A 57,671-nucleotide genomic window follows, 5' to 3' on the forward strand; every position below is an offset into this window, starting at 1 on the left:
CAGATTGTCTGATTAATTGTTAAAGAGCAGGCCACCTTAAAATTTGATATTCTCGGTCAGCCGGGCTGCGTATATTACGCTTTTTGCCCGCAGAGTCAAGCGCTTATTTGCGCTCCCCTGCCCAACCTCACACGTTTTCTCAGCGTTGTGTCGGTCAGTGGTGGCGCATTATAGGGCGTTCTTCGGCGCTGGCAAGTGTTTATTTGAAAAAAGTTAACGACCGCGGTTTTTTTCCACAAAATGATGACATAAGGAACAAAAAAACCTATTTTTTGATATCTTTAATCGCTTTAGGCAAGTCTACCAAGCTATTTATTACCAAATCAGCTGCTTGTTCAGCTTCATTAGTAACTAGTTTACCTGTACGAACTAATACCTTAGTACCAACTTTTGCTGTCGTCGCTGCTTGCATATCTTCCAGTTTATCACCAACCATATAAGAAGCAGCCATATCGATACTTAGCTCTTTTTGTGCTTCCAGAAGCATACCTGGTTGTGGCTTACGGCAATCACAACCCTTCTTATATTGTCCTTCAGTCGCATCTGGATGATGAGGACAATAATAGATGCCGTCCAAATCTACCCCACGGTCTGCCAATGACCAATCCATCCATTCTGTCAGTTGCAAAAATTGCTCTTCATTGAAAATGCCACGAGCAATCCCCGACTGGTTTGTAACTAATACCAGTGCATATCCCATCTTTTTCAATTCAATCATGGCTTCAATAACACCATCAATAAATTGAAAATCATCTATTTCATGTACATAACCATGATCGATATTTATTGTTCCGTCACGATCTAAAAATACGGCAGGAATACTTTGTGTCACCCGATTGCTCCAAGAATGTAAGAAGGCTTCAGTATCGCATGATTTAGTCATGAATGAGAATGCAGCAATTAATTTATTCCCGGTTGACTTAGACGTCTAGACACCTTAACATCCGATTCAACAGGTGGTTTGTTTTCTCAAAAATGTTTAAGCTATCAATTCTCAAAATTTTTATAAAAACAAATAAGAATAAAAATGATAAAACTATTTCATATCAATAAAGTATTTCAGCAGGGTGCCCGTTCTATCAACGCGCTTTCAGATATCAGCCTGCATGTTCCGCAGGGGCAAATTTATGGTGTTATTGGTTCATCTGGCGCAGGTAAAAGTACACTGATTCGCTGTGTGAATATGCTTGAGCGTCCAACTTCTGGACAAGTACTGGTTGATGGTCAAGATCTAACTATCTTATCTAATAGTGACTTAACCCGTGCACGTCGTCGAATTGGCATGATTTTCCAGCATTTCAACTTGCTATCTTCGAGAACAGTGTTTGGCAACATAGCCTTACCTTTAGAATTGGACAACATTCCAAAGGCTGAAATCAAAAAGCGGGTAGACGAGTTATTGGAACTTGTTGGTCTTGCAGATAAACATGATACCTATCCAGCAAATCTCTCTGGCGGACAGAAGCAACGTGTTGCTATTGCCCGTGCTCTAGCTAATTCACCTAAAATACTTTTATGTGATGAAGCAACCAGTGCTCTTGATCCGGCAACAACTCGTTCTATTCTAGAATTATTGAAAGATATTAATCGCCGTCTGGGACTAACCATTCTGTTAATTACACATGAAATGGACGTTGTCAAACGTATTTGTGACCAAGTAGCCGTTATCAGTGGTGGGCAACTAATTGAACAAGACATTGTTAGTGAAGTGTTCTCTCATCCCAAAACACCTATTGCGCAGGCATTTATTCAGTCAACTTTACATCTGGATATCCCTGAAGATTATGTACAAAAAATGCAAAGCCACCCAGCATCAGATCTTAGCCCATTACTGAAATTAGAGTTCACAGGTCAGTCTGTAGACGCACCACTGATTTCAATGGCAGTACGTCGTTTTAATATCGATATGAACATATTAAGTTCTCAAATCGACTATGCTGGTGGCGTTAAATTTGGCGTGATGTTAGCTGAATTACACGGTGAAAATGGCGGCATTGAATCAACAATTAAGTTCTTACAAGATCATCATGTGAAAGTAGAGGTTCTCGGTTATGTCTGAAGGAATGATTTTATTACTGGCTAAAGGCGTCTGGGAAACTCTGGTAATGACTTTTGTTTCTGGCTTCTTTGGCTTTATTATCGGGCTGCCGGTCGGTGTATTACTATATGTCACCCGTCCTGGTCAGATTATGGAAAACAGTAAACTCTATCGTTTTCTTTCCGCGATAGTTAATATTTTCCGCTCTATCCCATTTATTATTTTACTGGTTTGGATGATTCCTTTTACTAGATTAATTGTGGGAACATCTATCGGCTTACAAGCGGCTATTGTTCCATTAACTATAGGTGCTGCGCCATTTATTGCTCGTATGGTGGAAAATGCTTTATTAGAAATTCCATCAGGATTAATTGAAGCAGCCAGAGCAATGGGCGCAACTCCGTTCCAGATTGTGAAGAAAATTCTGTTACCTGAAGCATTACCAGGTTTGCTCAATGCAGCCACAATTACTCTGATCACTTTAGTAGGTTATTCCGCAATGGGAGGTGCTGTAGGTGCAGGCGGTTTAGGTCAAATTGGCTACCAGTATGGTTATATCGGCTATAACGCAACAGTAATGAATATCGTATTAGTGCTACTGGTTATTTTAGTTTACTTAATTCAATTAAGTGGTGACCGTTTAGTTAAAGCCACAACACGTAAATGATAAAATTATGTTAATAACAGCACCGGCATAGGTGTTAATAAATCAGCATTCAATAGGGGTAAAGTATGTCTGTTAAATTAAGAATCATCGCAACCATCAGCGCCCTTTTAGGTTCATTAATTCTGGCTGGTTGTGGTCAAGAAAAACAAGATCCAAATCATATTAAAGTAGGTGTTATCGTTGGTGCAGAGCAAGAAGTTGCTGAGATTGCGAAAAAAGTAGCTAAAGATAAATATGGTCTTGATGTAGAGCTGGTAACTTTTAATGACTTTGTACTACCAAACGAAGCACTGAGCAAAGGTGATATTGATCTAAATGCATACCAGCACAAGCCTTATCTGGATCAACAAATCAAAGATCGTAGTTATAAGCTAGTCACTGTTGGCAATTCTTTTGTTTATCCAATTGCTGGTTATTCCAAAAAAATCAAGTCACTAGATGAATTGCAGGATGGTTCTCAAATTGCACTACCAAATGATCCAACGAACTTAGGCCGTTCTTTATTGTTATTACAGAAGCAAGACTTAATCAAACTGAAAGATGGCGTAGGTTTATTGCCAACAGTTTTAGACGTCGTTGAAAATCCTAAAAATCTAAAATTAGTTGAACTGGAAGCACCTCAATTGCCTCGTTCACTTGATGATCAAAAAATTGCTCTGGCAATTATTAATACGACATATGCAAGTCAGATCAGTCTGACCCCGGCAAAAGATGGCTTATTTGTTGAAGATAAAGATTCTCCATATGTGAACCTGCTTGTTAGCCGTGAAGATAATAAAGATGCCGAAAATGTAAAAAAATTCGTTAAAGCCTATCAATCTGACGAAGTTGACGAAGCTGCCAATAAGATCTTTAATGGTGGTGCAGTGAAAGGCTGGTAATCTTTCATATTACTCTCACCAATATTAGAATAATCAGGCGGGCAAATTGTCCGCCTGATATGTTATGACATCATGTTTTCGATACTTTTTTATTAACCTGATCGATTAACTTAACTCTAATTGTCATAATTCAAGGAGTTATTAATGCGTCGGCTACTTGTCCCTTTATTAGTACTGTTCATAGCAGGATGCTCAATGCAACAGACAACTTTTACTGATTCTTCCCAATTATCGGATATGAGACTCAAAAGACTACCAACCAGCGAAACAAGGAACCTCTCTTCATCTGTAAAGTTATATACCAAGAGTGAAGAATTATTAGGTACCCCATTTAAAGATTTAGGGATTGTCACTGGTCAATCATGCCGTAGCTCGTTACAAGACCCACCAGCTAATATCACCATAGCGCGTAACAAGATGATAACAAAGGCTACTTATTTGAATGCTAACGCTGTTTTATTACATCAATGCGAGATGTTATCAGGCCAAGGATGCTATCAGATAGCAATATGTGAAGGCTCAGCCCTGCTTATTACTCAATGACTGACTTTCATTTCACACAAATAGGGATTATTCACTCCCCTTATAAAGAGAAATTTGCTGTTCCCCGCCAACCAGGTCTTATTAAAGATGGTGGAGGGAAATTAGTACTTCTTCCGCCCTATAATCAACCAGATGCAGTTCGCGGTTTGGAACAATTTAGTCATCTATGGATTATTTTCGTTTTCCACCAAACAATGGAAGGCGGCTGGAAACCAATGGTGCGTCCTCCCCGTTTGGGTGGCAATGCAAAAATGGGTGTATTCGCAACTCGTTCAACTTTCCGACCGAATCCAATTGGTATGTCTCTGATTGAGCTTAAAGGAGTCGAATGCAGGACAGGTAGCGTTACTCTAGAGCTGGGTAGCATGGATTTAGTTGACGGTACCCCTGTTATTGATATCAAGCCCTATCTACCCTTCGCGGAATGTCAGCCACATGCAATAGCAGGTTTTGCTCAGGAAGCGCCTTCAGCCGGTATGGAAGTAATATTTTCACCTGCCGCCGAACAGCAGCTTATCTTGATCCAAAACACTTACCCGAATTTACGCCGATTTATCAGTCAGGTTCTAGCCCAAGACCCTCGCCCTGCTTACCGTAGAGGAGAATCAGAAAATCGGGAATATGCTGTTCATTTACTGAATTTCAATGTGCGTTGGAGAGTTTACGACACACTAACCGAAGTGGTTTCCATAGAACCCCGCTAAAAATCAATATATACCCTTTTGGCATCTTGAACTCACTGGTAGACTAAAGGCTTATTTTCACTATTTTATTGGCTGGCAAATTTCTGCCAGCCGGAAGCAATTTGCTGCTCTAATGGAACCCTAATAATGCGTACTAGCCAATATCTGCTCTCTACATTAAAAGAGACTCCCGCCGATGCAGAAGTTGTCAGCCATAAACTGATGCTTCGTGCGGGCATGATCCGTAAGCTCGCTTCTGGCCTATATAATTGGATGCCTACAGGTATCCGCGTACTAAAAAAAGTCGAAAAAATTGTTCGTGAAGAAATGAACAATGCTGGAGCGATTGAGATATCTATGCCCGTAGTGCAGCCGGCAGATTTATGGCAGGAAAGTGGTCGCTGGGAACAATACGGCCCGGAGTTGCTGCGTTTTGCTGATCGAGGGGATCGCCCTTTTGTACTGGGTCCAACCCATGAAGAAGTTGTCACTGATCTAATCCGCAATGAAGTCAGTTCATATAAACAGTTACCACTAACTTTGTTCCAAATCCAGACTAAATTCCGCGACGAAGTTCGACCTCGTTTTGGCGTAATGCGCTCGCGTGAATTCCTGATGAAAGATGCTTACTCTTTCCATGCTACTCAGGAATCATTACAAGAAACTTACGACAACATGTACGAAGCTTACAGCAAAATCTTTACCCGTATCGGTTTGGATTTCCGTGCTGTCCTGGCTGATACCGGTTCTATCGGCGGTAGTGCTTCCCATGAATTTCAGGTCCTGGCTGCCAGTGGGGAAGACGATATCGTTTTCTCAACAGAATCTAATTATGCAGCTAATATTGAATTGGCTGAAGCTATTGCTCCTGCTTATGATCGCGCAACACCCGCAGAAGATATGCATCTGGTTGATACCCCGAATGCAAAAACAATTGCTGAACTCATTGAACAATTCAATCTGCCAATTGAGAAAACCATTAAAACTCTGATAGTCCACGCAGCAGAAAGTACAGACCATAAATTAATTGCCTTACTGGTTCGTGGCGACCATGAACTCAATGAAATCAAAGCCGAGAAATTATCTTTGGTTGCCAGCCCTCTAACTTTTGCCACAGAAGAAGAGATTCGTACAATTGTCGGAGCAGGCCCTGGTTCACTAGGACCCGTCAATCTGCCAATGCCCATTATCATCGACCGCAGTGTAGCAGTGATGAGTGACTTTGGTGCCGGTGCTAATATTGATGACAAGCACTATTTCGGTATCAACTGGGAACGTGATCTACCAACACCAGAAGTTACTGATATCCGTAATGTTGTTGAAGGTGATGTCAGCCCTGATGGTAAAGGTACATTGCTCATCAAACGAGGTATTGAAGTTGGTCATATATTCCAGCTTGGTACCAAATATTCGGATGCAATGAAAGCAACTGTTCAAGGTGAAGATGGTCACAACCAGATCGTCACTATGGGTTGCTATGGTATTGGTGTTACCCGTATTGTCGCAGCAGCGATTGAACAGAATCACGATGACTGCGGTATCATCTGGCCTGATGCAATTGCGCCATTCCAGGTTGCTATTTTGCCAATGAATATGCACAAATCATATCGTGTGAAAGAAATCGCAGAGAAATTGTATGCTGATCTGCGCGCCTGTGGTATTGACGTTATTTTTGATGACCGCAAAGAACGGCCAGGCGTGATGTTCGCTGATATGGAACTTATCGGCGTACCACATACGATAGTTATTGGCGACCGTAATCTGGATAATGGCGAAGTAGAATATAAATATCGTCGCAATGATGAAAAACAGATGCTAAAACTAGATAGTGTTGTTGATTATTTGAAGCAACAACTTGGTTTTATTAATTAAAGTTATTACACCAACTCATTGAGCTGTATGGTGATAATGGTCAGATCGTTAAGATGCCATAACCATTATCACCATCAATACTAAACCCTGAATTATTTCTTCGTATTACAAGATTTCGATTTATCGAAATGGATTTTACCCGTCTGAATCAAAGCAGGATCAAATTGCCCATCTTCCATTGAAGGTCTCACGCTGTAATAACCTTCAACTTCAACATAAACTGGTGTTCCCCCTTCTACACCAACTTGATGATAACCTCGCTCCAAATCCAAACTTTCCGTTACGGCATACTGCTTACCTGTATTACAATCAGTAAATGAAGCTGCATCAGCCATATAACTGTATTCACCAACCAGTTTCTTCGGTGTTACCCGTTTCAGCTCATAGTTGAATTGTGATTCAATTGGATTGCCTTCAATATCTAGCATCACCAAGTTTCCACCTTTCAGCAGATAGTAATATTTCTGATCATCTGATTTTGTCAGGCGAATTTTTTCCCCGTCTTTCACCCATTGACCAGATTCAAAGAATGACGAGTCACCATCACGAGTATCAAGATAAGTTTGTTCCAGAATATAACTCCCATCACCATCCAATAGCAGTGTGGTATCAATACCAGAACAATCAGCACAAGGAAGAACCCCCTGAAAAGTCTGATCTACTGGTTGTGAACTCGTTTGTTGTGGCAAGTTACTTTTACATCCCATCAAAGTACATACGCCCACAGCGATTAGCGCTGTTAAAAATTTTTTATTCACATTTATCTCCAAACAGTATAGTGGGCTTTGTGAGCCGCCTTTTTAAGGACATTACTCAATAATCTGATTTTAATACCTTTGTCCAGAACTTACTGTGAAATCAAACTTTTATTTATTTACTGTTCAAGGAAAACAACCAAAGTTATTCATTAATCACGACTGATTTCCTGTGCTATAGTCATTAATAGTGCTTTTGAGTTACAATTTTAACAACCACAGGCGGCAATAACCGCCACTAACCATAGTGGTGAGCAAATATGTCTATAAATACTGAATATCAACCAATTAACTGTGACGACTATGACAATCTTGAGTTGGCTTGCCAACATCAACTCCACCTACACATAAAGTTGCGGGGTGGTGAAGTTATTGAAGGAAAAGCCTGTGATTTGGTTTTAAAGAAAAAAATTGAATACCTGATAATCGAAACAGAAGACAACCCCCGTGAATTACGGTTGGATTATATTGCTAGTTTTAGTAACCCTAAAATTGGTACTGTTATTATTGAACACTCCGAATCCTGAATACAAAAGAGCCGCTAAAGGCGGCTTAACTTCTTATTTTAACAGCGTTTTATTCCAGTTAATTGTCAATGTTTCCTGCCCTTCTGCTACTTCGCTTTCTTTAGTGACAAAAATACCCAATGCAGCCATCAATTGTTCATTGTAATAAAGCAGTGGAATTCGCTCTCTAAGCCACGGAGCAACTCCAAACTCCTGCCACAATTTTTTACTGTGCCGAGAGTGTTGACGGCCCACAATACTCATCATTCCCTGAACGCCAAAACGGATAGTCACCCGCTCATTATCAGTTGGAGTCCTGACTTTAATACCGCAATCAGAAATATTTAGTTTTCCTAAGCTATCCGGTAATACCAAAGTGTTACAAATATCCCATTCAAGAATAATATCTCTCAAAGGTTGCAATTGAGGAACCAGCCAAAGTTTTTGCTTATAACGGCGTACATCATGCTGACAAAATTGTAACCGTGGCTCAGCATCAATACGGGCAATAGCCACCTCATACCAGAGTCTATGAAGCTGCTCTCGCGAAGGCATTTTCATGCCATGATAACCAAACCAACGACGCAACAAAGCATTTCGTTTTGCTTCTGAATACCCATCCAAAGGCGAAATAGCCAGAGCACCATCCTGAGTTATCAATTTTTTCAGCGATTCATTCAATAACTCATCAAGAAGCAGCTCTTGCTCACCACATAAATTTGCACTACGTGCAACAGACTGTGGAAAATGCGGCCAGCGTTGATTCAGTAACGGCATAATATGTAAGCGCAGAAAATTTCGATCATAGCGATCATCTTGATTACTGTCGTCTTCAATCCAAGTTAGACAGTGTTCACTGGCATATATTTCTAGTTCATTCCGGCTATAACCAAGTAACGGGCGTAACAATAATGTATCTGCAAATACGGCGATTGGAGGCATAGAAGCAAGACCAGCCGGACCACTACCACGCTTTAATGCCAATAAAAAAGTTTCTGCCTGATCATCAAGATGCTGGGCCGTTACCAGAACTTCATCTTTTTGTAATTCATGCTTAAATACCTGGTATCGGGCATCACGAGCAGCAGCTTCAATACCCTTTTGGCGCGCATCTATCGTTACCCTTTCAGAAAAAAATTCAACCTGCCAGTCATCACAGATCTGTTGGCAATATTTAACCCACTGATCTGCTTTTATGTTTAAACCATGGTGAATATGGATTGCTCTTAGTTGAACATCCTGATTGTACTGATTACGCCAATTAACCAGCAAATGAAGCAAAACTGAGGAGTCTAACCCACCACTGAACCCAACCAAGATTTTCTTATGTTTACCAAGCTGCTTAGCCAAAGTGACAAATAGCCGCTCATCAATGTTTGTCATTACAGATTCAAAAATCCCTTAGCTTGTAACAATTTGAATTGATTATCATTAAGAATAAAAAATGGCAAAAAAGCAGAAACAGTAAGGGATAAAGGCGACTGAAATTCATCACTTGCATCCCTTATTAAATAATTAATTCAGATATCAACAATAACCATATTGCATCAGACGCTGATATCGGCGCTTGATCAATTCTTCAGAGGCCAAATGATCAAGATCGGCCAGATCAATCAACAACTGAGCCTTCAATGATGCTGATACTGCTTCGTAATCACGATGCGCACCACCTAATGGTTCCTGGATCACAGTATCGATTAATTCCAGCTCTTTCAAACGAGGGGCGGTAATTCCCATCGCTTCCGCCGCAAGAGGTGCTTTCTCTGCACTTTTCCACAAAATTGAAGCGCAGCCTTCCGGAGAGATAACAGAATAGGTGCTGTATTGCAGCATATTCACTTTATCACCAACGCCAATCGCCAACGCACCACCGGAACCGCCTTCACCAATTACGGTACAAATAACAGGCACAGACAAACGGGACATTTCAAGAAGGTTGCGAGCAATAGCCTCAGACTGACCGCGTTCTTCTGCACCAACCCCCGGATATGCGCCTGGAGTATCAATGAAAGTGATAATTGGCAGTTTAAAACGTTCTGCCATTTCCATCAGACGTAAAGCCTTGCGATAGCCTTCTGGTGCTGGCATACCGAAATTACGGCGAATTTTTTCTTTAGTTTCACGGCCTTTTTGATGACCAATAATCATCACAGGTCGCCCATCAATACGAGCCAGACCACCAACAATCGCTTTGTCATCAGCATAAGCGCGATCACCCGCTAACTCTTCAAAATCAGTAAAAATATGCTGAATATAGTCTAACGTATACGGGCGACGCGGGTGACGTGCAAGCTGAGCAATCTGCCAAGCCCCTAAATCTGAAAAAATTTTGCGAGTCAGTTCCAAACTCTTTTCCCGCAAACGTTGTACTTCTTCATCCAGATTTATATCTAATTTTTCATCTTGACGGCTAACTGCGGTTAGCGAATCAATTTTCGCTTCCAGCTCGGCAATCGGCTGTTCAAATTCAAGAAAATTCAGACTCATAACATTCCTATTTTAGTCAAATTCTAATTCTACCTGCTCATTACCCAGCAGAGTTCGCAGATCTGTCAGAAGGTTATCCGTTGGTGTTACCCTCCACGTCGCGCCAAATCTTAAACGAGCGCGGGCGTCTTCCCTCTGGTAATAAAGATGAACCGGTATCGTACCTGAACGATATGGTTCCAATGTGCCACGAAGACGGCTTAACAATTGATTATCAATTTGCCTGTCCGACAGCGAGATAGCAAGCCCACGCGCATATTTTTCACGTGCTTCACTAATATCCATTAATTCACGTGCTGTCATTTTAAGACCGCCATTGAAGTCATCAAAGCTGACCTGCCCCGTAGCTATCAATATTCGGTCCTGTTCCAGCAAATGCCGGTGTCTTTCTAGGGCATCGGAAAATAACATAACTTCCAGGCGACCTGAACGATCATCCAATGTACAAAGACCAATCCGGTTACCTCGCTTGGTTATAATCACTTTGGATGCCAGTACCAAACCTACCACAGTTGTTACTTGACCACGCGGTGTCGGGTTTACATCCTTTAACCGCAGCCCATTAGTATAACGCTCAATTTCTTTTAAATAACGGGTGATCGGGTGCCCAGTTAAATAGAGTCCCAGCGTTTCTCGTTCACCATCAAGAACTACCTGTTCTGGCCATTGGAAAACATTGGCATAAGAGCGTTCAACTTCTTCTGGCGCCTCTGCCAACACGCCAAACATATCAGTCTGACCAATGGCCTCTGCTTTGGCATGTTGATCTGCCGCCTTTAAGGCATCTTCCAAAGAAGACATCAATGCTGCGCGGTGCGGCCCCAGACGGTCAAATGCCCCTGACATGATCAATTTTTCCATCACCCGGCGATTTAATTTCTTGGTATCAACACGGGCACATAAATCAAACAGTTCTCTAAAATAACCATCTTTCTTTCTGGCTTCGATGATCGCTTCAATCGGGCCTTCGCCTACCCCTTTAATCGCACCGATACCATATACGATCTCCCCATCATCGTTAACATGGAAATGATACAGGCCGCTGTTAATATCGGGTGGTAAAATTTTCAGCCCCATGCGCCAGCATTCATCAATCAATCCAACAACTTTTTCTGTATTATCCATATCAGCAGTCATTACCGCAGCCATGAATTCAGCCGGATAATGTGCTTTCAGCCATAAAGTCTGATAAGAAACCAGTGCATACGCAGCAGAGTGAGATTTATTAAATCCATAACCAGCAAACTTCTCTACCAGGTCAAAGATTTTCATTGCCAACTCGCCATCAATACCGAGTTTTTTAGCTCCTTCCTCAAATACGGAACGCTGCTTAGCCATCTCCTCCGGCTTCTTCTTACCCATTGCCCGACGGAGCATATCTGCACCACCGAGAGTATATCCCGCCAGCACCTGAGCAATCTGCATCACTTGTTCCTGATAAAGGATGATGCCGTAAGTTGGCTCCAATACAGGCTGTAAAGATTCGTGCTGCCACTGTATATCTGGGTATGAAATCTCTTCCCGGCCATGTTTGCGATCAATGAAGTTATCAACCATGCCTGATTGCAAAGGACCAGGACGAAACAGTGCCACAAGCGCAATCATATCTTCGAAACAGTCGGGGCGAAGACGTTTGATAAGATCCTTCATACCACGAGATTCAAGTTGGAATACCGCTGTTGTTTCAGCCCGTTGCAGCATATCGAAACTTTTGGTGTCATTTAGTGGAATCGCTGTGATATCAATCAACTCCAGACCTTTCTTCGCTCTGCGTGCGTTGATCATCTCTAACGCCCAGTTGATGATCGTCAGCGTCCTCAATCCGAGGAAGTCGAATTTCACCAACCCAGCATATTCCACATCATTTTTATCAAACTGAGTAACCGGATTCAAACCCTCCGGATCGCAGTAAAGAGGAGCAAAATCAGTGATCTTAGTTGGGGCAATAACTACCCCACCCGCGTGTTTCCCTGCGTTACGGGTGACACCTTCCAATTTACGCGCCATATCTATCAGCGCTTTAACTTCTTCATCCGATTCATAGATTTCGGGAAGTTGTGGCTCTGCGACAAATGCTTTTTCCAGGGTCATTCCCGGATCAAGCGGTATTAATTTAGAAATTCTGTCAACAAACCCATATGGATGCCCCAGCACACGACCAACATCACGAATTACGGCTTTCGCTGCCATCGTACCAAATGTGATGATCTGGGATACAGCATCACGACCATATATATCAGCCACATGATCAATCACCAGATCACGTTTTTCCATGCAGAAATCGACGTCAAAATCAGGCATGGAAACACGTTCGGGGTTAAGGAACCGTTCAAACAGCAGGTCAAACTCCAAAGGATCGAGATCGGTTATTTCCAGAGCATAAGCTACTAAAGAACCCGCACCGGAACCACGCCCTGGACCAACAGGAACACCATTGTCTTTTGACCACTGAATAAATTCCATCACGATCAGGAAGTAGCCAGGGAATCCCATCTGGTTGATAACCCGAAGTTCAACATCAAGTCGCTCATCATATTCAGGGCGTTTTTCTGCCCGTACTTCAGGCTCTGGATAGAGAAACTCCAAGCGCTCTTCCAACCCTTGTTTAGATTTCTCGACCAGATAATCTTCAGTGCTCATTTCTCCTGTCGGAAATTGTGGCAGGAAATATTCACCAAGACGGATAGTGACATTACAACGTTTAGCAATTTCTACACTATTTTCCAGAGCCTCAGGAATATCAGAGAATAGCTCACACATTTCCTGTTCACTACGCAAATATTGCTGAGGACTGTAATTTCTTGGGCGTTTGGGATCAGCCAATGTATAACCATCATGAATCGCTACACGGATTTCATGCGCATCGAAATCTTCTTTATCGATGAAGCAAACATCATTAGTCGCAACAACAGGTAGATTCTTTTCTGTTGCCAATGCAACCGCTGCGTGAAGATAATTTTCTTCATCTGCACGACCAGTACGAATCAGTTCTAGATAATAGCAGTCAGGGAAATGCTCCTGATAAAACTCAAGGCATTGGTCCACCATGACCCGATTACCACGTAACAGGAATTTGCCCACATCCCCCATACGGCCACCAGAAAGCAGGATCAGCCCTTCTTTACGGTTTATCAACCATTCCTGTTTAATTGTTGGACCAGCAGCACCATACCCTTGCTGATAAGCCTCTGATATCAGTAAGGTCAGATTATGATAACCAGTATTATTACGGGCAAGAATGGTCAAGTAAGCGTACTCATCTCCAAGCAGCTCACTTTCCATATAAAAATCAGCACCAATAATCGGTTTTATCCCAGCCCCATGAGCACCACCATAAAATCTCACCAACCCGCATAGGTTAGTAAAATCAGTGATCGCAAAAGTCGGCATGCCTAACTGAGCAACTTTTTTAACTAAAGGCCCAATTTTAGCTAAGCCATCAATCATTGAATAGTCGCTATGGACACGTAAGTGTACAAAACGGGGGTCAGCCATGTATTTGTCCAGATGATTAAGTGATTGTGCTTTACATCGATTTGAGGAATAACTGTATCCAGTTAACAAGCTTACTTAAAGACCAATTGCTCTTTTAACCGGCGCGAAACTTTTACGGTGATGTTTTGTCGCTCCCAGCTGAGCCAACTTTTCTAAATGAAAAGCGGTTGGATAACCTTTATGCTTAGCAAACCCATATTCAGGAAACCGTTGATCGAGTTCAACCATTTCCCGATCCCTAGTTACTTTCGCCACAATAGAAGCGGCACTAATTTCAGCAACCAATCCATCGCCTTTTATAACCGCTTGTGCAGGCATTGGTAATTTAGGGCAACGATTACCATCAATCAGCACATATTCAGGAGAAATAGACAAACCAGCCACAGCTCTTTGCATTGCAAGCATGGTTGCATGCAAGATATTTAATTGATCAATTTCTTCCGGCTCTGCACGCCCCAAGCTCCAGCACAACGCTTTCTCTATGATTTCCCGATACAACTCTTCACGGCGTTTTTCACTGAGTTTTTTAGAATCAGCTAACCCGGCAATTGGGCGAGATGGATCTAAAATAACAGCCGCAGTCACAACCGCACCGACTAATGGGCCTCGGCCAACTTCATCAACTCCGGCAATGAGATTCGCCGGAGGGTATATAAATTCCATCATTTTCCTGCTAATTCTAGTACAGCCTGTGCAGCTTGTTCATCAGCATTACAACGAATGCTTTCGTGCAGATGTAAAAATATCTGTTTCAGTGCTTCAACTTTTTCACTACCTTGTAGTAACGGCAACAATTCATCTGCAAGTTTCTGTGGCTGACATTTTTCCTGCAATAATTCTTTGACCAGTTCTTTACCAGATAACAAGTTAGGTAATGAAACATAAGGTGTTTTTACAAGGTGTTTTGCCAGCCAGAAAGTAAACGGCTTCATCCGGTAACCCACTACCATTGGGCATTTTGCCAGCATACATTCCAAAGCAGCTGTTCCAGATGCCAAAAGTGCAGCATTACTTGCAATCATGATTTCCCGCGCTTTGCCATCCACAAGATGAACATTCAAATCTGGCGCAGTTTCCTGTTTAATTCTCTCAAATTGTTCACGCCGTTTAGCATTCACCAGTGGCACAAGTACATGCAAACCTGGAATTTTTTGCCGTAATAACTGAGCAGTTTTAAGAAAATCAGCACTTAGCATCTCAACTTCAGAATGGCGGCTCCCCGGCAACAAAGCTAAGCAAATAGACTCTTGTGGGATTCCTAGTAGCTCACGCGCTGCTGCTCTATCTGGTTTTAATGGCATAGTATCTGCCATTGTATGTCCAATAAACCGGCAAGGAACATTAAATTTATCGTAAAACGCTTTTTCAAAAGGCAAGAAAGCCAAAACCATATCTGTAGCTTTACCAATTTTGAAAACACGTTTCTGGCGCCAGGCCCATACCGATGGACTGACATAATGAATGGTACGGATGCCCCGCTGTTTTAACCGGCCTTCCAAAGTAATATTAAAATCCGGCGCATCAATACCGACAAACACATCAGGTTTCAGCGCCGTGAAACGGGTTGTCAGATACTTACGTATCTTCAGCAAACGAGGCAAACGCTCAAGAACTTCGATAATCCCCATTACAGCCAGTTCTTCCATCTCATACCAAGCTTCACAACCTTCAGCTTGCATAAGAGGACCTGCGACGCCAACAAAACGCGCATTGGGCACTTTGGCTTTTAATGCACGGATTAATCCTGCGCCAAGGATATCACCGGAGGTTTCTCCGGCGATTAATCCAATAGTCAGCGGACGCAGACTATCAACAGAAGAAATGGTAGCCAAAGGAGTATCCTTCATCTACTTAACGGATAATACCGCGAGTAGAACTTACTAGAAAATCACTGAAGATTTTTACATGCTGATTGTCTTCAGCCAACTCAGCAATTTCCCGCTGGGCTTCTTCTAAAGTTTTGCCATTACGATACAACAATTTATATGCATTTCTGATTGCATGTAGTGATTCTTTATCAAAACCACGGCGCTTCAGACCTTCAACATTAATGCCAAAAGGTGTTGCATGGTTACCCTGAGCGATAACATATGGCGGAATATCCTGTACCACACCGGAACAACCACCCACCATGGCATGAGAACCAATCTGGCAAAACTGATGAATCGCACTCATACCACCGATGATGACATAATCTCCCAGAATAACATGCCCACCTAAAGTACCATTGTTAGCAATGACACAGCGATCACCGAGAATGCAGTCATGAGCAATATGGGCATTAACCATCAGCAAATTATCATTGCCGATTTTCGTTAAACCGCCACCCTGAACTGTTCCACGATGGATGGTTACATTTTCGCGGATACGATTACGATCACCAATTTCAACCTTGGTTGGTTCACCATGATATTTCAGATCCTGATTCATCTCCCCAACAGAGGCAAACTGAAAGATCTGGTTATCACGGCCAATTTTGGTTATTCCATTGACAACAACATGAGATTTCAGCTCTGTACCTTCGCCAATCTCAACCTGAGAACCAATGCAACAAAATGGGCCAATACGAACATTGGCACCAATAATCGCGCCATCTTCCACAATAGCGCTGGGATGTATATAAGCGGTTTCATCAATCATAGATTAGACCTCACGACGGCGAGCACACATCATTTCTGCTTCGCAAACCACTTCTCCATCGACTTTTGCCACGCCTCTACAGCGAGCAACCCCGCGACGTTCTTTAAGAAACTCTACTTCTAAGATCATTTGATCCCCCGGCACTACCGGACGTTTAAAACGGGCACCATCAATAGCAGCAAAGTAATAGAGTTCATCCGACCCTAGCTTGCCTGCACTCTTAAATGCCAAAATTCCAGTGGCCTGCGCCATAGCTTCAAGGATCAAAACGCCTGGGAAAATCGGTTTGCCCGGGAAATGCCCCTGAAAGAAGGGTTCATTAAAAGATACGTTTTTGACTGCACGTAAGGATTTACCTTCTTCAAAATCAAGAACGCGATCCACCAATAAAAACGGATAACGATGCGGAAGCAAATCCAAAATTTCTTCAATGTGCAGAGTATGATTTTCACTCATCTAAATACTCTTCCTGTCTAAAAAGGACTAATGGTATTAACGACACGGCCCGCTTAAACCCCAAATCCAGAGTTCCCAGGCAGGCCGCAAAAATAAAGCACAACCAAAAATTACAGTGTAATTACTCGTTTTTGCCTTCCAGCTTACGCTCCACTGACTTAAGACGCTTATTCATTTCGTTGATATTCATGACTAAAGCTGATGTCTTACGCCAAACTTTATTTGGTTGTGCCGGAATGCCAGAAGAGTATACACCAGGTTCAGTGATTGGACGCATTACCATGCTCATTCCCGTGATTGTCACCTTATCACAGATTTCCATATGTCCATTAATGACACTAGCACCACCAATCATACAATAACGACCAATTTTCAGGCTACCAGCCATGATCACGCCGCCAGCAACTGCCGTGTTATCTCCAATGATAACATTATGAGCAATTTGGCATTGGTTATCGATAATAACACCATTACCAATAATAGTATTATCCAGAGCCCCCCGGTCGATAGTCGTACAGGCACCAATCTCAACCCGGTCGCCAATTATAACTGAACCTAATTGAGGAATTTTAACCCAATTACCACGATCATTTGCATAACCAAAGCCATCAGACCCAATAACAGCCCCCGACTGAACCAAACACTGTTCACCCATTTCAATATCGTGATAAACAGAAACATTCGCCCAGAGACGACTTCCCGCGCCAATATGAGTATTTTTACCAATAAAACAACCAGCACCAATCACAACATTGTCACCAAGAACAACATCAGATTCGATAACAGCATTAGCCCCAACAGAAACATTCTTACCCAGTGTTACTTGAGGTGAAATCACCGCCGAAGGATGAATATCTTGTGCAGGAGCTGGGGTTGTATCCATAATCTGAGCCATATAGGCATATGCCAGATAAGGATTGGAAACAACCAATGCAGGAACATTACAATAAGGGAGATCTGATTCGCTAAGAGCTACAGCCGCAGCCTGACATTCACCTAAACGCTCGCGGTAACGGCTGTCAGACAAAAAAGTGATTTGCTCGTTATTAGCCGAATGCATTGGTGCAATACCAGTGATGACGATATCGCCATCACCATGTAATTGCGCATTCAACTGCTGAGCTAAATCAGCCAATCGAATTGAAAACATCTATTATTTAACCTGTTTCAATACATCTGAGGTAATGTCTTTACCGGATACTGAATAAGCAACAACATTCGCATTAATTACGACGTCATAGCCCTCTTTAGCTGCAACTACTTTGATTGCGTCCTGAATACGGCCCAAAATTTTATTGCTTTCTTCCATATGGCGACGGCGGTTATCTTGTTCAAAAACTTGAGCTTTTTTCCCAAATTCTTCACGCTTAGCCATAACGTCTTTTTCCAGATTAGTTCGCTCGCTGGATTTCATAGTAGAGCCATCACGTTGTAGCTTCTGGATTTTAGTCTGCAAATCAGCTTCCATACGTTGCAATTCAGATGCGCGGCTTTTGAACTCATTCCCCAACTGTTTCTCAACAGCTTCACGGGCAGGCAACTGCTGAAAAATCTCACCGACATTTACAACAGCAATTTTATCTGCTGCCTGAGCACCAGCAGAGAAAGCTAATACAATACCAAGGCTCACTGCACACAACAATTTCTTCACTATAAACTCCTTAAACCACGCTATCTGTAACATCTTGGAAGATTTAGCTAATGCCCTGAAACCGACAATTCCAGAACTTGCCTTATCAATAATAAGATAAAAACGCATTATCACCAGGTTTTGCCAATATTAAACTGGAATTGCTCTGATCTATCACCTTCGTAATCTTTGATCGGCTTAGCATAAGAGAATACCAACGGACCCAAAGGAGAAATCCATTGCAATGCGATACCCGTCGAAACGCGAATATTACCTGGTTTACTATAATCAGGTACACCCCTGTTTTTCATCGTCGCAGACTCACTCCAGTTGGTATCCCAAACCGTACCTGAATCAATAAAGAATGAAGTCCGGACAGAGTTCGAATATTTACCATCAAGGAATGGCGTTGGCGTGATCAGCTCAAGGCTAGCGACTGCCATTGCATTACCCCCTACAGCATCACGGGATGGGCTATCTTTCTTAGGATCATCGATTCCTTTCATATAAATCGCTTTAGGACCGATATTGTTGGAACGGAAACCACGAACGGTGCTGGAACCACCGGCATAAAAGTTTTCATAGAATGGTAACTCTTTACCTCCTAATCCATCACCATAGCCTAAACGACCGCGGCCCAAAATCACCCAAGTATGAGCATCATTAATCGGGTAATACGCAGAGGTATCAAGGGTAATTTTATAAAACTCGTTATCCGAACCAGGGATAGTCACTTTACCATTCAGAGCCGATTTCACACCGGAGGTCGGGAAGAAACCACGGTCAAGATTATTGTATGTCCAGCCCATAGTCAGAACAAAGTCATCTGCTTTGAACTCAGCCTTATTTTCATAACCTGGTTTTTCACCCATAGAATTCAGATAGCGCCACATTGCTGCCTGCGGGAGCATATCAGACAAAGAGTTATGAACATAGCCCAGCCCAAAATTCAGGGAGTTATTTTCATTCACCGGGAAGCCAAGAAAACCATTTAAGCCATAGGTTTTATTGGTATAACCGGACAAATCAGCATTATCAGCTCTAAAATCATTGTAGAACACCCGACCACCGAGGCTGACGCCATTAACAGTGAAATAGGGATCAGTGAAAGAGAGTTCTGCATAGGTTGAGTAATCGTTCTTGCTGGCATTAATCCCAACAGAGTTACCCGTACCCAACCAGTTATCTTGCTGAGCACCGATCTGGAAACTCACGCCACTTTCAGTACCAAAACCAACACCAAAGTTCAGAGAACCCGTATTACGCTCTTTAACTTTATAAACGACATCTACCTGATCAGGACTGCCCGGTATACGTTGAGTTTCAACATCTACAGTTTCGAAATAGCCCAAACGGTTAAGACGCTCTTTGCCCAATTCAACCAGATCACTCCCCAACCATGCACCTTCCATCTGACGCATTTCACGGCGCAAAACAGAGTCTTTGCTGGTGTCATTACCTGAGAAACGAATTTTACGGACATAGAAACGGTTACCTGCATCAATGTTGACATGCAATTTTACGGTTTTGTCTTGGTCATTGATTTCAGGTTGAGTCATCACTCGTGGGTAAGCATAACCATAACGGCCAAGCAGATTTTTGATTTCACTTTCCATTTTAGTTACTTGAGTCCCGTTATATAAGGAACCAGGCTCAATGGTAGCTAGTTTAGTAATTTCTGACTGGTAACCCACCATATTACCGTTCAAGTCAATACCAGATATTTTGTACTGGTCACCCTCAGTAATATTCAACGTGACATAAATACCTTTTTTATCTGGCGTCAAACTGACCTGAGTCGAATCAATGTTGAAACGGGCATAACCGCGATCAAGATAAAAACTACGTAGTGCCTCAAGGTCACCAGCCAGTTTTTGTTTCTGATATTTCTGATCAGCGGTCAAGTTCCACCACGGCACACTATCCCTAAGTTGGAAACGATTCAATAGCTCATCAGAAGAAAATGATTTATTACCAACGATGTTAATCTGCTGAATTTTTGCAGACACGCCTTCGGCGAAAACCAATTTTAAATCGACGCGGTTACGTGGAAGTGGTGTCACAACAGCTTTTACACTAGCATTGTATTTCCCCACGCTGTAATAGAAATCTTCCAGCCCTTTTTCGATATTGGACAGCATCGTGCGGTCAAGAGCTTCACCGACCCGAACATGAGATGCTTCAAGGTTTTGTTTCAGCATGTCATCTTTCACCGATTTATTCCCGGAGAAAGTAATGCTAGCAATCGTCGGCCGCTCTTTTACCTGAACAATAAGTGTATTGCCATCACGCAGGACACGAACGTCTTCAAAGTTACCAGTAGCAAATAGCGCATGAATGGTACGACCAATATCTTCATCGCTGACCGTATCACCTACGCGAACTGGCATATTCAATAATGCTGCACCTACGGCGACACGCTGAAGACCTTCAAAGTGAATATCCTGAACTACGAATCCGTTTGCACCGTATGCAGTAGCGCTGCCGAACAGCAGAGACGCTATGAGTAACTTTTTCATCGCCATCGTTGTAATGCGTCTTCCTAACCAGTCTTCCGCTCAGAAGCGGGAGAAATCATTGAAAAGTGCAAGCCCCATCAATAACACTAGCAACATGGTACCAATGCGATAGCTGAAGTCTTGTACACGCTCGGAAACTGGCCCACCTTTTATCTTTTCGATAATCAGAAAAAGCAAGTGTCCACCATCTAACACAGGTAATGGGAGCAAATTAATGACCCCAAGATTGACACTTATCAGCGCCAAAAACATCAGATAATACACCAAGCCTGAATCAGCCGACACCCCCGCCCCTTTGGCGATAGAGATAGGCCCACTCAGGTTGTTGATTTTCACATCACCAACGATCAGCTTGCCAATCATACTGACAGTTAGCCGCATCAGTTGCCAAGTCTTATCGCCTGCCTGATAAATGGCAGAGAAAGGCCCATATTGCTGAACTATTTTATATTCGTCTGCCAACGGTATAATTCGCAGTTCCACACCGGCAAAACCCACCTCTTTACCATCAGTCTGCCGTCGTGCTTCCGGTGTCATTGAGAGAGAAATAATATGACCAGCCCGCTCTACTGAAAGTTCCAATGGAACATTAGGATTATTGCTGACAAAGGATGTAAAAGTATGCCAAGCATCTATTTCCTGACCGTTGACTTTAACTATTCGGTCCCCCTTTTGTAAACCCGCTTTTTCTGCCGCAGTACCAAGAGTAACCTTATCCACCAGAGAATCCAATCGGGGGCTGACAGGCATAATCCCTAATGATACCACTGGGTCTTGCTTATCAGGATTAAAGCTCCATTGCCGCAAATCCAGAATTTTCTCTACCGGGTGCGATGAGCCTGGGGGTATCGCCTGAATAGTAATGTTGTCATCACCTATCTTACCAACCAGAGCAAAGCGAACTGAATTCCAGTCAGGCGTTTCGATACCATCTATGGCTTTTAGTTCCATTCCTGACGAAATATTTGCTTGGGCAGCAATAGAGTCAGGTTTGATATCTGCAATAATTGGACGTATTGCGGGTACACCAATAATAAATACCAGCCAATAAGCCACAATCGCGAGTAGAAAGTTAGCAATAGGCCCTGCACTAACAACCGCAGCGCGCTGACTAATAGTTTTATTATTAAATGCCATATGTCGGCGTTCAGGAGAAACAGGTGAAACACGCTCATCGAGCATTTTCACATATCCCCCCAAGGGAATAAGGGCTATAACATATTCAGTTCCCTGGCGATCTGTACGCCGCCACAACGCTTTGCCAAAACCAATGGAAAAACGTTCAACATGAATACCACACTTTCTAGCTACCCAGAAATGACCGAACTCATGCACAGTGATCAATATACCTAACGCGATAATAAAAGCCGCCAGATTCCAGAGAATTCCCATCATATTCCTTTAAATGCCGTCAAATAGAGAGATCAAGATACCAGCAACATTAGGCCGGCAAAGACAGGGATCGCAGCAGTCAAGCTGTCGATACGATCCATAATACCACCATGTCCAGGAATCAGCTGACTGCTGTCTTTAATACCAGATTCACGTTTGAACATACTCTCTGTCAAATCACCAAATACTGAGGCGATAACAACAATTGCAGAACACAACATGAGTTTTTCAGGCATTGCGGGCACTGGAGCATATTTACTGAACAACCATGAAATAATAGCCGCAGTAACTAAACCACCAATTAACCCTTCTAGCGTTTTTCCCGGAGAAACTTTTGGTGCCATCTTGTGTTTACCTAAAGTACGCCCGAATAGATAAGCACCAGAGTCGGCCCCCCACACTAGCAACATGACATACAATAGCCACCATGCACCGTGAAATGAATTATCATCATATCCCAGACCCCGTAAGACCATCATTCCACAGTAAAACGGGACTAATGTCAGGCCACCAAATAAAAGACGCAATAAAATGGATCTTTTCCAGATTGCAGCGGAAGAAGGATAAGTAATAACCAGAAGGGTGGCAACAATCCACCATATCATCCCTATCCATAAAATAAAGGTGATTTGCTGCTGTTTAATCAAATCAGTGAAACTTGGCAGGGTATATTGTAATGCCAGTAAACCTATCGCAAACAGAGCAGCCAAGATAACCCGTTTCTTTTGGCTAAATAAACCAGCAAATTGCCCCCATTCCCATGCAGCAAGGACTGATACAGCAATAATGACCAACCCAAACGCTGTTGGCGGCAACCAAAACAAAGCTGCAATTACAAGAGGGATTAATATCACAGCCGTTATAAGACGGTACTTTAGCAAGAGTTCCTCCTATGATCCCGCATTGGCATCGTCTGGTATTGTTCCGCCAAATCGGCGTTCTCTTTTGGCAAAGGCATTAATTGCACCTTCAAAAACTGTTTCATCAAAATCAGGCCAGAGTATATCGGTAAAATAGAATTCTGCATAAGCTATCTGCCATAACAGAAAATTACTTATACGATGTTCACCCCCGGTTCTGATTACCAAATCAACCTGAGACTGCTGGCTCAGGTTAATATAATTATTAACTAATTCTTCAGTAATATCCTGTGGTTCAAGCAAATTATCCTTAACCTGCTGAGTAATTTTCTGAACACTTTGAACTATATCCCAACGACCACCATAATTTGCAGCAATATTAAGTTGCAAGCCTGTATTATCAGCAGTGAGTTTAACTGAGCGACGAATGCGCTCCTGTAAACGTTCACTGAACCGACTGATATCGCCAATAATAGACAATTTGATATTATGTTTATGTAAGCTTTTGATTTCACTGTCTAGTGCAAAAATAAACAATTCCATTAAAGAACTAACTTCTTGTTCTGGCCGGTTCCAGTTTTCACTACTAAAAGCGTACAGAGTCAACGACTCAATGTTGTGCTTAGCAGCGAAACGCACCGCACTCCGTACTGCCTTAATCCCTGCACGATGACCAAAAACTCTTAATTTCCCACGTTTCTTTGCCCAACGTCCGTTACCATCCATAATAATAGCAACGTGCTTAGGTAATAATGACGACAAATCGTTCTGATGATCACTGGCTAATATCACTCAATTAATCCTTTACTGGTCGGGGTAATTCTCTTACAAATGCAGGCATTCAAATATAAAAAAGCCGTGTCTGGCATCACGGCCTGAGTAACAACCTGATTATCTGGAAGATAACTCTGCAAATTTAAACTGTTAATTATATCAGCCAATAGTTATACAGAAACTATACCATCAGGTAAAAATGCGAACAAATACCCCTTCATTCATCAGCAATACTACCTGACAAATGAACTGATAGTCTTTGTAGCCAAATTTCTTGCAAGCTTATCAATCTGTAAGACTTCTTCAATGCTCTGAGGTTCCGGTAAATCTAGTTTTTCTACAACCTGACGATTGATAATTGCTATATCTGTGAAAGAGATTCCACTTTGTAAAAAAACCTTAACAACTTCTTCATTTGCTGCATTCAGTGCCGTAGTTGCAGCCTGACCTTCGTGACATGCTTCAATAGCCAACTTCAAGCATGGATATCGTTCATAATCTGGTTTCGAAAAAGTCAGTGTACCTAAAGAACAAAAATCAAGAGGCTTCACACCAGAAGAAATACGATTTGGGTATGCCATTGCATAGGAGATAGGCGTACACATATCCGGGGTTCCCAATTGAGCAATAACGCTACCATCCAGATAACGCACCATAGAATGAATGACAGATTGGGGATGAATCACCACTTCCATTTCAACAGCAGACGCATTGAACAAACAACACGCTTCAATATATTCCAAACCTTTATTCATCATTGTCGCGGAATCTACAGAAATTTTGCGTCCCATCGACCAATTCGGATGGGCACAGGCTTGATCTGGTGTGACAAATGGCAACTGCTCCAAAGGCGTATGGCGAAAAGGCCCGCCAGACCCCGTTAGAATAATACTAGCAATACCATGTTGTTTCAGCTCCTTGCTTCCAAGGTTCTGTTGTATTACCTCGGGTAAACTCTGAAAAATAGCATTATGCTCGCTGTCAATGGGTAACAATTTAGCATTATGTTTAATTACGGCATCCATAAAAAACCGGCCACTGGTGATCAACGATTCTTTATTAGCAAGCAAAATCTGTTTACCCGCCCGGATAGCGGCCAAGGTTGGCAATAAACCAGCAACCCCAACAATCGCAGACATTACCTGATCGACATCATTCAAAGCAGCCAAATCACACACAGCCTGTTCCCCGAAAAATACTTCGGTTTTACAACCTTGTTCAATCAGTAACTGACTAAGCTTTTTTGCAGAAGCTTCATCTATCATTGCAGCATATTGAGGCTGAAATTCCAGACATTGCTCAGCCATAACCTGAATATTCTTCCCGGCAACCAGTGCCGTTACTTCGAATTTATCAGGATTATTGCGAACTACAGTAAGTGTACTTTTGCCTACTGAACCTGTGGAACCAAGGATGGTCAACCTTTTCATACTGACGCTCTGAATTGTTCTGTTTGATATGTGTTAATACTTGTCTGATTTGTCTGGCTTAGAATATCCATGACTTCAGAGAAATGCCGGATAAAAAATAGCGCCGCACGGTAGCGACGCTTGGTCTATCTCATGAAAGAGATTAGAACTCCATCAGTTCTTCTTCTTTCTTGGCTAAAGCTTCATCAACTTTTTTAATGAAATTATCAGTCAACTTCTGGATTTCATCCTGTGCACGACGCTCATCATCTTCGCTAATTTCTTTGTCTTTCAGCAAAGCTTTGATTTTGTCATTCGCATCACGGCGAATATTACGGACAGAAACACGCCCCTGTTCAGCTTCGCCACGCACAACTTTAATCAGATCCTTACGACGCTCTTCTGTCAGTGCCGGTAAAGGAACACGAATAATTGTACCAGCAGAAGATGGGTTCAAACCCAAATCAGAAGCCATAATTGCTTTTTCAATCGCCGGAGTCATAGAACGGTCAAATACCGTGATAGCCAGGGTACGTGCATCCTCAGCGGTGACGTTAGCAATCTGACGCAGTGGTGTTGGTGCACCATAATACTCAACAGTGATACCATCCAGCAGACTTGGAGAAGCACGGCCAGTACGAACCTTGCTGATTTGGTTTTTAAGTGCTTCGACGCTTTTTTCCATACGGTCTTGTGCGTCTTTTTTGATTTCATTAATCACGTTACAAACCCTTGGGAACTGGTTGTTTTTCAAGCCATAAGTCATTATGACCATGTATTGTTAAATTTGGCATATCAGGCGACTCATCATACCGCCAAACATCTCTGGTGTCTCTGAACATTATTCGTGAGAAATCAGAGTACCTTCATTTTCACCCATCACCACACGACGCAACGCACCCGGTTTATTCATATTGAATACGCGAATAGGTAAGCTGTGATCACGAGCCAGAGTAAATGCCGCCAGATCCATGACTTTTAATTCACGCTCTAATACCTGCTGATAAGACAACTTATCGAACAATATTGCTTCCGAATCTTTCGCTGGATCAGACGAGTAAACACCATCTACTTTGGTTGCTTTTAGCACAACATCCGCTTCGATCTCAATACCACGTAAACAGGCCGCAGAATCTGTAGTAAAGAATGGATTGCCAGTACCCGCAGAGAAAATAACAACACGGCCATGACGTAACAAGCTAATCGCTTCCGCCCAACTATAGTTATCGCAAACGCCATTTAAAGGAATAGCAGACATTAGACGGGCGTTCACATAGGCGCGGTGTAATGCATCCCGCATTGCCAGACCATTCATCACTGTTGCCAACATGCCCATGTGGTCGCCTACTACACGGTTCATTCCTGCTTCTGCCAAGCCAGCGCCACGAAACAGGTTACCGCCGCCAATAACGACACCAACCTGTATGCCTAGCTCAACCAGTTCTTTGATTTCCTGAGCCATGCGGTCTAAGACGCTGGCATCTATACCAAAACCTTCTGCACCTTGCAGGGCTTCGCCGCTGAGCTTAAGCAGGATACGCTGATATACGGGTTTTGCATTAGTTGCCATGGTGTTCTGTCCTAAGCAGAAAAAAGTATATTGGGGATTTACATACATCCGGGTCACTCTAACCAGATGCAAAAACTCAATGCCTACTGGGATAGGCAATTTAGATTGGATAAAACAGAACCGCCATCTGGCGGCTCTGTTTATGAGAATTAAGACTGTTTGCTCATTGCAGCAACTTCCGCTGCAAAGTCAGCCTCAACTTTCTCAATACCTTCACCAACTTCATAACGGATGAAGTTAGTGACTTTAGCATTGTTTTCTTTCAGCAGATCGCCAACCGTTTTGCTTGGGTCCATAACGAAATTCTGACCTGTCAGAGAGATCTCACCGGTGAATTTATTCATTCGGCCAGAAACCATTTTCTCTGCGATTTCGCGTGGTTTACCTGACTGCATTGCGATATCCAGCTGGATTTGGTGCTCACGCTCAACAACATCAGCAGGTACATCGCTTGGGTTAACATATTCTGGTTTGCTTGCAGCAATGTGCATAGCCACATGCTTAATCAGCTCTTCATTAGCGCCTTCAGCCGCAACCAGAACACCGATACGTGCGCCATGCAGGTAAGTGCCCAGTTGTTCACTTTCTAATACAGAGACGCGACGAATATTGATGTTTTCACCGATTTTAGCAACCAGTGCAGTACGTTGTTCTTCAAATTTAGCTTTCAAAGTTTCAACGTTAGAGATTTTATCAGCCAGTACGGCTGCCATAACTTCTTTACCGAAAGCGATGAAGCCTGCATCTTTAGCAACGAAATCAGTTTCACAGTTCAGCTCAACCAAAGCACCGAATTTACCTTCAGCAGCCACTTCTGCCAGGATGATACCTTCAGCAGCAACACGGCCAGCTTTCTTAGCTGCCTTCGCCTGACCTGATTTACGCATGTTGTCAATGGCTAACTCAATGTCACCATTAGCTTCAACCAGCGCCTTTTTACATTCCATCATACCTGCGCCAGTACGCTCACGCAGTTCTTTTACCAAAGCAGCGGTAATTCCAGACATTTGTTTTATTCCTCGATGTATCCTGCGGGACAATAATATTCCACATGGATAGTTCTTATATCAGATACGTAAAAGGGGGCCATAACAGGCCCCCCTAACCAATATATTCCAATACCTGGTTAATAAGGGCTCAATTCACTGAGCTTGCCTTATTATTCAGCTTCTACAAAGCTTTCTTCTGCTTGAACAGCCAGATCTTGAGAACGACCTTCACGAACAGTGGTAGCAACAGCACCCAGATACAGTTTTACTGCACGGATTGCGTCATCGTTACCAGGGATGATGAAATCAACACCATCTGGATCAGAGTTAGTATCAACGACAGCGAATACCGGAATACCCAGGTTGTTTGCTTCTTTGATAGCAATGTGTTCATGTTCAGCATCGATAACAAACAGAGCGTCAGGTAAACCACCCATATCCTTGATACCGCCCAGGCTGTTTTCTAACTTACCAAGTTCACGAGAACGAATTAACGCTTCTTTCTTGGTCAGTTTGTCAAAAGTACCGTCCTGAGACTGTGCTTCTAAATCTTTCAAACGTTTAATGGACTGACGAACGGTTTTCCAGTTAGTCAACATACCGCCTAACCAACGGTGGTTAACGAAGTACTGATCACAGCTCTGAGCTGATTCTTTAACCGCTTCACTTGCAGCACGCTTGGTACCAACAAACAGGATTTTGCCTTTACGTGCAGCAATTTTGTTCAGCTCAGCTAATGCGTCGTTGAACATTGGAACAGTTTTTTCCAGGTTGATGATATGCACTTTGTTACGAGCACCAAAGATGAATGGTTTCATTTTTGGGTTCCAGTAACGAGTCTGGTGACCGAAGTGAACGCCCGCTTGCAGCATATCGCGCATGGAAACAGTTGCCATTGTAAACCTCTGTAAAATATTAAGTTGGGGTTATGCCTCCACGAGCCCCATAACACCGACTCCTAACTGCATATTCTGCATGAGAGCACCCCGGTATATGTGCCGGCCCGTGTGTGTTATTTACACAGTGAGTATATTTAACGTCCCTGTGTTTTGTCTCAGTGACAAAATACACAAAACGCCGGCGCGCTTTATATCATAAACCGGCCCAAGATACCAACTTTTGTTGCCATTTTTTGGCTGCTCAATGTGGTAATGAAAAGCGCCATTTATGGCGGGTATTGTTAGTAAGTACCAGTAACGCGGGAAATATGGCTGCCAACTGTTATTGGCAGATATTCTGTAGGCTGATACCATTGGTTCAACAATTTTTCCTCGTTAATAATCATACAACCAGCAGATTTGCTGGTTTTGAGTGGGCAAATTATTTCATGGCAATCTCAATTAAGACATCTGAAGATATTGAAAAAATGCGTGTCGCCGGTCGACTGGCGGCGGAAGTGCTAGAGATTATTGAACCTTACGTAAAACCTGGTGTAACAACTGGTGAATTGGATCGTATCTGTCACGAACACATTACCAATAAGCAACAGGCTGTCTCAGCTTGTCTTGGTTACCACGGTTTCCCAAAATCTGTTTGTATTTCTGTTAATGACGTCGTCTGTCATGGTATTCCAAGTGATGATAAGGCGCTGAAAGATGGCGATATCGTTAATATCGATGTAACTGTCATAAAAGAGGGCTTCCACGGCGATACCTCAAAAATGTTTATTGTCGGTAAGCCAACTATTCAAGGTGAACGCCTGTGCCGAATCACTCAGGAAAGCCTCTATCTGGCATTGAAAATGGTGAAACCCGGTATTCGTCTGCGTACTCTTGGTAAAGCCATTCAACAATTTGTTGAAGCTAATGATTTCTCTGTGGTTCGCGAATATTGCGGTCACGGTATCGGTACAGTCTTCCATGAAGAGCCACAAGTACTGCACTATGACGCCGATGACGGCGGAGTTGTATTGCAAAAAGGCATGGCTTTCACTATTGAGCCAATGGTTAATATCGGTGACTACCGCATCCGTACCATGAAAGATGGTTGGACCGTAAAAACCAAAGACCGCAGCTTGTCCGCCCAATATGAGCACACAATTGTTGTTACGGACAACGGCTGTGAAATCATGACATTACGGAAAGAAGAAGAACCCGCTCTTTCCGCGATACTGACTAACGAATAATTAATCGCAAATTGTGAAGCCTTGCTAAAACCACACAAGGCTTCCAATCTCCACCGTAATCTCTCCTGTTCAACACAGCATTTTCTCAGTAATCTGGCTGTTATGATTCGCTTTCTCTCGGGTTCATATTTATGTCAGCAGATATCGCCGCAATTCAAGCGCCTATCCCGCCATTTTCTCCCTCTGATTTCTCCAGTGAAGACTTTCACTATCCAGTGTTGAAACAACACCTCGAAGAATTTCAGCTTTGGCTAGAACATGCTTTTAAAGCGGGCATTTCCGCAGAAGCGTTGATTTACGCCCGTAGTGATTACATAGACCAATTGCTGCAACAACTATGGCATACCTATGGATTTGATAGAATTTCATCACTTTCATTGATTGCCGTCGGCGGATATGGCCGACGGGAACTACATCCGCTATCTGATATTGACTTGTTGATACTTAGTGAACAACCGCTTACACAACATCAAGCACAGAATGTCGGGCAATTTATCACCTTACTGTGGGATATACGACTGGAAGTAGGCCACAGTGTCCGTACACTTGAAGAGTGTTTACTGGAAGGGCTGTCAGATCTGACTGTAGCGACGAATTTAATTGAGTCACGTTTAATCTGTGGCAATTTGCCTATTTTTCTCCGCTTACAGCGATACACATTTAGTGAGGTTTTTTGGCCTTCTACTGAATTTTTTGATGCCAAAATTGCCGAACAACATGAACGCCACCAGCGCTATCACAGTACCAGTTATAATCTGGAACCTGATATCAAAAGCAGCCCCGGAGGATTACGGGATATTCATACTTTGCTATGGGTTGCTCGCCGTCACTTTGGTGCAACCTCAATGGATGAAATGGTCGATTTTGGCTTCCTGACAGATGAAGAACGTAATGAATTGAATGAGTGTCTGAGTTTCCTCTGGCGTATCCGTTTTGCCCTTCATTTGGTCGTTAATCGTTATGATAATCGCCTGTTATTTGATCGCCAGTTCAGTATTGCCCAGTTACTCGGCTACCAGGGAGAACGTAATCAACCGGTAGAGCGGATGATGAAAGATTTCTACCGAATGACACGACGTGTCAGCGAACTCAATAATATGTTACTGCAACTCTTTGATGAAGCTATTCTGGCACTGGGAACCAATGAAAAACCTCGCCCCCTGAATAATGAATTTCAGTTACGCGGACAATTGATTGATCTGGTTGATGAGACTCTGTTTATCAAAGAACCCGCAGCGATTATGCGGATGTTTTATTGCATGGCAGAACATGTAGAAGTTCAAGGCATCTATTCGACTACACTTCGTCAACTCCGTTATGCTCGCCGTAATCTAAATCAGCCATTGTGTGAATTACCCGAAGCCCGTCAAATCTTTGTGGACATTCTGCGCCACCCCAGGGCGGTTGAAAGCGCATTTGTACCCATGCACCGCCACAGCGTTCTTGGCGCTTATACGCCACTTTGGGGCAATATTGTCGGCCAAATGCAGTTTGACCTGTTTCACGCATATACCGTCGATGAACATACAATCCGTGTGCTGAAAAAGCTGGAAAGTTTTGCCGACGAGAACAACCGTGCCATTCATCCACTCTGTGTCGAGCTATACTCTCGTCTGCCTCAACCGGAGATTTTACGCCTTGCCGCGCTGTTTCACGATATCGCCAAAGGGCGTAATGGCGATCATTCCGAACTTGGCGCTGAGGACGCGCTGACATTCTCACTGCAACATGGGTTTAACTCTCGGGAAGCTGATTTGGTGGCCTGGTTGGTTCGTTATCATTTATTAATGTCAGTCACTGCCCAACGGCGAGATATCCAAGATCCGGAAATCATCAAGCAGTTTGCCTATGAGATATTAAATGAAACTCGGTTACGTTACCTGATTTGCCTGACAGTCGCTGATATCTGCGCAACCAACACTAGCCTATGGAATAGTTGGAAACAGAGCCTGCTACGGGAACTCTATTTCTCTACGGAGAACCAATTACGTCAGGGAATGCAAAATACACCGGACTTGCGGGAACGTATCCGTCATCATCGTTTTCAAGCACTTGCTCTGCTACGCCAGGATAATATCAATGAACAGAGACTTCATCAGCTCTGGAGCCGCTGTCATGCAGATTATTTTCTGCGCCATACACCCAAACAACTCGCATGGCATGCTCGTCATTTGGTGAAACATGATTCTCAAGAACCGCTGGTCTTGATAAGTACCAAACCAACCCGTGGCGGTACTGAGATTTTTATCTGGAGCCCGGATCGCCCTTCCCTGTTTGCAGCAGTTGTCAGCGAACTGGACAGGCGCAACCTCAGCGTTCACAACGCTCAAATATTTACCAATCGTGATGATATGACAATGGATACTTTCGTGGTACTAGAACCTAATGGTCATCCTTTAGCATTGGATCGTCACGAAATAATCCGCAACGCACTTTTGCTAGTCGTTCTCGGCCCATATTCCAAAATACCAAAAGCCCGAAGATTGCCAACTAAACTGCGTCATTTCAATGTACCAACAAAGGTGAACTTTCTGCCCACTCATAATGAGCGGAGAACCTATATGGAACTGTTCGCACTCGATCAACCGGGCTTGTTGGCCAGAGTTGGCAATATTTTTACCGAAATGGGCGTTTCACTGCACGGTGCTCACATCACCACTATTGGCGAACGTGTTGAAGATTTTTTTGTGCTAACAGATAAAGACCATAAGGCATTAAATAAAAAAGTTAGAGAAGAATTGTCAGAAAGGTTGACAGAAACCCTGAATCCAAAGGATAAAATGTAACTGAATATAAGTCCATGATCCGGATAATAACCAAGGAACCTGATGCAATGCAGCAACTACAATCCATTATCGAAAGTGCTTTTGAAAACCGCGCAGCTATTACTCCAGCGACAGTAAACAATGAAACACGTGATGCTGTTACTCAGGTCATAAACCTGTTGGATAGTGGAAAACTGCGTGTTGCAGAGAAAATTGACGGTCAATGGGTCACACACCAATGGCTGAAAATGGCTGTACTGCTCTCTTTCCGCATTAATGAAAACCAAGTCATAGATGGTGCTGAAAGCCGTTATTTCGATAAAGTTCCGATGAAATTCTCTGATTATGATCAGGAGAGATTTGAAAAAGAGGGCTTTCGCGTTGTTCCTCCTGCGGCAGCACGCCAGGGAGCCTTTATTGCCCGTAACTGTGTATTGATGCCTTCTTATGTCAACATCGGCGCTTATGTTGATGAAGGAACGATGGTAGATACTTGGGCAACGGTTGGTTCCTGTGCCCAAATTGGTAAAAACGTCCATTTATCCGGTGGCGTTGGTATCGGAGGCGTGTTGGAGCCATTGCAAGCTAACCCAACCATTATTGAAGATAACTGTTTTATCGGTGCCCGTTCTGAAATTGTAGAAGGTGTCATTGTCGAAGAAGGTTCTGTAATTTCAATGGGCGTCTATATCGGCCAAAGTACCAAAATCTATGATCGTGAAACAGGCGAGATCCATTATGGCCGCATTCCTGCTGGTTCTGTTGTTGTCTCTGGCAACCTTCCATCAAAAGATGGCAGTTACAGCCTGTATTGTGCTGTCATTGTAAAAAAAGTGGATGCCAAAACACGAGGAAAAGTGGGCATTAATGAACTATTAAGAACGATAGATTAAACTTTAAAATAGCGGATAATAAATCCGCTATTTTTTTGCTTTTTATCATCTTTACCAAGCTCGGTGAGTGTTATTAATATAGGTAGTTTGAACGCGGGCAACATGCACAACCCAGAACGTACACAATGAGTACGTAAGCGTTTGGACATGACCCACATTCAAAATGACGTATAAAATAACCTACTGGGAAAAATACCCTTAAGGTGGTGCCATGTACGATAACTTAAAGAGTCTGGGAATCACATATCCCGAAGAAATTGACCGCTATAGTCTGCGTCAAGAAGCTAACAACGACATTCTAAAAATCTATTTTCGCAAAGATAAAGGTGAATTCTTTGCCAAAAGCGTGAAATTCAAATATCCGCGTCAACGCAAAACGGTTGCTTCAGACCATGCAGAACAAGGATACAAAGAGATTAACGAGATCAATACTAACTTGCGTTATGTGATTGAAGAACTGGATCAGATTTGCAAACGAGACCAAGCAGAAGTCGATTTGAAACATAAAATCCTTGATGACCTGCGTCACCTTGAACACGTTGTTGCCAATAAGATTGCCGAGATTGAAGCCGATCTGGAAAAACTGACCCGTAAATAGGTGGCAACTCATATATACCCAATAGATTTCAAGATGGATCGCGACGGCAAAGGAGCGAATCCCCGGGAGCATAGATAACACTGTGACTGGGGTGAGAGAGTGCAGCCAACAAAGAGGCAACTTGAAAGATAACGGGTATAACTTGTACTAGTATAACTACAACCGCTTATATTCTCCTGTCCGGTATAAGCGGTGTATTAAGAGCTAAAATCACTCAACTAATAATTCGCCCCACAGCTTAATCCAGGGCTGAGCAAAAATTTCCGGTTCTGCTTCTTCTACTGCATCCACCAGAAGAATTTCACCGATTCTTATCGCGCCTTGCTCTTGTAGCAACTCATCAAAAATGCGACCGCCACCACAAAAATTCTCGTAACTACCATCACCCAAGGCGATAACGCCATAACGTAATTCCGGCTGATAACCTAATTCATCTCGCAAAGCGCAATAAAGTGGCTGAATATTATCGGGCAAATCCCCTTGCCCAGTCGTTGAAGTGATAACTAAAATCACATGATTAAGATAGGACTGCCACTGCTCCAGTTCCCCTTCTTCAAATACTTCTATCTCATGACCTTGTTGTTCAAGGATTTGCTGTGCTTCTTCTGCAACTGCCAGGGCATTACCGTAAACAGTACCAACAAAAATACCAATTTTCGCCATAACTTCTGATCTCTTTTTAAAGGAACTATTAGTTATCCTCGCTGGCAACAACAGAAAACTCAACCCTTGCCAAATCAGGGATAATTACCTTACCAACTAAGCCGTCGCACTAAATATTGCCATTATTAAGCTTAATCTGTCATGTAAACAATATTTCATTAGCACTAATGACTAACGATATATCTGCCAGACTAATTACAGGCAGTTGTACTGATCAATAGCGATGTTTATTCTACATAAAACGGTAACAGGTAATCATCAAACGCATTGTTATCTGTGACAACTATTATGGAACAGCCAAAATGCAACAACATTAAACTCAGTTATTTATCCAATAATAATTTAATGTTAACATTACTTCTTGTAACAACTTTGTTCGATAACATTTAACATGGAAGAATGCCATATACTCTATTTCAATAAAAATAATAGCCGAATGAGATTAATAGAACAATGTAGGCAAGCAATAAATATCATGAGATCAATCACCATGTTTAATAATAAAGCCATCGTGCTTAGTGTGTTATTAAGTGCAGCAAATATTACCGGCTCATCGGGTCTGATGACTTGGGTAGATGCTGTACTTAAAGATGGAGGTATGATTTTCAATGCCTACGTTCCTATTTTTTCCTATTTATTGGGATTATCTCTGGGATGTATGACCATATCCTTTTTTATTCAAAAATGAATATTGCATTTTTTAAAAAAATATTTTTTGATTATTGTTATTATTAGCAACTATAAACTGCATTCTCTTTTCAAGAGAAACAACTCTTATTCCAGTTTGGCTGGATTCTCTGCATAGAATATTATGGGCATATATAAATCTTTATATGTTTACAGAAAATGTTTATTTTATGACAAGCAGTAAAAATACTGACATCATACCCTATATTAGCCTGATAATACCCTTTTATTTCTAAAGTAAGTACTTAGTAAAGTAAAGAAAGTAAAAAGTATCAGTAATATCCAACTTAAGTTATAACCACCTGTAATATCTCTTAATATCCCTATTAATGGCGCAATAACAATCACAGCAACTTGATTAGCAGTCATAGCCAAACCTAAAGCAAATCCTATTCTATCTTTAGGGGCTGTATCTGCTATATAAGCTACCCATGGACCATACCAACCTACTCCAAAGAAACCAAGCAAGACCATAAATGGGAATAAAAAATAATAACTATCCGTTTTTAAAAAAAACAAAATGGTGATTCCAATTAAAGAACAAAATAAGCAACATAATACTTGAAAATATCTATTTGTCTTTGTTCTGTCACTCCAAGCAGCTAAGACTATTCTCCCTACAACCCCAGAAGCAAGAGCTGAAAATAATAAAGTCGCACCTATAGATGGAGAAATTTTTAGCTCCTCATAAAAATAAGAAATTAGATAAATGACTACACTATATTGGATGGATGTCAAGCAAGCACCAGACAACATAATATTAAACATAGCAGGTTCTTTAACCATTAATATTTTATTTCTGATAGTCGATATAATATTAATGTGCTGTATTTTCTTTGTTTTTGGATCTTTGTCTTTATAAAATATAAAAAAGAGCATAGCCCCAAAAATAGCAATACATCCACTAGCAAAGAAAGCAAAATGCCAATTAAAACGTATTGCCAAAAATGGCAGAATTAAACTTGCTAAGGCTCCTCCTAGGGGCAATCCTGCTTGTCTAATCCCCATAGCAAAACCTAACTGATTTTTTGGAAACCAATTAGAAACGGATTTGGCCCCACCTGGTTGCGCAGAACTATATCCAATCCCAAGAATAAATAAGAGAATAAGAATCGCATAATAGTTATCAAAAAACAGAGTAAAACATAGAGTGATCCCAACCAAGAAAACACCTATACTTACCACGTATTTTTCATTAAACCTATCAAGTAATTCTCCAGCTACTAGTAAGCCAACTAATGGTGCAAGTTGAGCAGATGATACTAATAACCCAATTTGGAATGCAGATAACGACATCTGTTGTTGCAATAGTAGAGCGATAGAACCTATCCCTTGAACAAAAAAACATGCACATGCCTGCGTTATCGTAGCTATAAATAAAACCATCCATTTATAACTTTCAATATTTTGATTCATCACGAATTAACTATCCCATAAGATCTTTATAAAAAACCACTATATTCGTATGGAGAAGTAAAGTTATCAACCTTACTTTGTTCTGTTAAGAATAAAAATTTCTGAATTCCCTTTTGAGAGTTAATTTGGTTAATCGCCTGATAAAGAGAGTTGACAGCATCATAGGCAGGGTCCACCCACTCCTTAACATTTTTAAAAATATACTTTAATTCATCTTTAATATTAGGAAAGTGAGTGCACCCTAAAATCACTACATCTACATTATCAACTTCTTCTTTCGTCATTGATCTTAATATTAAACTTTCTATATCATTGGTTTCTAATGATATTCCTCTTGATTTCATCTCTGAGAAATTAACCAGCTCTGTTAAACCTAATTTTTTAAAGATGAACTTATCATCAATTAACTTTGCACATATATTATTAACATATTCACTGTCAATTGTATTAGGTGTAGCGATCAGAAGAACATTTTTTTTTGAAGATATCTGAAAAGCTTCTAAAATAGGAGGAAGAACTTTAATACAAGGCATTTTTAGTTTTTCTGTAAAACTATTACTCAATAAAGTTGATGCTGTATTACAAGCAATGATTAAACCAATTGGTTCAAATATTTGTACTGCTTGCTCTAATAGATCCTCTATTCTTTCTAGTAGTAAATTTCTATCCTTATTTCCATAAGGATAGAACTTATTATCAGCAATATAAACAACGTCAGCACCTAAAAAAAAATTCTCTATATATTTAGATACTGACAAACCACCAACTCCCGAATCAAAAATCAATATTCTAGGAGAATCTGTGTTTATTTTTTCTATAGAATCTCCATTAGCGTTGTAAAATTCTATATTTTTTTTTCCTAAAATAATCGTATTTTCAACTAACATAGGAACCTCTTACGCAATGATGGCTCGACTTCGAACAGATCCTCGCATTCCTCGAGATTTCTTTAAGTCAGTTGTAAAGACAACTCTTGCTAACCAACGTGCTTTTTCTCCGAAGAAAGGTTCATATGCATCCCTCGCGTGTACACATCTAAAGTTATCAATAAAGATACAATCTGAAGTATTTAAAACAATTGATTTCTTATTTTTATTAAAAAAATCAATTACTTTATTGACTGCATTTATTTCATCTAACGAATTGTTATCTAGGTTCAAAGCAGCAGCATTAATTCTTACATAAGGCTCTTCTTTTGCACCAAATAATATTGCCTGACCTTCTTCATCAACAATATTTGAAGTTGAATGAATTGGATTATGAGAAATATAAAACCTGTTCTGAAAAAGCAGAGCCTTTTCCCTGTCAGTAAGTTCAATACCATCAATACAAGAAATTGTTGTTGGTGCTTTTTCTTCATTTCGCATACAAACTAGTCCTAAAAACTCTGCTCTTGCTGGATGAAAGGCATCTTCTACATGAAACCCAAAATCTCTATTTGAACCACTGCTTGAATTAGGGACATTTTGTAATTCTTCGAAAGGAATAATATTATTGTATATACTACCATTTCGTTGGGAGGTAAATCCTATACCTTCTCCTAATAAAGATCCGTATAAACCTAATAATATTTTCGCATCATTAATTTTATATCCATCTTCTAATTCTATTAATTTACTTGGAGTTGGTTGAACTCCATTAAGCAAAACAGGGTTATCTTTAACACAAATAGCAGCATATTTTTCATGCCGTTTAAAATGATAAAACTCTTCTCTAATATTACGAGGCAATTCCTGTGCGAAAATTGGGGATTTTTCTAGAAAGTCATATTGATTATCTAATTTCTCATCAAAAACAATATGATCTATTAAATCTTTAATCACTTTATTTTCACTTTGCCCAGGATTAATTTCCTTAATATGTGTCATCTTCCTACTCTAATATAGTTAATATAACAAAGTCCAGTTTGGTTCGGGTAATTTATATTTTTCGTTTTAAAACGAAACCAAATTTACATTTATTTACATTTTAATTTTCTCGATTATTTAATTTTATCTATAATTTTCAAAAAGATATATTTACCTTATGGAGAAATACACTTTTCTCAAACAGAATAAAAATATTTATAAAAATAATATATTAAATCCATTTTTTAAAAAAATTACGCATTTTTTATTTAAATATTAACGTAATATTACACAAGGAAACTTATAATCTAAACAAGATAAAAGCATGAATGAATGTTTATTACTCAGCCAGCTATCAGTGCCTTATCCATATTAACGCTATTCATGCTGGCCTCTTTCGTTTACGGCGAATACTGGCTTTTTTTGTTGTTTCCGCACGAAGTATATTCAAGGTCAGATCATATACAAGCCAGAATTTCAGTAGTATCACCACGATGGTAGCAAGCATCTTCGTTCATAAACACATCTAGAACCTAGTGTACGCATTGACTTCCTTGTATCTTGGTGTAAACGCTGAGCTTGTGCTTCCATCTGTTCCAGTCGGAATTTACAGGCTTTCAGAATGAGCATATTAATTCGGTGTGTCCTGTCGTCTTTCCGCAATATTACAGCTCAGGTGGTTATTCTCAATGCAGAAATACCCCTTCAACCGTTCCCGATATGCCGCCTTCCATCAGTATGAAAGGCAGACAACCAGTCCGTCCCTAGGTCTCGTTTTCATTTTGCAGGTTTGTGTAACAATGCTCGGCGTTGTGAAACACTATTACGGAGCTAACGCCTCGTCGAAATCCCCCTCCCGCCTTGTGTCAGCAGGAGTACCCTTTCGAAGGAAAAGATGGTGAGTGAAGCGAGAGAATCTCCCCACAGCCTCCCGTAGAACGGTACGTGAATCTCCCAATTCATATCGTTCCTATCAAGCAAGCACACCTTACTTTAAACAGAATTCGGGTTATTCTTACTTACCAATGAGCAAACAACCTCGGGTTCTTGGCACTTACCGTTCGCTTCGTTCTAATTACTATACATATTCCAAATCAGGAATAATGCCTTGCCAGCCAAATTGTTGCACTAAATGTTGCCACGACGCATCCCATTTTGCCGTAAGCGATAATTTTTCACCCGTAACAGGATGATTCAACTCAAGATGACTGGCATGAAGCATCAACCGATTGGTTTGATAATGAGCGACAACACCTCTGTTTTGCCGTAAATCACCATGGGTCGTATCACCAATAATTGGATGACGAATATGTGCCATATGGCGCCTTAATTGGTGTTTTCGGCCTGTTTTCGGAGTCAACTCCAATAAACTAAAACGGGATGTAGGATAACGACCAATTTCCACCGGACATTCTACTGTTGCCAGCGGACGATAATAAGTGATACAGGGCTGAGCTTCTTTATCACTATCTGCAAATTTATCTGCAATCTTATCCAACTCTTCAACCAGAGCATAATCGATAATATCTGATTCCAACACATAACCGCGCACAACAGCATGATAAGTTTTTTGTAACTGATGATGTTCAAACTGTTGGGAAAGCTGACGGGCAACATCACTGGAAAGCGCCATCAGCAATACGCCTGATGTTGGTCTATCCAGACGGTGTACCGGGAAAACATGCTGACCAATCTGATCACGCAATGTCTGCATAACAAAAACCGTTTCGTGACGCGCCAACCAACTACGATGAACTAACCAACCAGCCGGCTTGTTAACCGCCACAATATGATCATCCTGATATAACACTTCTAACATATCAGGCATTATCCTGAATAAATAAGCGATCCAATACATGAAGATGCTCAAGCAGTTGCTGATAGCGACCAGTAGTCTCTTCTTTATAGGATTCCTCAAAATAAGGCGCAATAGCGAATGCCGTCGGTAACGCCAAACTCTGCTCCAATAACGCATACATTCTCGGAATTAATACCCACTGCAACCACTCTGCCGCCAGCATCGTATCAATTGAAAATGGTTCAACACTTTCAAAAGCTTCCGCTTTAGGTGGGTGATCCTGCCACAGGTCAATTTCCCTCATGGCTTCTTCAATTAATTGTAACGTATGCAGAATTTGTTTTTCAGTACTCATATTTTCAGCCTAATTAATAAGTATTTGCCCAAAGCGGCAAAACTGATAAGGATACCACTGATAACCCTTAAGCTGTAAATTTGCTTTTTCCATCAAACATAAAGAGAAGGGAGCGAACAAGCGCTCCCTTTAAATTGATTATATAGCAATCCCGCTAATCGTTTGCTCCCTGCTCATTCCCTGACAAATTGTCCCTTAATGGTCATCCTTACCCGTCATTTTTATTTATATTGCATACAATCCAGTTATGCATCGTGCCAGTCATACTGACCATCATCACCTAATCTATCCCTGAGAGATTGTACGCAGAGACTCCTTTTCCTGCTGAGGACAGAATGAATTAATTCGATTTACGACACAAGTCATATAAGCGGAACCATTAAGCCAGTGAAAGGGGATAAAATCTGTAATTATTTATAGGCTATTGAAATAAAATAAAAATAATAAACCAATGTGAAACTCACCGAAGTAAACATTGATATCTCTTACATGAAGTGTAAGAGATATCTCACAAATACTAAGTTAAAACTCCAAGCCTAACAAATGAAGACAGGCTTAATTGCACCAAGAAACCCAATTAAATCGGTAAACAACGGAGTTCTTTTATCACTACCAAACTGCTCCAGGATCACTTCACCGGTCAAATTACACAGAGAAATAATACTCATATCTGAATCCACGGTCGCAATAAATGCTGTTGGTGACAATTTTAGCCGTTTCTGTGTCACCAGATGCCCTATCAGGTTTTCCTGTAAACGGATAAAGTCCTCCTCGCTCCAGACCTGAATCAAACTCAGCTGTTGACCTTCAAACATTGCCGTCATATCACCAGCTAATTGAGAGGTATAAAAATCATGAATTGCTGGCTGTAATTGGATATCCAATGCAACTTCAACTTTATTCAGCTTGTCTTCCGAAGGAAAAGGCTGAGGAAGCCAATAAACAATGTCATCACCAGTATGGGTAATACAAGGTGATGGCACATCATAAAGCTCACTGCTGGCAGGTGCAGTTCCCGTTTCCTTCTGCCACAAATCAACATAACGACGGGTAAAATCAGCCAACGCCTCTGTAACACTAGAAATCATATTATTTTCAACCAGTCACTGTTAGGAGGTACTTATGACATTATGTTAAACCAAATATTACGAATTAAAATGGTGAACAAATAAAATTCTGATAAAACCCCGTAGCCTGATAAACTTGAGCAATGACTGCGATCCACTATTATCAAATTTTGAGGAATAACATGTCGTTATATCAGGATCATCAAGCTCTTGAGCAACTTACATTAGGTAAAACCACTTCATATCATGACCAATATGATGCCAACTTACTGCAAGCAATACCACGCAGTATGAACCGTGAACCGCTAAAAATTCTCTGTGATAATTTACCATTTCACGGAGCTGATATCTGGACACTATATGAGCTGTCATGGCTAAACAGCCGTGGTTTACCACAAGTTGCTGTCGGGCATGTTAGCCTGAATGCGACGAGTAAAAACCTGATAGAGTCTAAAAGTTTTAAACTCTATCTGAACAGCTTTAACCAAACCCGTTTTGAAAACTGGCAAACTGTCGAAGAAACACTACAGCGTGATCTGGCCGCTTGCGCAGAAGGCCATGTAGAAGTGACACTTCATCATTTGGATCATTTCAATAACCAACCGATTTCCGCTTTTACCGGTGAATGTATTGATAACCAAGATATTGACATTACTGAATATAATTTCAAGCGTGATTATCTGCAAGGCGCCGCACAAGGCCCATTAGTGGAAGAGGTTTTAGTTAGCCATCTACTGAAATCCAACTGTCTGATTACCCATCAACCTGACTGGGGGTCTGTCCAGATTCACTATAAAGGAGCAAAAATTAACCAAGAAGCGTTACTACGTTATCTGGTATCATTTCGGCACCATAATGAATTTCATGAGCAATGTGTTGAACGTATTTTCAATGATCTACAACAGTTATGTGCACCAGAAAAGCTCTCGGTCTATGCTCGTTATACCCGTCGCGGGGGATTAGATATCAACCCATGGCGCACAAATAATGCAGACTTTGCTCCAGTAACAGGCAGGCTAGCACGCCAATAAATCTACCGTTCTGAGTGCAGCCTGGGCAAAATTAAGCTGAATAGGAAATGTGACATATTCAGTTTAACGATATTGAGGTGAAACCCATACACGATATAAGGAGTCATTCTTGATTACACATATCAACCCACTCGGTTCAATGGATTTACTATCTCAACTTGAAGTAGATATGCTAAAGAGTACCGCAAAAAGTGATCTCTATCGCTTATTTCGTAACTGCTCACTAGCTGTACTCAATTCCGGTAGCCAAACAGATAATAGTAAAGAACTGCTCTCTAAATACACAGATTTTGATATTAACGTGTTGCGCCGTGAGCGTGGAGTAAAACTGGAATTGGTAAATCCACCAGAAGAGGCATTTGTTGATGGGAAAATTATCCATTCACTGCAAGCGAATTTGTTCGCAGTGCTTCGGGATATCTTGTTTGTCCATACTCAGATTACCGATTCAAGAAAACAATATCATCCCAGTCTGGAAGATAGTGCCTATATCACCAACACCATATTCTCTATTCTGCGTAACGCCAGAGCATTACATACCGACGAAGATCCCAATATGATTGTCTGTTGGGGCGGCCACTCAGTGACTAAACAAGAGTATCAATACAGCCGTAAAGTCGGTCATCAGCTTGGGCTGCGAGGGCTCAATATCTGTACCGGCTGCGGCCCTGGTGCAATGGAAGCACCGATGAAAGGTGCAGCCGTAGGTCATGCACAACAGAATTATAAAAATAGCCGTTTTATCGGTATCACCGAGCCATCAATCATTGCAGCTGAACCCCCTAACCCATTAGTGAACGAACTGATTATCATGCCGGATATAGAAAAACGTCTGGAAGCTTTCGTTCGTATTGCTCACGGTATCATTATTTTCCCAGGTGGTGTCGGCACAACAGAAGAATTATTCTATCTGTTGGGTATTCTGATGGACCCGGAAAATCAGGAACAGATATTGCCATTGATTCTTACCGGTCCGAAAGAAAGTGCAGATTATTTCCGGGTCTTGGATGAATTTATTGTTCATACATTGGGAAAAGGAGCACGACGCTACTATCACACCATTATTGATGACGCTCCTGAAGTTGCCCGGATAATGAAAGAAGCCATGCCATTAGTAAGAGATAACCGCCACAGTACCGGTGATGCATACAGTTTTAATTGGTCAATGAAGATCAACTATGATTTACAACAACCGTTTGCACCCTCTCATGAAAACATGACTAATCTTAATCTCTATCCTGATCAGTCTCCTGACAAACTGGTAGCTGCACTACGCCGTGCTTTTTCTGGGATTGTTGCCGGCAATGTGAAAGAGATTGGTATTCACGCGATTGAAAAACATGGCCCATTCAAAATCCACGGGGATGCTGAAATAATGCGCCATATGGATAAGCTGCTGACAGACTTTGTGGAACAGCACAGGATGAAACTACCAGGTGGCACTGCTTACGAGCCTTGCTACGAAATTACCCGATAACAAAAAAAGATGTCTGCTCCACGGATGGAGCACAATTATGCTTATAGTGATCCAATATGATACACCTTCTAATTGTTGATGCTCTTAACCTTATCCGCCGCATTCACGCTGTGCAGGGTAGCCCATGCATTGCTGCCTGTGAACATGCACTGAAGCAGTTGATCCAACATACCAATCCTACCCATGCTGTCGCAGTATTCGATGAGGAAGATCGCAGTAACAGTTGGCGTCACCAAATATTACCGGCCTACAAAGCTGGCCGTTCGCCAATGCCTGACAATCTGAAACAAGAAATGCCGCAGATCAGAATATCATTTGAACAACAAGGCATAGCCTGCTGGCATGCCCAAGGACATGAAGCAGATGATCTAGCCGCGACGCTGGCAGTAAAAGTCGCTTCTGCCGGTTACGTTACGATTGTTTCTACTGATAAAGGTTATTGCCAATTACTTTCACCCAATATCCGTATCCGCGACTACTTCCAGAAACGCTGGCTGGATATGCCATTTGTTCAACAAGAATTTGGCGTTTCTCCAGAACAATTACCTGATTACTGGGGACTGGCGGGGATCAGTAGCAGTAAAATACCCGGAATTCAGGGGATTGGCCCTAAAACCGCCACGGCTTTACTGCAACAGGTTGGTACACTGGATAACCTTTTCCAGAATCTCGATCAACAACCAGATAAATGGCGCAACAAGCTGGAATCAAATAGAGAAATCGCTTTTATCAGCCGGGAAGTTGCGTCGTTACGTACCGATTTAGCGTTAAATGGCAATCTGCAACAACTCCGGCTGACAACAGCAAACTAACGGAAATACCCTGCTACCTTATCCAAATGCTCACCTTTTAGCTCTCCGGCCTCATTTAGTAGGCCGACCCAAGCTTTAATATAATTATATTTTGCCTGAGAAAGATCACGCCGGGCAGTATATAACTGCTGCTCAGCATTCAGAATATCCACATTAACCCGCTGCCCAAGAACAACACTCTTACTGGTCGCATCTACCTGCAAGCTGGCTGATTCAACAGCCATTTCATAAGCATTAATCCGCTTTTCACTATTCAGGTACTGATTATAATTTCGGCGTAATGCATTAAGAACTTCTCCTGCCTGAGCATCAAGATCATATCTAGTTCTTCCATATTGCGCCGCCGCCTGACGTACAGAAGCCGATGTACCACCCCCATTATAGATATTCATGCTCATCCGCAAGCCAATGGTATCGGTTCGATACTTCTGATCTACCGTATTATCGCTGCTAGATTCGCTTTCAGAATGGGAAGCATAGAGTTCCAACTTAGGTAAATAACCTGCCCGGTTACGTTGCACCTCATGGTACGCCGCTTTCACTTCCTGACGGGAAGCGGCCAGAACCGGATTGTTAGCTAATGCCAGTTTTTCCCATTCTTCATAATGGCTTGGCGACAACTTCAATATCTTAAACTGCGTCTTATCTGATAGCCGCTGCACCGGTAAATCAATGGGAAGAGGAACACCAACAATCAGTTGTAAACCCCGGATTGCTGCATCCAGATCATCTTTAGCTGCTATTTCATCGGCAATAGCCTGGCTGTAACGAGATTGTGTTTCCACTACATCAGTACGTGTCCCTTCACCAGAAGCAAATAACTTCCTGTTCAGTTCCAATTGTTTTTCATACGCCATTTTCTGGCGTATCACCAAATCAATCTGATCCTGAGCATAAGCCACATCCACGTAAGCATTCACTACCCGGACAGCTAATTGCTGAAAATCTGCCCGAAAACGTTCATTACTCATTAACGTATGAGCCTGACTGGCTTTATAACGCGCCCATATCTCAAAATCTATCAATGGCTGAGTCAGCACAACTGCCGCGTTATAACTGCTATATTGGCGATCCCGACTTTCCGTTGTCTTATTTCCCCGACGATCATACGTAGGGTATTCCATATGTTGCCAGTTCTTCGGTGAATGCTGATAAGACATCATCACTTTAGGTAACAATTCTGCCCTGCCAATCTTTTCATACTCTTCTCCTCCTTCTCTTTCTTTTACTGCCGAGAGAAAAGTAGGATCATTTTCTAATGCCAGCGCATAAGCCTCTGTCAGGCTCAGTGCCCATGCAGGAAAAGAGAACAAACTGACACTGAAAAGAATTAACAAACTCACTGATGATAAAGAAGCACGATGCAGTTTCATAATCACTCCTCTATCAACGATGTCGAAGCCCGATCCCACAATGGCTTAAACAGGTAACTCAACAAGGAACGTGAACCGGTTTTGACAAATACTTCAACTGGCATCCCCGGCCTGATATCCAGCCCTTTCAGTTTTTCCATCTCTTCAGGGGATACGACTGCTCTCATCTGATAATAAGGTTGGCTATTCACAGGATCTACCAATCTGTCTGCGGAAACCATGACCACTTTTCCCGCAATTTTTGGCGTCCGGTTCTGATTAAAAGCGGTGAACATCAGATCTACATCCAGCCCTTTACTAATCTTATCTGCCAGATTAACCGCAACACGGGTTTCCACTTCAAGCGCCATTTGGTTCGGTAGAATTTCCATCAGTTTTTCACCGGGAGCAACAACACCACCCTGTGTAAAAATATTTAACCCGACAACCGTGCCATCAACCGGTGCCACAATTGAAGTATGCGTAAGTTCAAACTGGGCTGTATCCAACTTATTTCTGTATTCACTGGCAGCAACCTGCACCTCTGCCAATTGCGTACGCACTTCCCGTTGATAGTCTGCGTTGCGCTGAATAATACGCTGCTGGGTTTCCTGTAGCTGTTTTTCAAGCTGGCCGGTACGCCCTTCCATTTCCGCTATGCTACTGTTGAGTTCAGCCTGTTCACGCAGAAGTTCCAAATAACGATTACGCGGGAAATATCCCTCATCCACTAAAGATTTAAGATTAACTATCTGTTCTTTAAGTGCTACCTGTTGCACTCGTTTACTGACAAGAGAAGCTTTCAGCCCTTTAATCTGAAAGTTTGTACCAGCAACAGACTGCTCAAGCCCTTCCAGATCGCTTTGCAGCATTTCCCGGCGTGATGCGAACAGTTGTTTTTGCAATGCAATAATCTCTTTCACCCGAGGTTCAGATTGTAATTGCTGGAATATTTCGGGAAAAACCAGCATGTCATCACCATGCTGTTCAGCCAATAAACGGGTTTCCGTTGCTAATGTGGTATACAGTTGATCCTGAAGCGCATCTACCTGTGCTTTTGCCTGCACCTGACTGAGCTGAACGAGAGTTTGGCCCGCTTTTATTGTTTCTCCTTCAACAACCATAATCTGGCTAATAATACCGCTTGCCGGGGCTTGAACCGTTTTGCGGTTGCCATCCACAACCACCACACCAGAAGACGCGACCCCTTTATCCAACGGCGCAAATGCTGCCCAAATGAGAAACCCCAAGATCCCCACACCAATCACCAACCATCCTAGTCGTAAAAAATGCCCTTCTTCTAGTGGCAATAATCCTTTTCCATCCACTACCGGCGTATTCTGATCAGACATATCCACTCCCGGACAGAAATCTCCGTCTCAGCTATTTGATATTATTATAATTACATGCTTATTTGCTTATGATGCCTGTGCAACTGCCTTGGCCGCAGAAGGTTCCTGACTTTTATTTTGTTGCGATAAAGCAGTCATTACCTGCTGAGATGAACCAAACATCTTCATTTTTCCCTGAACCAGTAGCAATATTTTGTTCGTCTGTGACAACAATGATGTGCGGTGAGTAATCACAATCACAGTTTTTCCTTGCGCTTTCAGCTGAGCAATAGCTTGATTCAGCGCTCTTTCACCCGCTTCATCCAGGCTGGAATTAGGTTCATCCAGAACCACAAGTGATGGCTCATCATACAACGCACGAGCAAGACCAATTCGCTGTTTCTGACCGCCAGATAGCCCAATACCGCCGGCACCAATAACAGTGTCATAACCCTTATCAAGCGCTAATATCAGTTCATGAACCCCAGCTTTCTTTGCCGCCTGAACAACTTTTTCTGATTCCACTTCATTGAAACGAGCAATGTTCTCAGCGATAGTGCCGCCAAATAGCTCAATATCTTGCGGTAAATATCCTATTGAAGAACCCAATTCATCTTTGTTCCACCGATAAATATCTGCATTATCAAGACGGACTACACCTTCCTGTGCCGGCCATATCCCGACCAGTAACCGGGCGAGGGTCGATTTCCCTGAAGCACTGGGGCCAATTAATCCCATCACATCACCCGCATCCAGCGCAAAACTAACATCCTGCAACACAACCTTACTGTTTCTTCCTGGAGGTGCGGCTGAAACTTTTTCTACCACCAAATTGCCTTTTGGCACCGGTAATGACATGCCCGATTTCCGTTCTGGTTGCTGCTCCAACAAATCGGTTAATCGTTGCCATGACAAACGCGCTGCACTCCAACCTTTCCAGGCTTGAATCAGCTGTTCAATCGGCGAAAGTGCCCGCCCCATCAGAATTGAAGCAGCAATCATCATTCCTGGCGTAATATGCCCGTCAATTGCTAACCAGCCACCTAATCCAAGGATCAGCGACTGTAACGCCAAACGCACTGTTTTAGTGACTGAATTAATTACTGAAGCCCGTTCACTGGCAATACGCTGGAAATTCAGAAAACGTTCATGTAATCCAAACCATCTCCGGCGTAACACCGGCAACATCCCCAACGCCTCTATTACTTCAGCGTTACGCAAGTTAGTGCTAGCGAGGCTGGCTGAACGCAGAGCAAGTTTATTGGCTTCTGATAAAGGCTGGCTTGATACCCACTGATTCAACACAGCAAGGGCAATCAATACCAACGCCCCCACTAATGACAACAAACCAAGCCAGGGGTTAAAAAGAAAAATAACCAGCAAGTAGATTGGGAACCAGGGGGCATCAAAGAAAGCAAATAAGGCATTACCCGTCAGAAACTGGCGAATATTTGCCAAGTCATTGAGCATCTGCCCCGCATCTGTTGTACCATTTTTCAGATTTGATTCGTAAGATGCGGTATAAACCCGATTATTCAGCTTCATATCAAGCTGGCTACCAATACGAATAACAATCATGCTGCGGATATATTCCAGCATCCCCATCATGGCAAACATGCCAAGAGTAATCAGGGTCAACATCAGCAAAGTGATTTCATTGCCCGACGGCAACACTCTGTCATAAACCTGCAACATATAAACAGATGGAACCAACATGAGCAGGTTAATAAAGGCAGTGAACAACCCGATAGTCCAAAACACCCGACTACGGGCACGAATGACATCAGCAATCTCGTCCTTTGGGAGTAGTAATTTCACAGCATTTCCTTAATAACTATCTGATATATCTTATTTTTATAAATATGTGACTATCTGATGTTAACGTTCCTTGCCCTATTCGCTTTACTTACCCGGTCTCATTATCAATTCCCGGCCATCAGCAAACCGGGCAAACCAGCCATCTGACTCATGAGCAAAAAAAGCCAAACCACTCCCCTGATTATCTGTAATTGTGATGCCATCAGGCGTAGGCCGCCAACCGGCAGGTACTTCACCAAACATATCCGCCAAACACGTGTTATCACCATTAAGTGACCAAATTGACCCCTCCGGTAATGGTTGATCAGTCAATGACACATCACATTGTTGACGTTTATCTGACAGTTGCCATACGCCTTTCAATTCACTAGCGTGTGGCAGATCAAGACTACTTGCCATACTTCCTCCAATAATGCTGAATGTAAGAACAACAAAGAATGCAAATTTTAGATACCAAGTCGCAAAAACCATGCCGTCTCCAAACGAATAACCGCATCCAAATTAGATGCGGTTGTATTGTTGTGTTATGCAAGAATGAAATCAGACTCTAATATTGGTTCCCCGACAATTTTTACCCAAAAATCATCGTAAGATAATTCTCCACCCATATTAATAACGAAATCATTCACCTTATCAACGGTGTTATAACGAAGCACAGCTTCTCCGACGGCACCAGTGAATTCCTCGACAAACTTAACACCTCCTTTCCCGGCTTCACCCAGATCGAACAGTGACACATCAATCTTGTCTTCACCGGAAACAAAGTCATGAATCCAATCACGCTCAAGAGGAGGTGATTCCTTGGCACTCAGGTAAACAAATGTATCTTTACCTTCTCCACCCCAAAGGTTATCTGCTCCCAAACCACCGTAGATGATGTCATCACCAGCACCACCTTTCAGAGTATTGTCAGCATCATTGCCTATCAGAATGTCATTGCCACTGCCACCAATCGCATTTTCAATCGTTACACCACGAGCAATCGAAACGTTTCCTTTCAGGCCACCAACATCAGAGAAAGAGGCTTCATTCAGGTTGATGCGCTGATCCTGAGTAAAACCAGAGAAATCAAACGTATCATTACCACCCGCATCCCAGGCAGTGAACAACAGTTTGCTGTTCTCATCTTTTGCGGTATAGAAATCGCGATCTGTGTTGGAATTAAAGCCGTATACAGTGTCATCTGTACGGGTTGTATTATTAACACCATATTTTGCCTGAATGGCAGAAATATCGTTAAGTAATGGTGCAGAAGAATAAATACCTTTGAAGTCTTGCCCAGTATTCTTCTCACTGAAATAACTCATGACGGTATAAGCGCGGCTATCTTCAAAATAGGTGGCGCTATTCTTATAAGTTGGGTTTACCTTATCAGACGCATTATAATCAGCCGGATGCTGTAACCCCAGTGTATGACCGATTTCATGAGTAAACGTTTGACGGCCATAACCATTCACGTCAATATCATTATTTGAGAAAGTACGGCTTGTTGCGTTATACCAGGTTCCTAATTGCGTTTTATCTGGGGTTGGCAGATACGCAAACGCATAACTCCCCGTCAAACTCTCATCAAAGAACCCAAAAGTGATATTCGCCTCCTTTACATCAGAGGTTTCAACGAAGTTAATATTAGCAACATCCGCCCAAGATTGTATTGACAGTTTTGCAGCAGCTTTTTGCGCCTCATTAAATGCTGAAAATTCAGAAATATGCCATGGCATATTATCCGGTTCACTCTCCAAGAAATTATACTTTAATTGGAAAGCCTTAGATTTATCGTCGTCCTGATGCCCCCAACTATAATCACCCCGGATTAATTCTTTAGCAGCATCTTTACTAGGCTCATGCTCAACGACAATATTAGAATCCTTACCTGGTATATAAGCCTGTAACCATTTCAGCAACTCATTTGCCTTCTCTGAACCGCTAACTTCTTCCGAGTATGAAATTTTTTTCTTTAAAGACATATATTTCTCCATAAATTCAGGACTTAGATATAAAAACCTTTTTATTTTATTAAATACAAGTCGATAAAACCTGAAAACAACAGACCGCCCCTGGTCATACAAATTAAGAACTAAAATCCCTTTCACATAAAAGTAACACTAAAGTTAATTGTATAAAAAGCAATTAACATACTTTTTTAATATAAACGTGATAAAAATAACATAAAACAAATAAGCGATTGTTTTACATAACATAACTATTTAAGGCGAAAAAAACGCCGCTAATTTCTTAACGTTATCTTATTTCTCACTAATTATTCATAATTTAACTATCCATAAAGTAAACTTTAAAAAATTTATATAATTATTGTTTATAATTTCAATCAGAAATTATCCCAAGCCGTTATATGAATAGAAAAAATAAGAATAACCTCCCACTTAGACTGCAATATTGAACGATATGACGTATATAAAAGGGATCTAAACCAGCAAATACCCATATATTATTATCAAACAAAGTAACAACAACTTAATTAAATAAATAAATAAAAATATATATATCACACAGCAGTTAATAATTAATTTATTCTAAATAATTCTTTTTCGATATAATGAGATTATATTTGTAGTTTTTTAAAACAAAATAAGAATATCAAAAAAGTTGATTAAACATGCTTAAAAACAAGATATCAAATAAATAATTAAACATATTCATAAAGATATCAAATTTAAAACAGCAACTTAAGCTTGATATAATGCAAACATTATTTTAGTTTAATATCACAATTAAACTTCATATCCTAACCCTAGTTAAATTAATTTAAAAAAACAATCAATTTCATTCTTCCAAGTTAATAATATTAATTAACTGGATTATTGCGAATTAATCTCATGTTTCCTTAAGCAGTTATAATAATATATTTATTTCACCATTTGCCTTAAGTCAAGTAAAAAAAATCAACAATTTTCAGACAAAAATTATACTACATTAATGGTCAGATTAAATATAACAACCTCACAACTGATCATTATGTAATATCCTCCATGATGAATAAATGAGTTACATCATTTCAATATGTTACTTTTATTACATATGGGAATGAAAACAAAATGCAATAATGTCATTCAATATTAAAATAAAAACGCCTCAAAATATCACTGAGGCGCTTTATGAAGTCTTATTTTAGGAATTTATTCCAGAAATAACGATGAACAACAGTTAATCAGTCATTATTCCGACTGTTTGCATAAGCAGACCAAATACGACGAACATGAACCGTTATTTCTTCCCTGTCATGATAAAGGTGCTTTGCCTGAATTTGTGCATTGATACCATTCTCTTTTAATTGCAGATTCATTTTCTGCAAATTATGCGCAACTTCTTCATAACGCTTTTTCATGGGCAGTTTGAGATTAAAAATAGCCTCCCGACACCAACCATTAACCAACCAATCAGCCATGAGTTGCGTCACTTTTGCCGGCTTTTCCACCATATCACACACTAGCCAATAAATGTTTTTTACCGAAGGTTGAAACTTAAAACCATCAATTTTGTGATGCCGAACCTGCCCGGTATCCATCAGGCTTTGCGACATAGGACCATTATCCACAGCATGAACCATCATACTGCGTTTCACCAATTGGTAGGTCCAACCACCAGGACATGCACCTAAATCAACAGCATACAGACCACTAGCCAGCCGCTCTTCCCATTCATCATAAGGAATAAAAACATGAAAAGCTTCTTCCAACTTCAGTGTTGAACGACTTGGTGCATCTGAAGGGAACTTCAATCGGGGAATGCCCATATAAAATGGCGAGTTGTTATTACTGTAAGAATAACCAACATAACAGCAACCCGGTGCAATAAAGAAAACATGTATGACGGGACGGCTCGTGTTTTCCTTAATCTGCAAAATTTTTTCCTGACGCATAGCATTACGCAACGGCACAGTAAATTTCCGGCAGAATTTCAACAACTCTTTACTTTCATTAGTATCAGGCACTTCAACCCGTAGTTCGCCCGCACGTTCGATGACACCATGTAACATACCAACAATCGGACTTATCCGATCTTCAGGAGATAAATCTCGTAATAATTCACCCACGACTAGCATTTGGCGGGCAAAAATCAATTCCCGAAAGGGTATCTCACGAATAAGACGATCTGCATCTTCATGCTGATAACACTCAAACAGAACATAACCGCTGTTGTCTTTTACCCGGGCAAAACCGTAAATCTCTTTTTGACCCGCTTTATCGGTGATTTCTGCCGCACACTCTTTTTCAAAACCAGGGCGACAATATAAGGCAATTTTATTCATGGCGAAGCGCCGATTTCCTTAGACGCAAAGCGCCGATTAATACTAAGATCCAGCCAATAAGAAAGCTGCCCCCTCCAACTGGAGTAATATAAGCGAAAAATTTAACCTGCAATAAGGCCATACAATAGAGACTGCCACTAAACAACAAAATGCCTACCGCGAAAAAGACACCACTCCAGTAAAACCAGAGAATAACTTTACGCATCAGCATGGCAGATATAGCCATCATTGCCAGAGTGTGAATACCCTGATATTGCAGACCAAGCTCAATCCAGCCTAGCTGATATTTTTCCATAATCGGAGATAATAAATGCGATCCGATAGCACCAAACGCCACATAGAAAAAACCACTAATGCCAGCAAAGATAAGCATTAAACGACTATTCACTGTTATCTTCCTTTTTCATATTTATACCCTTCATCTTTCAAGCTGCTGCTTTGTTGGCTGCGTTCACTTACCCCGGTCACAGAGTTATCTATGCTCCCGGGGATGCGTTCTCTTGCCGCCGCACTGCAACTTGAAATCTATTGGGTATATACCCTTCATCTTTCAAGCTGCTGCTTTGTTGGCTACGTTCACTTACCCCGGTCACAGAGTTATCTATGCTCCCGGGGATTCGCGCCCTTGCCGTCTCGATCCATCTTGAAATCCATTGGGTATATATCTGAGAACTCTTGTAACCAGAATGACTTATCCTTTCCTTATTCATTGGTAATAAAACCCAATTTCTCCTGCTCACTAGCGGCCTGTGCCAGAACCCATTGCCGGAATGCTGCGATTTTCCCTACCTCAGCCTGACTATCATGACAAACAAGGTAAAATGCATTCTTGCTCACTAACACATCATTAAATGGGCAAACTAAACGCCCGGCATCAATTTCAGTCCGAGCCATGACATTATTTGCCAATGCAACCCCTTGCCCATGAACCGCCGCCTGGATCACCATGGCGCTATGGCTAAATATAGGTCCCTGCTGAACATTTATCTGCTGTTGCATCTCAAGTTGACGTACATAAGCCAGCCAGTCACGGCGAGAAGAATCGTGCAATAATGTATGGCGCGCTAAATCTGCTGGTGTTTTCAGAGGATTCTCCCCAGTTAGTAGCGTAGGAGAACAAACAGGGAGCAAATATTCTGCATAAAGACGATCTGTTCGCAACCCCGGCCAGTTTCCACGGCCATAAAATATAGCAACATCAACATCATCAGCGAGCTTATCTTCTTCTCTGTCTACCGCCTGTATCCTGACATCAATTCCCGGGTAAGCTAAATTAAAGCCAGACAACCTTGGAACCAACCACTGAATAGCAAAGCTGGGTGAAAGACTGACAGTCAAAGCCCCTTTCGCACTTCGAGCTTGAAGTTTACGCGTTGCTTCATTTATAGACGTGAAAATTTCTTTAATATCCAAATAATAACTTTGTCCCTCTTCAGTCAACAATAGTGATCGGTTGCGACGACGAAACAGCTTAAGCCCCAGAAAGTCCTCCAAACTTTTCATCTGGTGGCTAACTGCGGCCTGCGTCACAAATAACTCTTCAGCTGCCTTAGTAAAACTCAAATGGCGCGCCGCAGCATCAAAAACCCGCAACGCATTAAGTGGTGGTAAACGTTTGGACATGTGAGCCCTTATTCAATATTAGTGATACCGGTAACTCTTTATATTTATTTATTAGTTTTTGTAATCCGAACCATTATAAATTGTCCATTGAGGATACTCCAGTAAATCCCTATAGTGGCGCCACTTCCCAAGCCGGAACGAAAAGTGAATTAGCAGTAACGCTATGGAACTTTTGGCTTTGTGGTTGTGATGTTGTGTTTGCAAGTTGTCTGGAAAACCAGACTGTGTAGCTTAAGCTACTGTTTTTTCACTTCCTGTACATTTACCCTGTCTGTCCATAGTGATTTTTTAATGCACCGCGGTTGCGGTGCTTTTTTTTGGCATAATTACTGGAACATGGCACTATTATTCGATGTATACCAATAGATTTCAATTTGCAGCGCGGCGGCAAGAGAACGCATCCCCGGGAGCATAGATAACGATGTGACTGGAGTAAGTGAACGTAGCCAACAAAGCAGCAACTTGAAGGATGAAGGGTATAATGACTATCACCGACAGAATAGCCTGATAAACAACAACGAAATCAACTCAAAACAACTATGAAAAAGTTCGAACCAGAACAATTCCGTCGGCAATTTCCTGCCCTACAACAACAGACTGTATTTTTAGACAGTGCGGCAACTGCACTCAAACCACAAGCCATGATAAAAGTAACTCAGGATTATTATCAGTGCAGTAGTGCTACAGTACATCGCAGCCAACATCACGCAGCACAGGAAGCGACATCCCGCTATGAAAATGCCCGCCAACTGGTTGCTGAACTCATCAACACCCCAACACCTGAGAATATTATCTGGACAAAAGGAACTACAGAATCCCTCAATCTGGTTGTTCAGAATTATTTCCGTCCTCGTCTCCAACCCGGAGATGAAATTATAGTTAGTGAACAGGAACACCATTCTAATTTGATCCCTTGGTTAATGCTGGCAGAGCAAATAGGCGCCAAGGTTATTAAATGGCCTTTAGGCAACGGCAAATTACCAGATATAAATACCTTACCTAAACTTCTGAACCAACACAGTCGATTGATAGCCATTAGCCAAATGTCCAACGTGACTGGCGGAGCCGTTGATTTAACTGCAATAACCAAAATAGCGCACCAACACGGTTGCCGGATCGTGGTTGATGGCGCACAAGGCGTTGTTCACAATCCTGTTGACGTTCAGCAAACAGATATCGATTTCTACGCATTTTCAGCTCATAAGCTCTATGGTCCAAATGGCGTTGGCGTACTTTATGGTAAAAGTGAGCTACTTGAAGCCATGTCTCCCTGGCAAGGCGGCGGTAAAATGCTTACTCAGGCATCATTCAGTGGTTTTACACCGGAAGCTGTACCATTCAGATTTGAGGCGGGTACACCAAATGTTGCAGGTGTTATTGGCTTTTCAGCCACACTAGAATGGCTGAAAGATCTTGATATGACCAAAGCTGAAACCCATGCTGTCACTCTCGCTGACTACACCGAAGAACAACTTTCCGCTTTACCCGGGTTTATCAGCTATCGTATTGCTGGTTCCAGCTTGCTGGCTTTTAATTTTGCTGGCATTCATCACGGTGATTTGGCGACTATTTTGGCA

At 41.8% G+C, this 57,671-nt stretch carries 51 protein-coding genes (1 of these 51 running past the window's edge); 16 read left to right on the plus strand and 35 right to left on the minus strand.

Annotated features, from left to right (window positions below):
- Positions 1-265: 265 nt before the first annotated feature.
- Entirely contained in the window at positions 266-832 is a 567-nt protein-coding gene (gene gmhB, locus EAE89_RS16190; RefSeq protein WP_054479420.1) for a D-glycero-beta-D-manno-heptose 1,7-bisphosphate 7-phosphatase, read from the minus strand.
- A gap of 195 nt (positions 833-1,027) precedes the next feature.
- Between gmhB and metN the strand changes: the two genes are divergently transcribed.
- The 6 genes from metN to proS all read left to right on the plus strand — a co-directional run bounded on the left by metN (position 1,028) and on the right by proS (position 6,684).
- A complete protein-coding gene (metN, locus tag EAE89_RS16195) occupies positions 1,028-2,059 on the plus strand; it encodes a methionine ABC transporter ATP-binding protein MetN (protein WP_054479422.1) in 1,032 nt (343 codons plus the stop codon).
- The gene (locus EAE89_RS16200; RefSeq protein WP_054479424.1) at positions 2,052-2,705 is read left to right on the plus strand and encodes a methionine ABC transporter permease MetI; all 654 of its coding nucleotides are present in this window, start codon (positions 2,052-2,054) and stop codon (positions 2,703-2,705) included. Before metN ends, EAE89_RS16200 begins: the two co-directional genes overlap by 8 nt.
- Before the next feature lie 65 nt (positions 2,706-2,770).
- Complete coding sequence (locus tag EAE89_RS16205) at positions 2,771-3,586, plus strand: MetQ/NlpA family lipoprotein (protein ID WP_054479427.1); 816 nt, start codon at positions 2,771-2,773, stop codon at positions 3,584-3,586.
- Positions 3,587-3,730: 144 nt separating this feature from the next.
- A complete protein-coding gene (rcsF, locus tag EAE89_RS16210; RefSeq protein WP_054479430.1) occupies positions 3,731-4,129 on the plus strand; it encodes an Rcs stress response system protein RcsF in 399 nt (132 codons plus the stop codon).
- Entirely contained in the window at positions 4,126-4,833 is a 708-nt protein-coding gene (tsaA, locus tag EAE89_RS16215; RefSeq protein WP_054479432.1) for a tRNA (N6-threonylcarbamoyladenosine(37)-N6)-methyltransferase TrmO, read from the plus strand. Before rcsF ends, tsaA begins: the two co-directional genes overlap by 4 nt.
- Before the next feature lie 126 nt (positions 4,834-4,959).
- Positions 4,960-6,684, plus strand: coding sequence for a proline--tRNA ligase (proS, locus tag EAE89_RS16220; protein ID WP_054479434.1), 1,725 nt, complete (start codon positions 4,960-4,962; stop codon positions 6,682-6,684).
- Positions 6,685-6,776: 92 nt separating this feature from the next.
- Here proS and nlpE read toward each other — a convergent pair whose 3' ends face one another.
- Positions 6,777-7,442, minus strand: a complete 666-nt coding sequence (nlpE, locus tag EAE89_RS16225) for an envelope stress response activation lipoprotein NlpE (RefSeq protein WP_072161883.1) — start codon at positions 7,440-7,442, stop codon at positions 6,777-6,779.
- Positions 7,443-7,699: 257 nt separating this feature from the next.
- Between nlpE and rof the strand changes: the two genes are divergently transcribed.
- Complete coding sequence (gene rof, locus EAE89_RS16230) at positions 7,700-7,966, plus strand: Rho-binding antiterminator (protein WP_054479436.1); 267 nt, start codon at positions 7,700-7,702, stop codon at positions 7,964-7,966.
- A 33-nt stretch (positions 7,967-7,999) separates the two neighbouring features.
- On the opposite strand, the gene tilS is transcribed toward rof, so the two are convergent.
- The 18 genes from tilS to rpsB form a co-directional block, all read right to left on the minus strand.
- Positions 8,000-9,328 carry a tRNA lysidine(34) synthetase TilS gene (tilS, locus tag EAE89_RS16235; protein ID WP_054479437.1) on the minus strand — a complete coding sequence of 443 codons (1,329 nt, stop codon included), beginning with the start codon at positions 9,326-9,328 and terminating at the stop codon, positions 8,000-8,002.
- 144 nt (positions 9,329-9,472) lie between these two features.
- Positions 9,473-10,432, minus strand: a complete 960-nt coding sequence (gene accA / locus EAE89_RS16240) for an acetyl-CoA carboxylase carboxyl transferase subunit alpha (RefSeq protein ID WP_054479439.1) — start codon at positions 10,430-10,432, stop codon at positions 9,473-9,475.
- A gap of 12 nt (positions 10,433-10,444) precedes the next feature.
- Positions 10,445-13,927: a DNA polymerase III subunit alpha gene (gene dnaE / locus EAE89_RS16245; RefSeq protein WP_054479441.1), complete on the minus strand. Its 3,483-nt coding sequence runs from the start codon at positions 13,925-13,927 to the stop codon at positions 10,445-10,447.
- Positions 13,928-14,002: 75 nt separating this feature from the next.
- Positions 14,003-14,590, minus strand: a complete 588-nt coding sequence (gene rnhB, locus EAE89_RS16250; protein ID WP_054479443.1) for a ribonuclease HII — start codon at positions 14,588-14,590, stop codon at positions 14,003-14,005.
- Positions 14,590-15,774 carry a lipid-A-disaccharide synthase gene (gene lpxB / locus EAE89_RS16255; protein WP_214086241.1) on the minus strand — a complete coding sequence of 395 codons (1,185 nt, stop codon included), beginning with the start codon at positions 15,772-15,774 and terminating at the stop codon, positions 14,590-14,592. Before lpxB ends, rnhB begins: the two co-directional genes overlap by 1 nt.
- A 4-nt stretch (positions 15,775-15,778) precedes the next feature.
- The gene (lpxA, locus tag EAE89_RS16260) at positions 15,779-16,567 is read right to left on the minus strand and encodes an acyl-ACP--UDP-N-acetylglucosamine O-acyltransferase (RefSeq protein WP_054479446.1); all 789 of its coding nucleotides are present in this window, start codon (positions 16,565-16,567) and stop codon (positions 15,779-15,781) included.
- Positions 16,568-16,570: 3 nt separating this feature from the next.
- On the minus strand, positions 16,571-17,023 hold the full coding sequence (fabZ, locus tag EAE89_RS16265) for a 3-hydroxyacyl-ACP dehydratase FabZ (RefSeq protein WP_054479447.1): 453 nt from the start codon (positions 17,021-17,023) through the stop codon (positions 16,571-16,573).
- A gap of 121 nt (positions 17,024-17,144) precedes the next feature.
- Entirely contained in the window at positions 17,145-18,173 is a 1,029-nt protein-coding gene (gene lpxD, locus EAE89_RS16270; RefSeq protein ID WP_149616053.1) for a UDP-3-O-(3-hydroxymyristoyl)glucosamine N-acyltransferase, read from the minus strand.
- Positions 18,174-18,176: 3 nt separating this feature from the next.
- Positions 18,177-18,674: a molecular chaperone Skp gene (gene skp, locus EAE89_RS16275; RefSeq protein ID WP_054479503.1), complete on the minus strand. Its 498-nt coding sequence runs from the start codon at positions 18,672-18,674 to the stop codon at positions 18,177-18,179.
- Between the two features lie 110 nt (positions 18,675-18,784).
- Positions 18,785-21,178 (minus strand): outer membrane protein assembly factor BamA, encoded by a 2,394-nt coding sequence (gene bamA / locus EAE89_RS16280; RefSeq protein ID WP_054479452.1) that lies wholly within the window; start codon positions 21,176-21,178, stop codon positions 18,785-18,787.
- Between the two features lie 33 nt (positions 21,179-21,211).
- The gene (gene rseP, locus EAE89_RS16285; protein ID WP_149616054.1) at positions 21,212-22,567 is read right to left on the minus strand and encodes a sigma E protease regulator RseP; all 1,356 of its coding nucleotides are present in this window, start codon (positions 22,565-22,567) and stop codon (positions 21,212-21,214) included.
- A 29-nt stretch (positions 22,568-22,596) separates the two neighbouring features.
- Positions 22,597-23,445 carry a phosphatidate cytidylyltransferase gene (gene cdsA, locus EAE89_RS16290; protein WP_214086242.1) on the minus strand — a complete coding sequence of 283 codons (849 nt, stop codon included), beginning with the start codon at positions 23,443-23,445 and terminating at the stop codon, positions 22,597-22,599.
- A 9-nt stretch (positions 23,446-23,454) separates the two neighbouring features.
- Positions 23,455-24,150 (minus strand): (2E,6E)-farnesyl-diphosphate-specific ditrans,polycis-undecaprenyl-diphosphate synthase, encoded by a 696-nt coding sequence (gene ispU, locus EAE89_RS16295; protein WP_244866520.1) that lies wholly within the window; start codon positions 24,148-24,150, stop codon positions 23,455-23,457.
- A gap of 281 nt (positions 24,151-24,431) precedes the next feature.
- Positions 24,432-25,628 (minus strand): 1-deoxy-D-xylulose-5-phosphate reductoisomerase, encoded by a 1,197-nt coding sequence (gene ispC / locus EAE89_RS16300; RefSeq protein WP_214086244.1) that lies wholly within the window; start codon positions 25,626-25,628, stop codon positions 24,432-24,434.
- A gap of 142 nt (positions 25,629-25,770) precedes the next feature.
- The gene (gene frr, locus EAE89_RS16305) at positions 25,771-26,328 is read right to left on the minus strand and encodes a ribosome recycling factor (RefSeq protein ID WP_054479461.1); all 558 of its coding nucleotides are present in this window, start codon (positions 26,326-26,328) and stop codon (positions 25,771-25,773) included.
- 120 nt (positions 26,329-26,448) lie between these two features.
- The gene (gene pyrH / locus EAE89_RS16310; protein WP_054479463.1) at positions 26,449-27,177 is read right to left on the minus strand and encodes a UMP kinase; all 729 of its coding nucleotides are present in this window, start codon (positions 27,175-27,177) and stop codon (positions 26,449-26,451) included.
- Positions 27,178-27,326: 149 nt separating this feature from the next.
- A complete protein-coding gene (gene tsf, locus EAE89_RS16315; RefSeq protein WP_054479464.1) occupies positions 27,327-28,184 on the minus strand; it encodes a translation elongation factor Ts in 858 nt (285 codons plus the stop codon).
- A 152-nt stretch (positions 28,185-28,336) separates the two neighbouring features.
- Complete coding sequence (rpsB, locus tag EAE89_RS16320; RefSeq protein WP_054479466.1) at positions 28,337-29,062, minus strand: 30S ribosomal protein S2; 726 nt, start codon at positions 29,060-29,062, stop codon at positions 28,337-28,339.
- A gap of 431 nt (positions 29,063-29,493) precedes the next feature.
- Between rpsB and map the strand changes: the two genes are divergently transcribed.
- The 4 genes from map (at position 29,494) to EAE89_RS16340 (ending at position 34,547) form a co-directional block, all read left to right on the plus strand.
- Positions 29,494-30,291, plus strand: coding sequence for a type I methionyl aminopeptidase (map, locus tag EAE89_RS16325; RefSeq protein ID WP_149616103.1), 798 nt, complete (start codon positions 29,494-29,496; stop codon positions 30,289-30,291).
- Positions 30,292-30,422: 131 nt separating this feature from the next.
- Complete coding sequence (gene glnD, locus EAE89_RS16330) at positions 30,423-33,077, plus strand: bifunctional uridylyltransferase/uridylyl-removing protein GlnD (protein ID WP_149616056.1); 2,655 nt, start codon at positions 30,423-30,425, stop codon at positions 33,075-33,077.
- A 47-nt stretch (positions 33,078-33,124) separates the two neighbouring features.
- On the plus strand, positions 33,125-33,949 hold the full coding sequence (dapD, locus tag EAE89_RS16335) for a 2,3,4,5-tetrahydropyridine-2,6-dicarboxylate N-succinyltransferase (RefSeq protein WP_054479470.1): 825 nt from the start codon (positions 33,125-33,127) through the stop codon (positions 33,947-33,949).
- 211 nt (positions 33,950-34,160) lie between these two features.
- A complete protein-coding gene (locus EAE89_RS16340; protein WP_054479472.1) occupies positions 34,161-34,547 on the plus strand; it encodes a DUF3461 family protein in 387 nt (128 codons plus the stop codon).
- Between the two features lie 210 nt (positions 34,548-34,757).
- On the opposite strand, the gene EAE89_RS16345 is transcribed toward EAE89_RS16340, so the two are convergent.
- Positions 34,758-35,210, minus strand: a complete 453-nt coding sequence (locus tag EAE89_RS16345; protein ID WP_054479474.1) for a flavodoxin — start codon at positions 35,208-35,210, stop codon at positions 34,758-34,760.
- A gap of 475 nt (positions 35,211-35,685) precedes the next feature.
- Here EAE89_RS16345 and EAE89_RS16350 point away from each other — a divergent pair, with 475 nt between their 5' ends.
- On the plus strand, positions 35,686-35,898 hold the full coding sequence (locus EAE89_RS16350; RefSeq protein ID WP_149616057.1) for a hypothetical protein: 213 nt from the start codon (positions 35,686-35,688) through the stop codon (positions 35,896-35,898).
- A gap of 206 nt (positions 35,899-36,104) precedes the next feature.
- Here EAE89_RS16350 and EAE89_RS16355 read toward each other — a convergent pair whose 3' ends face one another.
- The 6 genes from EAE89_RS16355 to syd form a co-directional block, all read right to left on the minus strand.
- Positions 36,105-37,313, minus strand: a complete 1,209-nt coding sequence (locus EAE89_RS16355) for an MFS transporter (protein ID WP_054479476.1) — start codon at positions 37,311-37,313, stop codon at positions 36,105-36,107.
- A gap of 26 nt (positions 37,314-37,339) precedes the next feature.
- Positions 37,340-38,200 carry a glutamate racemase gene (murI, locus tag EAE89_RS16360; RefSeq protein ID WP_054479478.1) on the minus strand — a complete coding sequence of 287 codons (861 nt, stop codon included), beginning with the start codon at positions 38,198-38,200 and terminating at the stop codon, positions 37,340-37,342.
- Between the two features lie 9 nt (positions 38,201-38,209).
- Positions 38,210-39,181: a Fe(II)-2OG oxygenase family protein gene (locus EAE89_RS16365; RefSeq protein WP_214086245.1), complete on the minus strand. Its 972-nt coding sequence runs from the start codon at positions 39,179-39,181 to the stop codon at positions 38,210-38,212.
- A gap of 1,057 nt (positions 39,182-40,238) precedes the next feature.
- Entirely contained in the window at positions 40,239-40,979 is a 741-nt protein-coding gene (truC, locus tag EAE89_RS16370; protein WP_054479482.1) for a tRNA pseudouridine(65) synthase TruC, read from the minus strand.
- A gap of 1 nt (position 40,980) precedes the next feature.
- Positions 40,981-41,313 (minus strand): YqcC family protein, encoded by a 333-nt coding sequence (locus EAE89_RS16375; RefSeq protein WP_054479484.1) that lies wholly within the window; start codon positions 41,311-41,313, stop codon positions 40,981-40,983.
- A 536-nt stretch (positions 41,314-41,849) separates the two neighbouring features.
- Positions 41,850-42,401: a SecY-interacting protein gene (syd, locus tag EAE89_RS16380; protein ID WP_054479486.1), complete on the minus strand. Its 552-nt coding sequence runs from the start codon at positions 42,399-42,401 to the stop codon at positions 41,850-41,852.
- Between the two features lie 161 nt (positions 42,402-42,562).
- Between syd and queF the strand changes: the two genes are divergently transcribed.
- The 3 genes from queF to xni all read left to right on the plus strand — a co-directional run bounded on the left by queF (position 42,563) and on the right by xni (position 45,700).
- The gene (queF, locus tag EAE89_RS16385) at positions 42,563-43,411 is read left to right on the plus strand and encodes an NADPH-dependent 7-cyano-7-deazaguanine reductase QueF (RefSeq protein WP_054479487.1); all 849 of its coding nucleotides are present in this window, start codon (positions 42,563-42,565) and stop codon (positions 43,409-43,411) included.
- 109 nt (positions 43,412-43,520) lie between these two features.
- Positions 43,521-44,888: a nucleotide 5'-monophosphate nucleosidase PpnN gene (gene ppnN / locus EAE89_RS16390; RefSeq protein ID WP_054479488.1), complete on the plus strand. Its 1,368-nt coding sequence runs from the start codon at positions 43,521-43,523 to the stop codon at positions 44,886-44,888.
- Between the two features lie 56 nt (positions 44,889-44,944).
- Positions 44,945-45,700 (plus strand): flap endonuclease Xni, encoded by a 756-nt coding sequence (gene xni, locus EAE89_RS16395; RefSeq protein WP_054479490.1) that lies wholly within the window; start codon positions 44,945-44,947, stop codon positions 45,698-45,700.
- On the opposite strand, the gene EAE89_RS16400 is transcribed toward xni, so the two are convergent.
- The 8 genes from EAE89_RS16400 to EAE89_RS16435 form a co-directional block, all read right to left on the minus strand.
- Positions 45,697-47,073 carry a TolC family outer membrane protein gene (locus EAE89_RS16400; RefSeq protein WP_149616063.1) on the minus strand — a complete coding sequence of 459 codons (1,377 nt, stop codon included), beginning with the start codon at positions 47,071-47,073 and terminating at the stop codon, positions 45,697-45,699. The genes xni and EAE89_RS16400 overlap by 4 nt on opposite strands.
- 2 nt (positions 47,074-47,075) lie before the next feature.
- Positions 47,076-48,404, minus strand: a complete 1,329-nt coding sequence (locus EAE89_RS16405; protein WP_214086246.1) for an HlyD family type I secretion periplasmic adaptor subunit — start codon at positions 48,402-48,404, stop codon at positions 47,076-47,078.
- 66 nt (positions 48,405-48,470) lie between these two features.
- Positions 48,471-50,201 (minus strand): type I secretion system permease/ATPase, encoded by a 1,731-nt coding sequence (locus EAE89_RS16410; protein ID WP_214086247.1) that lies wholly within the window; start codon positions 50,199-50,201, stop codon positions 48,471-48,473.
- Between the two features lie 84 nt (positions 50,202-50,285).
- Entirely contained in the window at positions 50,286-50,600 is a 315-nt protein-coding gene (locus tag EAE89_RS16415) for a protease inhibitor Inh/omp19 family protein (protein ID WP_054479507.1), read from the minus strand.
- Positions 50,601-50,725: 125 nt separating this feature from the next.
- Entirely contained in the window at positions 50,726-52,180 is a 1,455-nt protein-coding gene (prtA, locus tag EAE89_RS16420; protein WP_268794970.1) for a serralysin, read from the minus strand.
- Between the two features lie 1,190 nt (positions 52,181-53,370).
- Positions 53,371-54,471 carry a 23S rRNA (cytidine(2498)-2'-O)-methyltransferase RlmM gene (gene rlmM / locus EAE89_RS16425; protein WP_054481221.1) on the minus strand — a complete coding sequence of 367 codons (1,101 nt, stop codon included), beginning with the start codon at positions 54,469-54,471 and terminating at the stop codon, positions 53,371-53,373.
- On the minus strand, positions 54,464-54,859 hold the full coding sequence (locus EAE89_RS16430) for a DUF423 domain-containing protein (protein WP_054481220.1): 396 nt from the start codon (positions 54,857-54,859) through the stop codon (positions 54,464-54,466). The genes rlmM and EAE89_RS16430 overlap by 8 nt, the downstream gene beginning before the upstream one ends.
- A gap of 314 nt (positions 54,860-55,173) precedes the next feature.
- Positions 55,174-56,094 (minus strand): transcriptional regulator GcvA, encoded by a 921-nt coding sequence (locus tag EAE89_RS16435; RefSeq protein WP_054481217.1) that lies wholly within the window; start codon positions 56,092-56,094, stop codon positions 55,174-55,176.
- 539 nt (positions 56,095-56,633) lie between these two features.
- Between EAE89_RS16435 and csdA the strand changes: the two genes are divergently transcribed.
- Positions 56,634-57,671 carry the 5' portion of a cysteine desulfurase CsdA gene (gene csdA / locus EAE89_RS16440; protein WP_054481215.1) on the plus strand. 171 nt of this gene lie beyond the right edge of the window, so only the first 1,038 of its 1,209 coding nucleotides appear in the window; its start codon is at positions 56,634-56,636; its stop codon lies beyond the right edge, outside the window.

It is taken from the genome of Photorhabdus heterorhabditis (genome assembly GCF_018448905.1).
GTDB lineage: Bacteria > Pseudomonadota > Gammaproteobacteria > Enterobacterales > Enterobacteriaceae > Photorhabdus > Photorhabdus heterorhabditis.

Excerpts from the sequence above, each read along its gene's own strand:
- metN (WP_054479422.1), top strand. The coding sequence starts at position 1,028 with ATGATAAAACTATTTCATATCAATAAAGTATTTCAGCAGGGTGCCCGT.
- EAE89_RS16200 (WP_054479424.1), top strand. The coding sequence starts at position 2,052 with ATGTCTGAAGGAATGATTTTATTACTGGCTAAAGGCGTCTGGGAAACT.
- EAE89_RS16205 (WP_054479427.1), top strand. The coding sequence starts at position 2,771 with ATGTCTGTTAAATTAAGAATCATCGCAACCATCAGCGCCCTTTTAGGT.
- rcsF (WP_054479430.1), top strand. The coding sequence starts at position 3,731 with ATGCGTCGGCTACTTGTCCCTTTATTAGTACTGTTCATAGCAGGATGC.
- tsaA (WP_054479432.1), top strand. The coding sequence starts at position 4,126 with ATGACTGACTTTCATTTCACACAAATAGGGATTATTCACTCCCCTTAT.
- proS (WP_054479434.1), top strand. The coding sequence starts at position 4,960 with ATGCGTACTAGCCAATATCTGCTCTCTACATTAAAAGAGACTCCCGCC.
- rof (WP_054479436.1), top strand. The coding sequence starts at position 7,700 with ATGTCTATAAATACTGAATATCAACCAATTAACTGTGACGACTATGAC.
- tilS (WP_054479437.1), bottom strand. The coding sequence starts at position 9,328 with ATGACAAACATTGATGAGCGGCTATTTGTCACTTTGGCTAAGCAGCTT.
- accA (WP_054479439.1), bottom strand. The coding sequence starts at position 10,432 with ATGAGTCTGAATTTTCTTGAATTTGAACAGCCGATTGCCGAGCTGGAA.
- dnaE (WP_054479441.1), bottom strand. The coding sequence starts at position 13,927 with ATGGCTGACCCCCGTTTTGTACACTTACGTGTCCATAGCGACTATTCA.
- rnhB (WP_054479443.1), bottom strand. The coding sequence starts at position 14,590 with ATGGAATTTATATACCCTCCGGCGAATCTCATTGCCGGAGTTGATGAA.
- lpxB (WP_214086241.1), bottom strand. The coding sequence starts at position 15,774 with ATGAAGGATACTCCTTTGGCTACCATTTCTTCTGTTGATAGTCTGCGT.
- lpxA (WP_054479446.1), bottom strand. The coding sequence starts at position 16,567 with ATGATTGATGAAACCGCTTATATACATCCCAGCGCTATTGTGGAAGAT.
- fabZ (WP_054479447.1), bottom strand. The coding sequence starts at position 17,023 with ATGAGTGAAAATCATACTCTGCACATTGAAGAAATTTTGGATTTGCTT.
- lpxD (WP_149616053.1), bottom strand. The coding sequence starts at position 18,173 with ATGTTTTCAATTCGATTGGCTGATTTAGCTCAGCAGTTGAATGCGCAA.
- bamA (WP_054479452.1), bottom strand. The coding sequence starts at position 21,178 with ATGGCGATGAAAAAGTTACTCATAGCGTCTCTGCTGTTCGGCAGCGCT.
- rseP (WP_149616054.1), bottom strand. The coding sequence starts at position 22,567 with ATGATGGGAATTCTCTGGAATCTGGCGGCTTTTATTATCGCGTTAGGT.
- ispU (WP_244866520.1), bottom strand. The coding sequence starts at position 24,150 with ATGGATGGTAACGGACGTTGGGCAAAGAAACGTGGGAAATTAAGAGTT.
- ispC (WP_214086244.1), bottom strand. The coding sequence starts at position 25,628 with ATGAAAAGGTTGACCATCCTTGGTTCCACAGGTTCAGTAGGCAAAAGT.
- pyrH (WP_054479463.1), bottom strand. The coding sequence starts at position 27,177 with ATGGCAACTAATGCAAAACCCGTATATCAGCGTATCCTGCTTAAGCTC.
- tsf (WP_054479464.1), bottom strand. The coding sequence starts at position 28,184 with ATGTCTGGAATTACCGCTGCTTTGGTAAAAGAACTGCGTGAGCGTACT.
- rpsB (WP_054479466.1), bottom strand. The coding sequence starts at position 29,062 with ATGGCAACTGTTTCCATGCGCGATATGCTGCAAGCGGGCGTTCACTTC.
- map (WP_149616103.1), top strand. The coding sequence starts at position 29,494 with ATGGCAATCTCAATTAAGACATCTGAAGATATTGAAAAAATGCGTGTC.
- glnD (WP_149616056.1), top strand. The coding sequence starts at position 30,423 with ATGTCAGCAGATATCGCCGCAATTCAAGCGCCTATCCCGCCATTTTCT.
- dapD (WP_054479470.1), top strand. The coding sequence starts at position 33,125 with ATGCAGCAACTACAATCCATTATCGAAAGTGCTTTTGAAAACCGCGCA.
- EAE89_RS16340 (WP_054479472.1), top strand. The coding sequence starts at position 34,161 with ATGTACGATAACTTAAAGAGTCTGGGAATCACATATCCCGAAGAAATT.
- EAE89_RS16345 (WP_054479474.1), bottom strand. The coding sequence starts at position 35,210 with ATGGCGAAAATTGGTATTTTTGTTGGTACTGTTTACGGTAATGCCCTG.
- EAE89_RS16350 (WP_149616057.1), top strand. The coding sequence starts at position 35,686 with ATGAGATCAATCACCATGTTTAATAATAAAGCCATCGTGCTTAGTGTG.
- EAE89_RS16355 (WP_054479476.1), bottom strand. The coding sequence starts at position 37,313 with ATGAATCAAAATATTGAAAGTTATAAATGGATGGTTTTATTTATAGCT.
- murI (WP_054479478.1), bottom strand. The coding sequence starts at position 38,200 with ATGTTAGTTGAAAATACGATTATTTTAGGAAAAAAAAATATAGAATTT.
- EAE89_RS16365 (WP_214086245.1), bottom strand. The coding sequence starts at position 39,181 with ATGACACATATTAAGGAAATTAATCCTGGGCAAAGTGAAAATAAAGTG.
- truC (WP_054479482.1), bottom strand. The coding sequence starts at position 40,979 with ATGTTAGAAGTGTTATATCAGGATGATCATATTGTGGCGGTTAACAAG.
- EAE89_RS16375 (WP_054479484.1), bottom strand. The coding sequence starts at position 41,313 with ATGAGTACTGAAAAACAAATTCTGCATACGTTACAATTAATTGAAGAA.
- syd (WP_054479486.1), bottom strand. The coding sequence starts at position 42,401 with ATGATTTCTAGTGTTACAGAGGCGTTGGCTGATTTTACCCGTCGTTAT.
- queF (WP_054479487.1), top strand. The coding sequence starts at position 42,563 with ATGTCGTTATATCAGGATCATCAAGCTCTTGAGCAACTTACATTAGGT.
- xni (WP_054479490.1), top strand. The coding sequence starts at position 44,945 with ATGATACACCTTCTAATTGTTGATGCTCTTAACCTTATCCGCCGCATT.
- EAE89_RS16400 (WP_149616063.1), bottom strand. The coding sequence starts at position 47,073 with ATGAAACTGCATCGTGCTTCTTTATCATCAGTGAGTTTGTTAATTCTT.
- EAE89_RS16405 (WP_214086246.1), bottom strand. The coding sequence starts at position 48,404 with ATGTCTGATCAGAATACGCCGGTAGTGGATGGAAAAGGATTATTGCCA.
- EAE89_RS16415 (WP_054479507.1), bottom strand. The coding sequence starts at position 50,600 with ATGGCAAGTAGTCTTGATCTGCCACACGCTAGTGAATTGAAAGGCGTA.
- prtA (WP_268794970.1), bottom strand. The coding sequence starts at position 52,180 with ATGGAGAAATATATGTCTTTAAAGAAAAAAATTTCATACTCGGAAGAA.
- rlmM (WP_054481221.1), bottom strand. The coding sequence starts at position 54,471 with ATGAATAAAATTGCCTTATATTGTCGCCCTGGTTTTGAAAAAGAGTGT.
- EAE89_RS16435 (WP_054481217.1), bottom strand. The coding sequence starts at position 56,094 with ATGTCCAAACGTTTACCACCACTTAATGCGTTGCGGGTTTTTGATGCT.